Here is a 45,536-nt window from a genome sequence, read left to right on the forward strand (position 1 = left end):
TGTGGGAGGTCTATATCGACATGGAACCGGAGGACGGCTGCCTCTGGGTCTACGGGCCCGACGAACAGCAGATCCCCGCCTTCACAGACTTCGGACTCGAAAGTCTGATCGACTTCATCCGCGAGCACAAAGCCAATCGCGGCGACAGCCAAAACGGCAGCCCACAAGAGCCCGGGTCATAACCGGGCGCTTACCGGCAGAGAGCATTTGGACACTTTGAAAAACTCAAAGTCGCGGAATTTCGACCTCATGAATTCAATGGCTTGATCACTATAATTTGCCGCGCGTCCCTGGGAAGCACAACTGACTGGACTTCCTTGTTCGGGCAAGCATTACTGTTATCGAGGCTGGGCACCGTTGATCGCACGCCGCCAGTCTCTCGGCCCGCCCAGCGGGCTTCCGTCAGTGCTGCGGCCCGAATGGTTCGGGCGGCGACTGACGGAGACTGCGATGAACATCCCTGAACTGATTTTGGCCGAGGGTTTGGCCCCTTCGACCGGCAGCAGCGTCAACCCAGACGTAGCGATGGAGCTGCCTGCTCTCAACGCTGTAAAGGGGCGCGGGAGGCGTGCCGGCAAGACCCCGACACATCAGATTGAGGCAACATCCGGCGAGGTTGCCCAAGACCGGCGACCTGGCGACTTGGACTTGGTCAGATCCGCCAAACCGAAGCCGCCAGTCTCGAAGACGGAAACTTTGCTGAAGAAGCTGCGGAGCGCGAAAGGCGCAACGCTTGAGGCGCTGATGGAGGCGTCCGGCTGGCAGGCGCATTCGATTCGTGGGTTCTTGTCGGGGACCGTCAGGAAGAAGCTCGGCCTGACCGTCGCAAGCGACGTCGGCAAGGATGGCGCTCGCCGCTATCGTATTGAGACGCCGGTCAGGGCTTGGTGAAAGCGATGTCGGCAGCGAATGAACTGGAGAGGGAGATCGCCGCGATCGGCGCTCTCCCACCGGAAGACCTCGCCCGGGAATGGCAGCGGATTTACCAGCATGCGCCACCGAGAAGCCTCAGCCACGATTTGCTGGCCCGCGCCGTGTCCTGGCATCTCCAGGCCAAGCGGTTGGGCGGTTTGTCTGCGGGAACCCGCCAGATGCTGAGGCAACAGACGGAACGCGCCGAGCGTGGAGGCGGGGCCAACAAGGCGAGGGGAGTACGAAAATCGGAACCGGCTCGACGTGATGCCGATATCATCACCGGCACGGCGAGCGCTGCGTCTCTTGATGTTTCGCCCAGTTTGACCTTGGCAAGGACCGGGGTTGCCAGCAAGCCCCGGCGCCGCCTTTCGCAAGGGGCTCGGCTCATCCGCGATTGGAATGGCCGTGCCCATGTCGTCGATGTGATTGATCGCGGCTATGTCTATGACGGCAAGCTCTACTCGTCGTTGACAGCGATCGCCTTTGCCATCACCGGCACACGCTGGTCCGGGCCGAGGTTTTTTGGACTATGAGCGCTGTCCCAAAACTCCGCAGTGCGGTCTACACCCGCAAGTCCACCGATGAGGGCCTCGATCAGGAGTTCAACTCGCTCGATGCCCAGCGAGAAGCCTGTGTTGCCTTCATCGCCTCGCAGGTCGGCCTCGGCTGGAAGCTGGTGCCCGATCGTTATGATGATGGCGGCATCTCCGGCGGTACGATGGAACGGCCGGCGCTGCTGCGGCTGCTCCAGGACATCCGTGATCGCAAGGTGGACGTGGTGGTCGTCTATAAGATCGACCGGCTGACGCGATCGTTGATGGACTTTTCCAATATCGTCGAGATCTTCGATGCCAGCAACGCTTCCTTCGTGTCGGTCACCCAGCAGTTCAACACCACCACCTCGATGGGTAGATTGACGCTCAACGTGCTTCTTTCCTTTGCCCAGTTCGAGCGGGAGGTGACGGCAGAACGCATTCGCGACAAGATTGCGGCCTCACGCAGGAAGGGCATGTGGATGGGAGGCCGCGTCCCGTTCGGCTATCGCATCGAAGGCAAGAAGCTGCTCATCAACGATCGGGAGGCTGGCACGGTCAGGGCGATCTTCGATCGATATCTAGAACTCAAGTCGGTGCCGGCTTTGGTCAGAGAACTCAACAGAGGGGAGGGGCGGTTCGCAGACGCCACAGGAGAGTGGCCAGGAGATTCAGCGCCGACCTCTTCAGTCAGGCACTATCGCTATGGCCAGCTTTATCACGTGCTTTCCAATCCGGTTTACATCGGCAAGGCACGGCATAAGGGACAACTGCATAACGGAGAGCACGCTGCGATCATCGACCTCGCGACCTTCGAGGTAGCCCAAAGCCTGCTTAAACAACTCTCGCCAGACCGGCGATCTCAGACATCGACACCTGACCTGCATCTTCTGACCGGAATCCTGTTCGATGAGACGGGTGATCGGCTGACGCCAACCTCGACGGCCAATCATGGCAGGCGCTATCGCTATTATGTTTCCAACCGCCTGGTGAAGTCGAAGCAACTCGATCCCAGCGGTTGGCGGCTTCCAGCAGCGGAGATTGAAGCGGCAGTTTTGCAGCACTATCGCGCGCTGCTGAGCGACCAACCTCGCATCGCGGAATGGGCAACGATCCATCGTGGCAAGCAGCGAGTGCCTGAAGCGATCAAAGCGGCGACGGAACTGTTGGGGAGCCTCGCGGGAAAGCCGGGACTTGTCTCCGATTGCTGCGCCGACCTCGTCCGTCGAGTGTTCCCGAAGATCACCCTGACATCGGAGGTCATCATCTTCCAGACCGATGCCGCGGCGGTGATCGACACATTGTTGCCCGGCGACAATGCGGTACCCGATGCTTTGCGAAGCAACTCGACCGAGCAACTCTCCGAGGCAATCCCCATCATCGTCCGGCGACGCGGTAACGAGGCACGGATCGTGCTGCCAGGCTCCAATAGCCGAGAGCCGGATCAGAAGCTGATCGATCTCATTGTAACTGCGAATCGCTTGTTGAAAAGACTCACCGATGGATCGGCACGGAGCATCGGCGAACTCGCCAATTCGTTCGCCATGGACAGATCCGATACTCGCAGGGTGCTACGCCTGGCCTTCCTCGCGCCGTCGATCGTCGACGACGTCTTCTCCGGCCGCCAGCCACCGCACCTCACGGCGCGGATGCTGTCTCGCTTCGAAGATCTGTCGTTTGGCTGGAACGAGCAGCATGCTCAGCTCGGCTTCTGACCATGGCCGTCAAGTGCATCCACAAAGATTCAATGGCCATCATTCCTGCAAAAACGGGGACGCGCGGAGGGCGCAAAAGAGACGGCGCCGCCAACGGCCCGAAATCACGCCAAAAGCTGCGTCTCTGCAGGCCACATCAAAGGCCAGGGTCTGCTAAGCCACGGAAAACTCGCAGTTATTCCGAGACGGTGGAGACAGCTCAATTTAGAGAGGACTGGGTGGTGCAGCCACCAGTTTGGATAGAACCCGTCTCGGCTGAAATTCCCTGATAACAGGGAAAAAACAGGGAAAATTCGCAAATTTGCCCGCCACATCGGCTTTTGCGTCAGAAATTAACACGCAAGATCAATGGTTTGGCATAAAATTCCCTAAACGCAAAAACAGGGAATTTGTCCAAACAAACAGGTAAAGTAACAGGCGCCGCGGCAAAATATCAGGGAAACTCCCGGAAAAGCGTTGTCGAAAGCTGGGAACGGATTGTCGTTATCCGAGATAACATTGTCGTCTGGTGGGAACGCATTGCGCAAAGCCGGGAAGACATTGTCGTTTGCCAATTGAGCATTGTCCGTTGTTGAGAAGCGATTGCGCTTAGGCGAGATTGTTTTGTCGTTGGGTGGGATCGGATTGCCGTTCGATGGGACGGCCCTCGATTAATAGACGCAACGCAGTAAATAGACGGGGGCTTGGTGGCCGAAACCTCTTCATGAATGCGCCGGAAGTGCAGGTCGGTCTGCGCAAGCTGGGTTTTACCAGCCCGCATCTGTCGCAAGGCCGAGACGCAATGGCTATGGTTACGGAGTGACGCTGACCTCAACCTCCATGGCGACGAAGTCCTCTGGTGCGCCGACATAGCCACCGACGATCGGCATGATCTGACGGTTGCTGCGGGCGACCGCGACCGGGATCAAACTAGCTCCACCTAGCCGGCGATGCGTCGGGTCGAAGGCGATCCATCCGGCGCCGGGAAGATAGACTTCCGCCCAGGCATGGGTCGAACCGGGATCGTCGGTGCGGGCTTCAGCATCGAACAGATAGCCGGAGACAGCGCGGGCGCCGAAACCGAGATGGCGTACCGCCTCGATGAACAGGGCAGCGATGTCGCGGCAGGAGCCGCTTGCCAGCGCCAGCGTTTCCAGCGGCGACTGCGTTCCTTCCTCGTCGCGGACGCGATACGCCACGGGGCCGAGGACGCCCGCATTGAGATCCTTCAGCAGCGATAGCGTGTCGGTCGTCGCGCCGCGGACGAAGGCGCGTGCCCATCCCTCCAGCCGTCCTTCAAAATCGTCATGTTCCGGAATATGCAACGCGCCAAGATCGGCCAGGTCATCGCGCGAATACTGGAACGGGAAGGAATGTGCCTCCGGGGCAATGCGGAATACTGGCCACGCCTCGGCCAATTGTTCGACGGTCAGATTGCCGGTGATGACCAGTTCGGAGGTCGGCTCCGCGAACGTGCCGGTGGCGATCAGATTGCCGAAGACGTCCTGGGTCCAGTCGAGTTGCGCATCGGGAGAGCAGACAAGCGAACTCGCCAACACGACGACGTCGTGGCTGCTGCGAGGACGGAGTATCATTCGATGGGGCTGGAGCACGACAGGGCGCGCGTAGCGGTAGGTCGTCCTGTGGCGAATGGTCAGCTTCATGCGCCCAGCCGAAAAGCTTTCAGCGGCGCCGTCATTCTCGATAGCACTCTCATTGAAGTCCTCCGGAGTTTTGCTCATTGCATGACAAGGGACAACGCAGTCGTCACATGATTGTTGCTGCGCTGCACAAAAAGTTCGGCAAGAGCGTCCACAGGAGTTAGGGTGCGACGTGGTTGGGCATCGATGCCCATTCCGATCGGAGTGACGGCCGTTCTTCGTCTGTGGCTCAAAAAAAGCGCGTGAAATTCCTGACCTATGGAGGCCTCGGTTCCGATGCCGTTGTTTTCCGTGAACCATTTGACGGTCTATCGCTACCGACGGCCGGTCCGCTTCGGCGAGCACCAGCTGATGTTCCGGCCGCGCGACAGTTACGATCAGAGGCTCCTCGAGGTGTCGCTCAACGTCGATCCTGAGCCGCAGGCCGTTCGCTGGACACATGACGTCTTCGGCAACTGCGTGGCGCATGTAAGCATGTCTGAAATTTCGCAGGAGCTACGTTTCGAGACCAGCATTCGACTGGATCATACACCGCAGGCCGTTCCCGATTTTCGCATCGACGAGAAGGCCCTCCTGTATCCCTTCCGCTATTCCCCAGACGAACTGCCGGACCTGGAAAGCACGATCCGACGACAGTTCGACGACGATGGCGGTGAGGTGGATAAGTGGGCCCGCCAATTCACCAGCGGGAGCAATGCCATCGAAACCGGCGCGCTGCTGATGACGCTATGCTACGCGATCCACGAAGGCTTTACTTACCAGCGCCGCTCCCAACACGGCACGCAGCCACCGCTCGTAACGCTGCGATCGAGACATGGCTCGTGTAGGGATTTTGCCTTGCTGATGATGGAGGCTGTCCGCGCGCTCGGCTTCGCCGCCCGTTTCGTCACCGGTTACATTTACGTGTCAAGCCGCGATGGAAAGCCCAATTTGGGTGGGGGCTCGACCCACGCCTGGTGCCAGGTTTATCTGCCTGGCGCCGGATGGGTCGAGTTCGATCCGACGAACGGCATCGTTGGCAACCGCGACTTGATTAGAGTGGCGGTTGCGCGCGATCCTGCACAGGCCGTTCCGCTTTCCGGGAGCTATTATGGAAAGGCCTCGGACGATCTCGGAATGACAGTCCAGGTCAATGTCACAACTGAAGGACATGTCGATGCCTGAGCGATCACATCATAAAGCAACTGGGTGAATTCCCAGGCGTTGATGGAGTCAGCAAACCAGGGGGCATCATGAAAATCCGCGCCGGTTTCACTCTTGCCTACCAATGCCCCCAGCCGACCCAAATGCTGCTCGTGCTCGATGTTCATCCCTCGCGCCGGCCTGATCTTCTCACCGATGCGACCATCCGCTTTGATCCTCCGGTCGAGGCGCGCGGCTATATCGACGGCTTCGGCAACGCCTGCACCCGCATCACCGCACCGGCAGGGACCATCCAGATTTCGTCAGAGTTTCTTATCCATGACAGCGGCCGGCCGGATGTCGTGGCGTGGGATGCCCTCCAGCACGACATCAAGGACCTCCCCGACGACGTGCTCGTTTTCCTGCTTGGCAGCCGCTATTGCGATACCGATCGGCTCGGCGATTTTGCCTGGGCCAACTTCTCAAACACTCCACCCGGCTGGGCGCGGGTACAGGCCATCTGCGACTTCGTCCACAGCCACATCGCCTTTAACTACCAGAACGCCGACGCATTGCGCACCGCCTACGGCGGCTTCACCGACAGGACAGGCGTGTGCCGCGACTTTGCGCATCTCGCGATCACGCTGTGCCGCTGCATGAACATTCCGGCGCGCTATTGCACAGGCTATCTGGGCGACATCGGCGTTGCGCCCGTCCCCGATCCCATGGATTTTAGTGCCTGGTTTCAAGCCTATCTCGGCGGCAACTGGTACACTTTTGACGCGCGCCACAACAAGCCGAGGATCGGCCGGATCCTCATGGCGACCGGCCGCGATGCCACGGACGTGGCGCTTTCGACCAGCTTGGGCCAATCGCAACTGGTAAGGTTCGAGGTTGTCACAGACGAAGCAACTTAAGCCGCGGTCGCCTAAGCGAGCGGACTGCCGTGACGCCCGCTCTTGCCTTGGGCGAAGCCCTCTGGTCGTTGCGACTCTAGCCTTACGCCCAGTCAGCCAGCGATGGCCGAGGTAGTGGCGTGCCAACCAGCCAACTCTTATAGTTTGGTGGGTTCAAGGCAAGCATTTCCCGGAGGATTTTGAGGCTGCCGAGGACCTAATGGGGCTGCAAGACGCATAATGGTATTTGACCGACCAGTTGAGCAGATCTTGGGAATTGGCGCACTCGTGCTTCTAGGCGTCGGCTGCATTGTTGTTCTCTGGCCATTCCTCTCTGCCCTGATTTGGGCGGCTGTGCTCTGCTTCTCCACCTGGCCAATCTACATCTGGTTCGAGGGAGTTTTGGGAGGAAGGAGGACGCCTGCAGCGCTTCTTATGACACTCCTTGTAGCAGCTATCGTCGTGGCTCCCTTTGCTATCTTGGTGGCAACACTGGCCGATAGTGTGGCGACCGTAGCCCAGGCGGTGAACCGACTTCTTGAGCAAGGCCCACCCGCGCCGCCTGCCTGGGTAGCCGAAATCCCGTTCATAGGAGAGCGTCTCGCCCTCTATTGGCAGGGTCTCGCCTACAATGCACCTGCCTTCCTCGTCGAACTGACGAAGCTGGTCCGTCCCGCGACCGACATCGCGGTAGCCAGCGGTGCCGTTCTGGGCGTCGGACTCCTGGAACTGGTCCTAAGCGTGTTCATCGCGTTCTTCTTTTACCGGTACGGGCGCCAGATGGCAGCTTCCGCGCGCGGCAGTTCCGAGCGGATCGGTGGCACTCGCGCCCGCCATCTGCTTTTGGTTGCCGGATCAACAGTCACCGGGGTGGTCTACGGTGTAATCGGGACGGCTATTGCGCAAGGACTGTTGGCCGGGCTCGGGTTTTGGATAGCTGGTGTGCCTCAGGCCCTGCTGCTCGGCTTCATCACCTTTCTTCTCTCCTTCGTGCCCGCCGCCCCTCCGCTAGTTTGGGGGTCTGTCGCGGTGTGGCTGTTCTTTCAGGGCGAGGTTGGCTGGAGCATCTTTGTCGCGGGTTGGGGTCTGCTGCTGGTGAGCAGCATAGACAACCTGTTGAGGCCCTATCTTCTCACGCAAGCGAACAGTCTGCCCGTGTTGCTCAGTTTCTTCGGCTTCCTCGGCGGCATTTTGGCCTTCGGCTTCATCGGCGTATTCCTCGGCCCGGTGCTGTTGGCTGTTGGATATAGCCTGTTTCTCGAATGGCAGGCGACGGACAGTCAAGAGAGGCAGCCTCATGTTGATTGATCGACTCCCAGATGTAAGAGCCGCTTGATCGTTAGGTCGATACGGCACGTCGGGTGTGGTGAATGTGGTCTCCAGCCCCGTTGTCGGCAGCACCGTCTTCGAGGACCGAGGGCAGACGCACCAGAGCAGTCGGCTTGCAGTTAGGGTCTACGAAATCTCCTGGGCGTAGCGGATCAGCACCTTTGCCTTTACCGGAAATCGGCAGCGGTAAGGGTGTAAGAATTACGGCGGCCATGCGAATAGGCCTCTCGCGCGACATCGTGAATCGAACCACGCGCAGTATCGAAAGCCGCAAGAAAGTCCTTTTCGGACAACTGCGTCCTGCCGGGCTTTGCCAGAGCTGCGGTTTCTACAAAAAACGGCACTGCAAACATGCCGTCATGCCCGATAAAGCGAACAGCGCTGCGAGCTGCGTCGAAGCTGCGGCTTGGATTGAGAAATTCGAGGGTCACTGGCGGCAATCCTCTATTCCAAATGGTGCGGCTTGGAAGCATGTCATCAGGCTACGCCCATCTCGGCGGCGCGCTTCGTTGCGGCGATTGAGCGACAGCATACCGTCGGTTGCAGCTTTTCGGCTGAGGCCGGTCATCGCGCTGCCGTCGATGCGCGCCGGGATCCCGGTGAAGACATGGTAGACGGTCCAGGAGCGATCCGCTTCGACGCGGCGGCCATAGTGATGGTCCAGGAAGTCGTGGCCGTTCGCGCCACCCTCATTTTCCCATCTCTCGATGCCGAGGTCAGCGATCGTTTCTGTCGGCACTGTGTGGCTGTTGTCGACTTTCATGGGCTTGTCCTCTCTTCATTGGGCACGTCGGCCTCAAGTGTGCCGGCATAGAGCACCGCGCCTGCCGCATCGGTGATCGTCAGTGCGTCAGGTCGTTGCGGCATATTGAGCGTTTGCGAAAGTCGTCTCGCGACTTCCATTGCGTCGTCGAAATCTGCAGCTTCGGCAGTCTCCCTGCCGACGACGGCGTGAGCGTTGTCTCTGTGCCGCGTACGGTAGAATTCGATCACGATCTGCATCGCCATCCTTCCTCGCCCGCAGGAGCCTTACAGACTCAGTTACTGCCCTTGCCGCGGGGTCCATTGGCATTTGCGGCAACCTTGATCTGGTTCCCGAAGCTGCTTTCAGGCTTTGGTGTGGCCTTCTCCTGTTTTGGCTTTCTGACCTCGCGATTGCTTCGTTTCTGGCCTTTAGCCATGTCCGAACGTCCTTTCGATGAGAGTTGCGCCACTGCCGGGCTGCGATATGTCGACCGGCTCGAGGCTGTCTTGCGTCGTCACCCGCTCATGACGCTCGTCATCGTTGCGGATGCGATACTGAAGCGAATCTCCTCGTGGCGGCAATGTGCCGGTGATGCGGTAGATTTCTGCATGTTGAGGCAGCTTTCCAAATCCGCCTCTCAACCGGACAGCCTGCCCAATGGTGAAGAGATGGATAGGAGACTCGTGGCGGGCGGGGCGGGCTGCTGGCCGGATGGAGTTCGTCGATATCATGATTGCTGGCGATCCTTTTCGACTGCGGCGCCGAGATCAGCAGGATCGATCGGCGCCATCTGATGTGTGTGGCCATCAATGCCGATGGCCGGCAGGTCAATAAAGGCGCCTACACGTCTCCAGGCGAGGTGTGAGGATACCCAGTCAACAATTGAGAGCGGCACGCGTGTCTCGAGGCTATGACGAGAAAGCCCGACTGGCGTAACTGCCCCAAAACAAACCGGGGGTGAGCGATGGCGCTGCTCTCGGTGCCACGCGCTGTGTTACACGTCCTCCAAGCTGCATTTAATGTATGCCGCGGAAGCCACTATCTACTGGTTTGCGTATAGGCGGATTGGTCCGGACGCCGCTTCGCGCCTTGATAGCAAATCTCCGAACCGACATCCGCGGTGGATCAATAGAAGCTTGATTGCTCGAGCAGTCGACGCATGGTTAGAGCATTTGTTGGGGCAAAGCCATCATAGTCGTTGTTGAAATAAACCCATGCTCTCCGCGCACCGCTGTCCTTAATCCTCTCGGCCCATTCGGCCAGCTCGGCCTCCGAATAGAAATGCCGGTACCACCGCTCCGGACCATGCATTCGCAGATAGACGTCGTCGGCTGTGCGAACCAAAACGTCGGGTAGCCGAGGACCACTGCAGGAGCAGAATATCGTGCCAGTCTCTCGGAAGGCGGAATAGACCATCTCGTTCCACCAACTGGGGTGACGAAACTCAACCACGTTGCGTCGGTTATGATCAAGCTGGCTAAGAATCGCTTTAAGCCTGTCATCGGTGAAGCGGAAACTGGGCGGCAATTGAAACAGAAAACAACCCATGCGATCGCCGAGAATGTCGGCGATCATCCCAAAATCCTCTACCAAGGCATCGGTGCCTTCGAACCTTTTGATGTGCGTGATCAGCTCGCAGACTTTTATTGTGAAGACGAACTCGCGCGAACCAGTCTGTCGAAGCCAGTTCTTAACATTTGCGACGGTCGGCCATGAATAGAAGGAGGAGTTTATCTCGACGGTGTCGAATTGCTGCGAATAGCGATTGAACCAGTCGGATGTCGGCATTTCAGCGGGGTAGAAATTTCCCCGCCATTTCCAGTAGAACCATCCGGAGCAGCCCACATAGGCGGAGTTTGCCAACACCACTGCCGATTCACTGGGCTCTTGCGCCGCCAAACGCGCAAGGTGCATCTTTTCAGCGCGCCCGATATTCTCTTCCCGCTCCTTCTCGCGACGCAGCTTGCGCCGCTCCCGTCGCTCTTCGAGCCCGACGTCTTTCTTGGGGGCGGTGACGTTCATTGCGTTGCTTTCCCATTTCAGCGGCGAGCATGACCGGCTGGTCAGATTCAAGCTGGTTAGCTCAACTGGTCGAATGTGCATTGGCGGGGTGCCTTATCCGGGCGCCACCGCAGCAGCTTCGTGCCATGCCGGAAACGGTTTCCCGTGACATGGTCGAACCGTACTTCCACCACCAGTTCCGGCCGCAGTGGTTCCCATTCGCCGCTGCGCTCCGTGCTCCAGCGGCTTGGGCCGCCTGGCGCGTTGCCCGTAAAACCCGGAGGCTCGCGCAACGCCTTAAGGCGCTCGGTCAGCGCTGCACGTTCACCGTTGGCCAGGGTCGAGGTAAAGCCGACATGGTCGAGCTTGCCGTCCTGGTTATAGAGACCGAGCAGCAGGGACCCGACCTCTTGACGATCGGCAAGGTAGCGGAAGCCGCCAACGACGCAGTCTGCAGTGCGGATCTGCTTGACCTTCACCATGGCGCGCTCGCCCGGGAGATAGGGACCATCAACCCGCTTCGCGACAATGCCGTCCGTGTTGCCGCCGGCACCCTTCAACCAGGTCTGAGCCTGGTTTTGGTCCATGGTGACGGGAGACAGTTCAACGCCTGGGGTCGCTGAAGATTTGACGAACGCCTCCAAAGCGACGCGGCGGGCCGACAGCGGCCTCTCGACTAGAATCTCCCCGTCGGTGTCGGCCAGCATGTCGAAAAGCATAAATTTGGCTGGCGTTTCTGCCGACAGCTTGCGAATGCGGCTCTCGGCCGGGTGCAAACGCATCTGCAACGCATCGAAGGAATATTCGCCAAAGCGTTCGATCAGGATTTCGCCGTCGATGACGAATCGTGCCGCCGGAAGGCTGCGCAGGCGATCGAGCAGTTCTGGAAAGTAGCGCCCCAACGGCTTTCCGGACTTGGCGCGAATGTCGACCGCATCGCCCGATTTGAAAGCGAGGCAGCGAAAGCCGTCCCACTTCGGCTCATACTGCCAGCCCCCGGCCTCGACAGGAATTAAATCGGCGAGCTTGGCCTCCATGGGCGCCACGTCGACCGGAAGGAGAAATCGGGCGGGAGCGCTCATCACGCGCCCCGCTCAGCGGGTGACTTTCCAGAGGTCGAAGTGTGGTCCCCTGCCGCCGGGGCGAGGTCTTCGGTCCGCAGCGCCGATCTCGGCCCCGCCGGGTGCCGAACTGGACCTTGCCCAATCCCCGCGTTCATGGATGCGGGTGTGCTGGTGCTCATCACAATCGCATCGCATCGTCGACAGGCGCCAAGGGAAGCACCGCTGGCCCGTTCAGAACCGTGCCATCGGGAGCAAAATGCGAGCCATGGCACGAGCAGTCCCAGCACTGCTCGGTCGAATTCCAGGCGACCACGCATTCCGAATGCGTGCAGGTGGCCAAGTGCTGATGGAGCTTTCCGTCGAGATCGCGACACGCGGCAATCCTGCGCAGGCCGTCACGAAGAATGCCACCTTGACCAGGTCCGATTTCGTCCACGGACTTCAGCTCGCCAGGCAACATATATCCGGCGAGATTTTTAACCACGGATAGGTTTTCTCGGACGTAATTGAAGACGCCAGAGGGCGTCTTGCGCGACGGGTCATAGACCGCCGTCCATGGGTTCTCCTTACCCGTAATCAAATCCTTCAGGAGCAGGCCAGCTAGAGCGCCATGCGTCATGCCCTGGCCGGAGTCTCCGGTGACGACATAGACCGACTTGCTGCCGGGATTGAGGCCGATGAACGCGCAATAATCGATCGTATCGAGGACCTGTCCAGACCAGCGGGTAATCTCTTTGCCCAGCGTTGGCACCAAGGCTCGGATCCAGGCCTCGACTGCCTCGAAGCGAATGTCGCCGTCATCGGCTTCGCCGGATTTGTGGTCGGCGCCACCGGCGATCAGATAGTCGACCGATCCCGGCCCCGGGTTCATTCGCACGTAGTGATAAGGATCGCCGGTGTCCCAGAACAACGCATCTGGCAGATCGCCGCGCGACAGGGTGAAAGCCATTGCATAGGTGCGATAGGGCGACATCTTGGTGTGAAGCTGGAAGCGATCGTTGATCGGCGAATTCGTGGCAACGACCGCCGAAGCCGCTTCGATCACGCCGTCATTTGCCGTGGAGACACGCACGCCGCCATTCGGCAATTCCTCGACGGCGATCACGGGGCTGTTGGCGAAGATGCGGTCCCCTTTGTCGCGGATCGCTGACGCTAAGCCACGGAGATATCGCAGTGGATGGAAAGTGGCCTGGTTGGGATAGCGGAGCACTGGTGCCTTCTCTAAGCCTTTGAGCGGCACACCGGTCACGAGCTCGGCGGCCGCCCCGACCTGTCGTGCCGCATCGAATTCCTGCCGGCGCTGATCGCGGGCTTCCTTTGGCTGGACGCCCATCGCCGGGAACAGGAAGGCGTCCAGCCGGCGGAAATTGCAGTCAATGCCAAGCTGAGTGACGTTCTCCTCGATGCGCGCGACGGCCGCCTCCTGGCTTTCCTGGAAGAGCCGCGCGGTTTCTTGGCCGCGCAGATTGATGAGCGTGCTCAGGCCGTCATCGCAAATTGGCGCCAGGTGAGCTGTCGTTCGCGAAGTCATGCCGCCGGCAATCGGCCCGCGATCGATGATGATCACCTTCTGGCCGATGCTGGCGAGTTCGGAGGCAACCGACAGCCCGGCGATACCGGATCCGATGATCACGGTATCGCAGCTCTTCTTTCCCGAGAATTTCGGCGCGTCAGGACAGACCTCGGCTCGCATCCAGAGCGATCGGGTCCGTTCGCCAAGCGCGTTCATGTCGTAGACCCCGGGCGGCCGGTCAACTCGACGCCTTCTCGTTGACTTTTCGTTCGGCGATCGTGGTCAGCTTTTTGTCGGCCGCCTTTTCCTCGTTGAGCGTCGTGGTGAGAAGTGTGGCAACGGCCTCGTTGCCACTCTCCTGCGCCCACGCGACCAGCGTTCCGTAGCGAGTGATCTCGTAGTGCTCCACGGCTTGCGCCGCGGCGATGAGTGCGGCGTCAAGGACGTTTTTCTCGGCCACTTCGCCGGCGATCTCATTGGATTCCTTTATGATACCGTCGATTGCCGGGCAGGTCGTGCCCTTCGGCTTTTCGCCGATAAGCTCGAAGGCTTGCTCGAGCCGCTGCACGTGCTTTTCCGTTTCGGCGAGGTGTGCCCCGAAGGCAGCCGTCAGGTCGCGGTTGGTCGCTTTATCGACCATGTAGGGAAGCGCCTTCAGGATCTGCTTTTCGGCATAGTAGATGTCCTGAAGAACGTGCAGGAACAGATCCCCCATCGTCTTGATGTCTTTCGTAAACAGACCCACGGCGCGCTCCTGGATTTGGATTTGGACAGGGTTTGTTGAGAACGCGCGGCGCGAGCGCCCGTTCCGGCCACTAACCGCGGGCGCGTCGCAGGAACGATTGCCTTCGTCCGTCGTTGCGACGTGTCGGACAAATGTCCGGCCAATCTCCCAAATTAATGGAATATCGTCATGACCGATCGCCCGCCGCTTCAGGATCCTCGCAAGCAATATCCAGCGCCGCCGTTTCCCGAGCAACCACAACCCTTGCCGGGCATTGCCCGAAAAATGGACCCCGTCCCCGACCATGGCGAGGAGAGCTATCGTGGTTCCGGCCGGCTGCAGGGGCGCAAGGCGCTGGTGACCGGTGGGGATTCGGGAATAGGGCGCGCGGCGGCGATCGCTTTTGCCCGCGAAGGCGCGGATGTCGCGATATCCTACCTGCCGGAGGAAGAGGCGGACGCCAAGGAAGTCATCGCTATCATCGAGGAGGAAGGGCGTACATCCATCGCACTGCCGGGCGACATCAAGGATGAGGCGTGGTGCCGGGAGCTGGTGGAAAAGACCGTCACCGGCCTGGGCGGTCTCGATATCCTGGTCATCAATGCCGGCCGACAGCAGTACCGGAAGAAGCTCGAGGATCTGTCGACCGACGACTTCGACAAGACGATGAAGACCAATCTCTACGCGCTCCATTGGATCGCCCAGGCGGCTGTCCCTCATATGCCGGCCGGCGGTTCGGTGATCACCACAGCTTCCATCCAGGCCTATCAGCCTTCACCGATCCTGCTTGACTATGCTACGACGAAGGCCGGCATCGTCGCTTACACCAAGGCGCTCGCGAAGCAGCTTATCGAGCGGAGTATCCGCGCCAACGTCGTCGCGCCCGGCCCGGTCTGGACGGCGCTACAGCCGAGCGGCGGGCAGCCGGACGAAAAGGTCAAAAAGTTCGGAGAGGACAGCGACTTCGGCCGGCCAGGCCAACCGGTGGAACTGGCGCCGGTTTTTGTGCTGCTCGCTTCGGCGGAGGCGAGCTTCATCAATGGGGAGGTCTACGGTGTGACCGGCGGCAAAGGAGTCGCCTGAGGGGTTCCGCGGGCACACCGGCATGTTCGAAGGCTTCAAGCTGGAATTCATCGATGTGGGCGAGGCGGTACTGCGCGTCCGTCATGGCGGCTCCGGCCTTCCGGTTCTCCTCCTCCACGGTCATCCGCGCACGCATACGACCTGGCACCGCGTTGCACCGCTTCTGGGCGCTGATCACACCGTCGTCTGTCCGGATCTGCGCGGCTTTGGACAGTCATCGAAGCCGGCTGACACACCGAATCACGCGAGCTCGTCAAAGCGCGCAAAGGGCGCGGATTGTGTCGCCTTGATGCAGAAGCTCGGATTCGAGCGTTTCGCGATCGTGGGACATGACCGCGGCAGCTACACGGCCTTCCGCGCGGCGATGGATCATCCCAAGGCGATTACCCATCTGGCGGCACTGGACGGTGTGCCGATCATCGAAGCGCTGGAGCGGTGCGACGTCGGCTTCGCCTCGGCTTGGTGGCACTGGTTCTTTTTTGCGCAAGCCGAGAAGCCGGAACGCGCCATATTAGCAAATCCCGAGCTTTGGTATCCAGGCACACCGGAGCGGATGGGAGAGGAGGCCTACGCGGCGCGCCGGGCGGAAAGTGCAGTGCCCGACGCTGGCGCTTTGGTCGCTGCGTGATGATCTCGAACAGCTGTACGGCGATGTTCTCGGCGTCTGGCGACCATGGACCACACGGCTAGAAGGACGCGGACTGGACTGCGGTCACCACATGGCGGAGGAAGCGCCGGATGAACTGGCAACCGAACTGCGCCGGTTTCTAAACGAGGCTGGAGAATAGTCGGCTTCCCAACCCCTCTCACTGACGAAGGTAATTTCGTTCAATTTGCGCCAGCGTTCGGCGCGGTCTCCTCGGTCGAGATTGCGTCGGTCGTTCGACCCGGCAATTCGGGAGATCCATCGGCGTGGTCGATGGTGATCTTGACCGGACCGGCCTCGATCTCGCCAAAGGGCGAGGCGAACGCGATCTCAGCAGCGTCCCGGCCGACGCCGATCCGAACCAGCCCGTCTAGATTGGCTTGTCGTGTCCCATCGAAGAGCCACCAGCGGCCGTCAAGATATGCCTCGAATACCGCATGGAAGTCGCGCGGCTCCAGCCCGTAGGCATAGCAGCTCACGAAGCGCGCCGGAATATTGAGGGCGCGGCAGAATGCGATGCCGAGATGGGCGAAATCACGGCAAACTCCCGCCCTGAGCAGGAGGCTTTCGTCGGCAGTGGTTTGTTCGTTCGACGAGCCGCGACGGTAGTCGATATTGTCGTAGAGCCAGTTGCAGATCGCGGTGACGCGGCTGTGACCCTTTGGCAAATCGCCAAACTCGCGACAAGCAAATGCAGATAGCCTGTCCGAGGGGACGAACCGCGACGGCAGAAGAAAAGGCATGATGTCGAGCGGGATCGCGTCGAGCGGAGTTTCACCGATCGTCGCCGGGTCGGCGCGAAAGACATCGAGGGTGACATCGGCCTCGTAGACGATCTTCAACGGGCCGGGCTGCGCCGAAACGCTCACATAGCGATTCTGTATGTCGGGAACCGTGTAAGTCCGACGCGGAAGGTCTGGTGTGACAGTCAGCCACTCAACCAGATCGTGATGCCTGAGCAGCCTCGCCACTTCAAGGTTGAAGATGAAGACGGTGGGCGCTTTCACCTCATAAGAGAGATCACACCCCAGGCGATAGCGTACGGTCACGACAGATCCCCAGTCATTGAGATCGGCACTGCCGACTGACTCACATCACCGCTCACGATCACCAGTGCGTTTCGTGGTGGGATCGATAGCGTCGGCGACGGCTGCCTTCTTGCCCCGTGGTAGCACGGTCATCAGCAGGATGAACGCGGAAAGGATGAGACAGACAGCGGTGGTGATGATGATGATGGGCCACTCGTCTTTCATCAACCCGAATGTCAGCCAGAGCGCGAAACCAGAAACTGTGAGCGCGAACATTGGTGCCGAGATGCTGCCAGTGTCACGTGTCTTGATGAATTTCCACGCCTGCGGGGTGAAGCTGGTCATCGAACAGAAGGCTGCGAGGTATCCGATGATGGTGACCGTTTCCATGAATGCCGAGCCCGCGTTAGGAGCGAGCGGGCATATCCGCCCGTTTGAGATCCGATACCCGGACGACGCCGTGCTGACCGATGAAGGTCAGCGTCGAATCCGTGCTCTGCGCTTGCGACACGCCGGAGATCCGATGGTTGCCGGTCTCGTAGGCCGTAATCTGGCCACGATCGTCGATGACGAGGCGACGCATCTCGGGAAACACTGCATAGCGCATATCATTTTGCGATCCGACGGAAGAAGGAACACCAAGCTCTTGGGGCCACCATGAACCGGCGTTGCGAGTGCTGTCAGAATGATAACTGACAGTGCGACCATCACCCCGGTCCTCAGGGTGGTCGCGCAGGTATCTCGACAACTCACCGGCAATGGCATTGAGCTTTGCTTTAAGGCTGTCGTTGAACATGTCGCCGATCATGGTCATGCCGGAAGACCATTGCGACATCCCGCCGAAGTCGGCGTGGCTGAACTGGGCCATGGTTCCGCCACCGCGGCGCAAGGCATTGAAGACCGCCCTCACAGCGTCCTCGGAAACGCCGTGCTCACGCGCGAGCCTCGCAGTCACTTCAGCTTCTCCCCGTGCACTCGCCATAAATGCTTCCTCATAGTTTTGTTACGACAGACTACCCGCAGACAGGGACTGCCATCTCGCCAAGGGGTAGCACTGTCGAGAATTTTGCTTCAGTATGATTGGTATCCTGGGAAACTGCAGTTCCTTAGTGTTCGCGTTGGCAATTTGGGCCAACCATGACGCCAGTTCGGTCTGCTGCAAGGGCGGCCTTGTGCTTTTGCGCATCTTCCACCACCGTCGCGAAACGTTTGGCTGAGTGTGGCCAGGACCAGTTGCGCAGAACTGTCTCGCGCGGACGGAAATCGTCGAGGTTTGCCAGCATCGCCTGCAGAACAGCCGAAAACTGATCTTGCCCCGCCGACCGGCCAGTTGGCGGCGTGATGAACTGCAGGCCGCAGGTGAGGCGGGAATTGGCGAGCACGGGTAGGCCGGCCAGCATGTACTCCGTAAGAATAGCAGGCGCGCCGTCTTCCTCGCCGCAGACGACGCCGACACGGGCAAGGTTCATCAGACGGTTGACTTCAGCAAACCCCACACCCGGCGGCCCCACGAAGTCGACGGAAATGCCGAGTTCGCGGACGCGCGCCCGCAGAGCGTCGCCGAGTTCACCATAGCCGCAGACGCAGAGTGCCCGCGTCGAGAAGGGCATCTGCGCCAAGGCGTCGAATAGCACCTCATGCTTCTTATAGGCCTGCGCGGCAGCGACGTAGACGACGTCGTAAATCTTTTCGAGGGGAAGCGGGAAGAAGGTTTCCGGCGACGCGAATTCCGGGCCGATGGGCATGATCGCCGTCAGCATGCCGGGATGACGGCGCTCGACTTCCTCGGACTGCCATTCGGCGCCGGTAAGCACGATGTCGAAATGCCGGCCGACATCGTCGGACACGCGCAGCGCCGGCGCGTCGATCGAATTGTAGATCCTGACGCTGGTGGAACAGGCTTCCAGAATTGACGCGTCAACGCCCAGCCCCCAGACGCAGAGAATGTCCGGCGGTCCGAAGGCCGCTATATGGCCAAGCATATCCGTGGAGGAAAACGGGCGGCTGCCGGGATCGTCGGGCCGGAAGGAGCGTCTGGTCAGCCCCGGCGGCTCGACTGACCATGGCGGGAGCGTGGGCTGGGCCGAGAAAGACCATATTTCGGCCGTGTCGCACAGTCCTTGCCGCACGGCGGCAAGCGGCAGGCGTTCGAGATAGCCTCCGACCACGGCGGGTTTTTCTGAAATGTCCAGACCGTATGCCGTTCCCGGTGCGGGACCGCGCTCGCCCGAACGCCATGAGGCGGCTGCCTCTTCGAGCGATGCGACTTGGCTCGGCATCAACCAGCCGTCGCAGAAATCGCTGATCACGACGATGCGCCTCGGGTGCCTGTCATGCGGCATCGGCCGCCCCGGGACAACTGCGCTCGTTGTCCTGCCGCGAGCGTTCGATAGCCGCTGCCAGCGGCGCGTGCACCTCGCGTCGGCCGTTCGACAGGCGGCTTGACAAGAGCCCGCTCGGGCAATCGCGATCGTCCTCCCAGCCGACATGGTCGATGATCGGATAGAGGCAGATGCCTTCGACCGGCACGCCGACGGCACGCGCGGCCTCGACCTCTTCGGTGATCATGGAGAACCAGGCGGCACGGCCATCGCCCTCGGTCCCGGTCTCGGCGACGAGCAGCGGACGACCGTAGCGGGCGTAGGCCTCGGTGAGAAAGTAGCGAAAGGGCTTGGACTGCGGATGGCCGGCGGCGACAGGCGGCCCGCCGAACAGCCACTGATTGTCGTGGTAGTAGTTGAGGCCGACGATATCGAGCAGCTTCGCCTCGCCTCCGAGCTGAGGCCAGAGGCGCCCGGAAATCAGGTCGAAGGCCTGGAACTGTGCCAGCCGCGCACCCTCCGCCTCGCCACGCTGAAGCGGTCGGGACGGGTCGGCTGCGATGTTGATCGCTGGTTCGCAATGCACGAAGCGCGCGCGTGGATCGATGGCCAGGATTTCGTGCATCGCCCCGATAGCCGCGCGCGCGAGTTGGACCTTCAGTTCGAAGCCGCGCCCGCGTGCCCAAGGATTGAGATAGGCCGCATCGCCGCCGCCCCAGGCGTGGAACGATATCTCATTGATGGGGCAGTAGAACGGGATTTCGCTCGTCTCATCGCGAACGGTTTTCGCGGCGGCTGCCGCGAAGCGTGCGAAGCGGTCGGCGAAAGCTGACGACCAGATGTCGAGGTCGTCCGGCCAGCCATAGTGCATCAGGTCCCAGACCACCTGGCTGCGCTGTCCCTTCGCGGCTCGCAGCATCGGCAGAAAGCTCGACCAGTCATAATTGCCGGGCTGCCGTTCGATCAGATGCCAGCGCAGGCCGTCGCGGACCGTGCGGATCCCATGTTCGGAAAGCTGCGCATAGTCGGCAGCGGCGTGGCGGTCATGGCCCGTGGCCGCAAGCAGGTCGAGGCGGTGCCCGTCGCGACGCTTGTGGGTGGAGCATTCGAAACCGCCCTGGAGGAAGCTGGCAAGCAGCGACGGGGCTGGCGCGGGCTTGCGCTCCCGCAGCACGTCCTCGAACAGTGTCTGCCATTGCGGCACGACGACCTCGGCGGCGTAGATGGCCTGCACCTTGTCGCACAGCGCGCGGCCGAGACGCGCGCGCAGCATCGGATCGCCGGCCAGCCGCTCGATCGCCGCGGCCGCGTCAGCAGGAGATTCATGCGGCACGAAGAGACCGGAGACGTCGTGCTCGATCTGCTGCATCGAGCCGTTGTCGGCGGTCGCTATCACCGGCAGACCCGCCGCCCCTGCCTCCGCTATGACATGCGGCATACCTTCGCCGCGCGAGAGCCAGACGGAGGCGTCCATCGCGACAAGCAGCGCCGGCACGTCGTCGCGGTCCCCGAGAAATGTCAGCGCACCGGAAAGACCGCGAGCGACGGCAAGCTGTCGCAATGTCTCGGCGTACTCGGGCATGAAGGCGTCCGGTCCGCCGATAACGACGAAACGCACAAGGGGTAGCCGAGCGTGGACGAGCGCGGCGGCCTCGACAAAATCCTCGACGCGCTTCTTGGCGTCTAGTCTGCCGACCCATCCGACCAGCAGCCCATCGTCGGACACGCCGAGGCTTGCTCGCATGCGGACGCGATCAAACGGCGCGAATTCAGACAGGTCGACCATGGAGGGAATTTCGAGCGCGTGGCGTTCGCGTCCCGGCATTCGTGAAGCCGCGGCGTCCTGGATCGACCGGCAGACGCCGACATAGCGGCTGGTGAAATGCTTGGGGCCGGCCAGGGCCTCGGAAACCAGGCCGCCATGCTCGATTAACGGCGGACGCCAGTAAAGCTTTTCAAGGGCGGGGTAAATATCGGCGACGTTCTGGCAGGAGACGACCACGTCATATGCCGGGACTTTGTTCGCGAGATAATCGACCGTGTCCTCGAAGGAGAGGTCGTAAGGCGTGCAATCGACATCGACGCCGAGCGCTTCCAGCTGACGGTGGGTCTGGTCCGGCATGCCGGTCTTGCGGAAGCACGCCACGACATCGATGCGGTAGCGCCGAGGATCGAGCGCGCGGGCAAGCAGCCGCACTTCCGTCTCCTCGCCACCGACCACCAGCCAGGCGAAGACGAACAGGATGCGGACTGGCTCGGGGGTCTCGCCCGTCATTCGAAGCTGAACACGATCTGGAGGAATTCAGGACGGTCGGACACCAGGCGCGTCAGGAAAGTGGGCGCCTCATCGATTGGCACGACATGTGTGATCATCTCGCGACGGATCCCCTCGCCATGTCGTTCCAGGAGCATGAGCGTCTCGGCCGATAGCCGGCGTCGGTCCCATAGATGCGCGAGCCCGCGCGGCACCCGGCCGATCTGGGCGCAGCGAAGCGACAGGCCGTTATGGTGGAACTCTTCGCCGAGCCGCGTTCGGTCCGCGCCACCCTGGTAGAAGGCGAGGTCGATGACCGTGCCCTGTGGTCGCAACGCCCGCAGCGCGTCGTGCAGGCTTTCGGATCGCGCGCGCGTCTGGAACACGAAGTCGGCACCGCGATCCCGCCCGCCCTGATGCCAGCGCGCTTTGGCATGCTGCCATGCTTGATCCTCCGTCATCGCCCTCACACCAAGCGCTTCGGCCTTCTCGCGCCGCCAGGCGGACGGTTCGGCGAGGATGATCTCTGCGCCAGCATCCTGCGCGAACAGCGCGGTGAGCAGGCCGACCGTCCCTCCGCCGACAACGACGACCGGACGCCCATCGAGGCTTTCCCCCAGATGCCGCACGTCCGGCCCGAAGATTTCCGCATCCGCATGCAGGATGCCATTGGCGGCGATCGGCCCCATCTGCGCGACGAAGATGCCGAGCATCGGGTCGATGCCATCCGGCATCGCGACCAGCAACTCATGGAAGGGGTCGGCGGTGTGGCCCGATTTGTGGCCATAGCTTGCGGCGACGACGTCGCCGGCGCCGAAGCCATCCGCGCGGCTCTCGGTGATGCGCCCGACCTCCATGTAGCCGAGGAACGGCACGGGAAACCGCGCGCTCGGCTCGCCCTCGACGAACACACCGCGCTCGCCATCCCAGCGCGACCGCAGATAGGGATTGGTGTCCTTCAGGAAAGTCAGCTCCGTGCCGGCGGAAAAGCCACTGTAGAGCGCGTCGAGCCGAATCTGCCCGTCCGATGGCGGTCCTTCCTCATAAGAGAAGAAATAGGGCCTTCCCGGTGTCTCGACGCCGAGCGAACGAATGGTGCGATGGTCAGGCATCGGCCATCCCCATGACCGGCTTGATTAGGACCGGCTGGCCGGACACGGCGGATTGTGCGATCGCCAGCGCGACATGGTGCGTCTTCAACGCTTCGCCATAGCGGCAGCGTATGCGGTTCGGCAGCCCGCACACGGCGTCGAGGAAATCGCGGTCCTCGCGCTCAACCGGGTCGCCTTCTGCATGCCGCATGGGGCGACCGCGCCCGACATCGACCATGATCTCGTGATCCGACAATTCGATTGCCATGCGGTCGGAAAAAAGATGAATTCCGGTGCGATGCGGCCAGCCCAGCAGGCAGGTCGCGGACAGCGTGCCGACCGCGCCTGATGCGAAGCGCAGCGAGACTGCAGTGGCTGTCGCAATGTCGAGACCCGGAAAATCGTGGCGTTCAGCCGTACGGGCACCCAGCGCATAGACCTCGGTCACCTCGCCGACGAGATGACGGACAAGATCGATGACGTGGGTCGCCTGCTCGACGATCTGGCCGCCGGACCGGTCCTGCCGCCACCACCATTGCGGGGGCGGCGTCTGGTCGAGCCAGTAACCGTTGATCAGCGCGGCGGGATTTCCTGCCAACAGGCCCCGCGCTTCCTCGACCGTGTCGAGATAGCGCCAGTGGTAGCCGACACCAGTTACAATGCCATGGTCTTCAACCTTTCTGGCAATGTTTTGAGCAGATGCGAGGTCAAGTGAGACGGGCTTTTCGACGAAAAACGGCAGGCCGGCGTCGATGACAGCCACTTCAATGTCGCCGTGAGCGAACGGCGGCACGCAAATATAGACCGCGTCCAGACTTTCCCTGTCGAGGAGATCTGCATGGGAATTGTAAGCATTGGCTCCGAGCTTTCCAGCGAGTTCCCTCGCCCGACCGAAGTCGGCATCAGCCACACCGACAATCGCGACATCGTTCATCTGAGACAGCACGCCGACATGTCGCGCAGCAATACCTCCGGCGCCGATGAAGCCTATCTTCAACCCTTCGCGTTCGACGTTCATGCTACGCACATCCTTTCGCTCGCCGCGCGGTATAGCGATGCCGTTTCCTGGCCCATACGCGTTGCGGTAAACCGTTCCTCAAAGCGTTTGCGTTCTGTGTAACCAACGGCCTGGCTTGTGGCTCCTTTGGCGAGAGCCGCGACGATTGCGGCGGCAAGCGGCGACGGCTCGCCGGCAGATACCAGAAAGGGATGGTCGCTACCCAAGGCCTCGATGGTGCCGCCGATGCGGGTTGCGACGACCGGCAAGGCAAGCGCCATCGCCTCCAACACCGCAAGGGGAAGACCTTCAAACAGCGACGGCAGCACGAACAAGTCGGCCGCTGCGAGCAGATCCGGCACGTCCGTGCGTTTGCCGAGGAACGCGACGTTGGATAACTCCAAGGACGTGGCCAATATCTGCATGGCCTCCCGATCAGGCCCGTCGCCAACCAAGAGAAAAACAACATCCTGCAGTTCGCGCGTCACTTCCTCAGCCGCGCGCAACAGGCAAGCATGACCTTTTTGCGCAGTGAAGCGCGCAACAGTGATTACGATCTGCGATTCGTCGGCGATGGCCAACGCTGCGCGGGTTTGGCTGCGTGTTCTACGCGCCACCGGCGTGTCGATGCCGTTGCGGATGGTCAAGGTATGGGCGAAACCCTGGGCCAGGTAGCTCTCTGCCGCGGCATCTGAAACGACGACGAGCGTGTCCGCTAGGTTCGCCGCTATGCGATGGCGGGATTTTTGATCTGGATCTGTGAGCAGGTATGGGAGGTGCTCAGTGCGTACGACAGGAATGCCTACGTTCCAACCTGCTTCCACCAAATCATGGCCTTCCCAGCCGATGCCGGCATGGACGTGAAGGATTGCTGGACGCAGCGTTTTGAGCCATCCGGCAAAGGCGTCGTCCAGCCTAACGGTTTCAAAGCCTGCCTCGCTGCCACGGCTTATGAAGCGAGCCGCGTCGTTATTGGGAGGGAAGACGAGCGCGATATCATGCGTGGGTGAGAGCGCTCTTGCGAGCGTAAGCATGTGCTCGCCCACGCCGGAAGGCACCGCGCTGTCCGTGGCCAGCGCGATCAGGGGCCGATCGCTGGTCATTCTGCTGCCGCAGTCCAATTTTCGGCCGCCATGGCCTCGGCCTTCTCCAGTCGCCGGAACGTGGCAAGGGCCTGCCCGACGACCTGGTCCATGTTGTAATATTTATAGGTGCCGAGACGTCCGACAAAGATGACATCGTCGTGCGTGCGTGCCAGCGCCTCGTATCGCTTGTAGAGCGACTGGTTCTCTGGCCGCGGGATCGGGTAATAGGGGTCACCGTCGGCGCGAGCGTATTCGTATGAGATGCTGGTTTTTGCGTGGCTCTGGCCAGTGAGGTGCTTGTATTCGGTGACGCGGGTGTACGGCACGTCCTCGGATGGGTAGTTGACGACCGCGACCGGCTGAAACTGCTCCTGATCCAGCGTTTCGTGGCGAAATTCAAGACTGCGATAGGGCAGCGGCCCGAACCGATGGAGAAAAAAGGCGTCGATCGGCCCTGTGAAGATGGTGCGGCGCGCCAGTTTTTCGCCGTCCAGATCTCGGTGATCAACCCCAGTCTCGACGCGAATGTTGTCGTGGTAGAGCATATTCTCGAAAAGACGCGTAAAGCCGTCTGCCGGCATTGCCTGATAGGTGTCGAGGAAATAGCGGTCGTCGGTCGATGTGCGAGTCGGGATGCGAGCCGTCACGGATTTGTCAAGCTGCGAGGGATCGAGTCCCCATTGCTTGCGCGTGTAGCCCTCGAAGAAAGTTCGGTAGAGGTCAGTGCCCACTTGGCTGACGACCACATCTCGCGATGTGCGGATGTCTGCTACCGGCTCGGCCCGGCTTGCAAGGAAGTCGGCAGCGGCAGCCTCATCCTTCAGATCGAGTCCATAAAGTCCATTCAGCGTCGTGCGGTTGATAGGAATCGGTATGAGCCTTCTGCCTACGTCGGCAAGTACGCGATGTTCGTAGGGACGCCAGCGCGTAAATCGGGAGAGATAGGCAAAGATTTCCTCACTGTTGGTATGGAAGATGTGCGGTCCGTACTTGTGAATGAGAATGCCGGCTTCATTGCGCATATCGAATGTGTTGCCCGCGATATGCGGGCGACGGTCGCAGAGGAAGACCCGCTTGCCGGACGTAGCTAACCGCTCGGCTAGTACCGAACCGGCGAAGCCTGCACCGACGACGAGATAATCGTAGGGTGCTGCGCCGGTCGGCCGAAAGATAACCGGCTTCGCTGGGGTGCTAACCATCTCGCTTTTCTTCGCGATGGCTTCGTCGACCAGCGCTGACATGTTCAGGAAAGTATGGTCCCAGGAGGTGCGGGCCAGAAGTCTGTCGACCGCCGGAAGCCAGGCATTGCGATTTCTCGACAACGCAAGTGCCTGCTCGCAGGCTGCAATGAAGGCATCGGTGTCGCCGGCAATCAGGACGCCCTCAACATCGCCATAGTGGCGTACGACGTCTGGAACGGGTGTGGAAACCACGGGTCTGCCTGCCGCCAGATATTCCGGCGTCTTGGTCGGGCTGATGAAACGCGTCGCCTCGTTGATCGCAAAGGGCATCAATGCCACGTCCCAACTGCCCAGGCATGCGGGAAGTTCGGCATAATCCTTGCGACCGGGATAGTGGATATTTTTCGCCTGAGGCAGCGACAGTGGGTCGATCTTGGCGATCGGCCCAACCATGACCATCGACCAGTCTGGCCGCGCCACGGCCAGCTTTGCGATAAGGTCGAGGTCGATACGCTCGTCGATAACGCCGTAATAGCCGAGAACAGCCCGTGATTTGGCTGAGTTGGCGGAAGCGGCGGCACTCGAGCGCGCGGCGACGAAATGCGCAAAGTCGACGCTCGAGGGGAAGGCATGGATGTTGCCATGCTGATACCGCTTTGCTTCATAGATACTATGGCCTCCGGTGAAGACGACGTCGGCGTGCTGCATCAAAAGCTTTTCGCGCGCGCGCAGATCGGGAGGCGCGAAGCGGAAAGCCGACAGTTCGTCCATGCAGTCGTATACCACTGCTGCGGCATCGATATGCTGTGCAATCGGATACATGACCGGTGTGTAGAACCACAGGATCGGCCGCTCGGCACCGGTCAGCGCAAGTAGTTGGTCAAGCAGGCGCGACAGCGCGGCTTGAAGCCGTTCACTCTGCCATGCATGTGGGATACGTGGCCGCACGGCAACGACTTCCGTACCGTCGAAAGCGTGGAATTCGAGATAGGGCAGGTGATGGTCTGTCGGGATGTGCTCTTCCCAAAAGAACACCCGGCGGTGATTCGAAAATCGCTGCATGAGATGCTGCGGCCGCTGAAGAACGAAATCCCAGCGCAGGTGCGAAAAGCAGATCAGGGGGTAATCCCCGAAAGTGCGTTCTAGTTCGGAAGATGAGAGCGAGACTGTGACGTTCAAGGCAGCATTCTCTTGGGTACTAAGGCCGAAACGAGCGGCGAACGGAAACACCCATCGGGCTCGTGCCCGATGTTGGAGCTGGTTGCGGGGACATCCCAGCGGGTCACGAAAAATCCGCTGTTCTAAGAACAGCGGATTTGGGTGATCATGGCCTGTTGACGGTTCTTGCTCGGTCGCCGATCTTGTCGACGGTATAGTCTTCGGCGTGAGGATCGAAGGCAGTCCAACCACTCTCATTGTACGAGGTGCGGCGCTCTTCCAGATTAACGGAATTGGCCTGGCCGAGAATTGCTTCCGCGTCAGCGATAAGGTTGTCGGCAACCCTGGCTGTCACTAAAGTCCCGCCCCGGCGAACACCTTCCGCATAGACATGGGCATCGTCTTCGGGAATTCCAGAATCGGTGAGAGCCCCGACAATGCCACCGGCGGCTCCGCCTACCACCGCACCGCCCAAGGCACCGACGGCCGTGGCGGCGAGCCATCCGGCGGCCACGACCGGGCCGACCCCTGGAATCGCCATAAGACCAAGCCCCGTCAACAATCCGCCAGCGCCCCCAACGACTGCACCGATGCCGGCACCGCCAGCTGCACCTTCCGCAGCGTCGGTGCTATCATCGCGGATGTTGTCGTCGTCGTACCAACCGGTCGAGTTGCTCGCGACAATGCTGATGTCGGAATTCGGAACGCCGTTCGCCTCTAGGTCCCTGACCGCGGCGGAGGCATCTTCATAGTTGTCGAACAGTCCGGTAATAGTCTTCATAGTCTTGAACTCCTAAATTTGTGCTCAGTTGGCGCCGGCAACGACGTTGCCTTGGAAGTCGAGGGCAACAGCGGTGCTTTTGCCGTCTTTGACGGCCTGACCGCGCCAGATGCCCTGATCATCCTTGGTCAGCGCGGTGACGTCGGTGAACCCGGCTTCCTGGATACGGTCCCTGGCTTGGTCTTCGGTGAAACTGTTCGCGCCCGGCACGGGGGCCGCCGGATTCGTGGTGTCCGGCGTGTTAACGGCCGGCGTCGTGGAGGTTGAAGATCCGGACTGACCGTCAGGCGTCCCGGATGCCATCGCCTCCACCATCTCTCGGTGCATTTTAAGGGTGGGCAGCGTTTCCGCGGCAAAGCTCTTCAAAGGCGCGTTGTCGCCGTCCTGGGCGTAGGCTTCGAACAGAGTGACCGCCTCGGCATGCGCATCTCGCTGGATCTGGATGTAGGGGGCGTCGACCGGGTCGACCGCATTGTTCAAGGTATCGAGATCGGCCTTGTGCTTGGCGTCGAGCGCCGTAGGCACCTCCAGCTTCTGCTCGCCGGCGATCGTCGCGAGTTTGGCGTTGGCGGCGCCATGATCGTCGATCATCTTTTGCGCGAAATCCTCCACGCTCTGGTCCTGAACTTTGCCGGCGGCAACCTTGCTCGATTCCACCTCGAACATTCCGCCGATCGCAGCCTTGTTGACGAATTCTTGGGCGGTGTCCGCCGCGAGCGCGGGGAGCGCAACATAGAGGGCTGCGGCGGTGGCCGCCGAGGCCAGAAGTAAGCGGGGTTTCATGAGAGGTCCTTGTGAGGCACTTCGTGTGCTGAGACAGAAACAAACCGGTATCGCGTTTGTTCCTTTCGATTGTCGATGACGAAGTTATTTGTGCTTCCGCTGGCAATTTTCGGTTTTTTGCCAACCCTCCTGTTCGGAACACAATGCTGACGATCGCATTAAGGGTGGGGCGCAAATGCGCAATTCCTTGAAGGAACAACAATGACGAAGAGCGCTAGACAGTCGTCGGGCAAGCCCGCGACGATCCATGATCAAAAGCTGACGCGAGGGAACGGGGGAGAACTTCACCAGATCGCCGAGGGGGACATCCCGGTCCTGACGACGGCTCAGGGCGGCCCGGTTGCGGACGACCAGAACACTTTGAAGGTCGGCGAGCGGGGGCCAACGCTGATCGAGGACTTTCACTTCCGAGAGAAGATTTTCCACTTCGATCACGAGCGCATCCCCGAACGCGTTGTGCATGCGCGCGGCTATGGCGCACACGGCTTTTTCGAGACCTACGAGTCGCTCGCGGCCTATACGCGTGCCGACATCTTCCAGCGGGCCGGCGAAAAAACGCCGGTCTTCGTGCGCTTCTCGACGGTCGCGGGATCGAAAGGTTCTTTCGACCTGGCCCGAGACGTGCGCGGCTTTGCCGTCAAATTCTATACGCAGGAAGGCAACTGGGATCTCGTGGGGAACAACATCCCGGTCTTCTTCATCCAGGACGCCATCAAGTTCCCCGACATCATCCATGCGGTGAAGCCCGAACCCGATCGGGCCTTTCCGCAAGCGCAGTCGGCGCACGACAATTTCTGGGACTTCATCAGCCTCACGGCGGAATCGATGCACATGATCATGTGGGTCATGTCGGACCGCGCCATCCCGCGGTCTTTCCGGTTCATGCAAGGCTTTGGCGTTCACACGTTCCGGCTGGTCAATGCCAAGAACGAATCCACCTTCGTCAAATTCATCTGGAAGCCGAAGCTCGGCATGCAGTCGGTCGTCTGGAACGAGGCGGTGAAGATCAACGGCGCCGACCCGGATTTCCACCGGCGCGATCTGTGGAATGCCATTCAGGCCGGCGACTTTCCGGAATGGGAGCTGAACCTGCAGCTTTTCGACCAAAAGTTCGCAGACAGTTTTGACTTCGACGTGCTGGACCCCACCAAGATCATTCCCGAAGAAATTCTTCCACCGGTGCCGGTCGGCCGACTGGTGCTGGACCGTATGCCCGACAACTTCTTCGCCGAGACCGAGCAGGTCGCGTTCATGACGCAGAACGTGCCGCCGGGGATCGACTTCTCCAACGACCCGCTGCTGCAGGGCCGCAACTTTTCCTATCTCGACACCCAGTTGAAACGTCTCGGTAGCCCCAACTTCACGCATATCCCAATCAATGCCCCGAAGTGCCCATTCCACCACTTCCAGCAGGACGGGCATATGGCGATGCGCAACCCTGTCGGGCGCGTGAACTACCAGCCGAATTCCTTTGGCGAAGGCCCTCGGGAATCGCCACAGCGGGGTTTCCGGTCTTTCGCGGATGCGGAGGAAGGGCAGAAGGTCCGGCTACGCGCTGAAAGCTTCGCCGACCACTACAGCCAGGCGCGCCAGTTCTTTAACAGCCAGACTGCACCAGAGCAGCGCCATATCGCGATGGCATTGACGTTTGAGCTGAGCAAGGTCGAGACGGTTGCCATCCGTGAGCGCATGGTCGCGCATCTACTCAACATTGACGAGGGACTTGCCGAAACAGTCGCCGACAAACTCGGCATGAAGGAACTGCCCAAGCCGGCGGATGCCGCTGTTGCGCCCCGCGACGATCTCGAACCGTCGCCAGCGCTCAGTATCATCGAAAACGGCCCGGAAAGCTTTGCCGGCCGCAAGGTTGGCGTGCTTGTCAGTCCCGGCGCCGATGCGGCATTGCTGAAGAAGTTGCAAACAGCGATCGAGAAAGAAGGCGCCGTCATGGAGGTCGTCGCGCCGAAGGTCGGCGGCGTCGAGGCCGCTGACGGCAGCTGGATCGCGGCGAAGCACATGATCGACGGCGGGCCATCGGTTCTGTTCGACGCCGTGGCACTGATCCTCTCTAAAGAGGGAGCTGAGCGCCTGACTTGTGAGGCTGCGGCCCGCGACTTCGTCGCCGACGCCTTCGCCCACTGCAAGTTTATCGCGTTCACGCCGGGTAGCATCCCGCTATTGCAGAAGGCCGGTGTCGATCCTGAAGCTGACGAAGGCCTGATCGAGCTCGAGGATCCGAAGGCGGTAGACAGATTCATCGAGTCATGCCGGAAGCTCCGTCTTTGGAGCCGGGAAATGGCCGTCAAGCTGTGACCGTTGCGAGTGCTTTAGGAGGAGTGCCGAATGGAAATTGTTCGAACTGATGTCTCCCGTGCGACGGCGTTGACCGGAGAGCCTGTCCTGCGGGTTCTCTTTTGCGGAGAAGGCGGGGACTGCGTGACTGTCGACATGGCCAGCCTCGAATCTGGAAGCGACGCCGCAGCTTTTGATCGGGCACGCGCAATCCTGGTGAAAACCGCTACTTTCGGCCTCGCGGTCAACGATTACGATGCCCGAAGCAATGGCAATTTCGACGAAGTCGCCGTCACGGAGGCCACTGATGGGAACGAGGGCGCCTACATATTCGAGTATCGTGATGGCGAAGGCAGCCGCCAGTTACCGCCGTCGAGGATGCCGAGCTTCGACGCGGCGCGTGAGGAGGCTATGCGCTGCGCAATCGATCTTTTGGTCGACCTGGAGCCGGGTACCGACGCCTTGACAGGCTGGCTCGTACGCGTGCGGGACGAGAAGGGCGAGCTGCTGTGCGCCATCGACGTTCAAGAGGCTGAAGCTGCCCGCCAGTTGGGGCCATGATCCGTGAAAACGTTCGTTCGGGACAATGGCCTCACGATTGCGCTGGTGGCTCTGTTCCTGTTCAGCGGGCTGGGAATGATCTGGTCCGGTCATTCCGCCTACAATGAAGAGCTTCAGCACCACGGCTCTCCAGCAATCGGCCTGCTATCGTATCTGATGAGCGGCGATTTCCTATCGGCCCTTTTCGAGAACTGGGAGAGCGAATTCCTGCAGATGTCGGCCTACGTTATGCTTACCGCGATGCTGTTCCAGCGCGGCTCGGCTGAATCTCGCGATCCTGACGATCCCGACCGGCCCGACGACGAATTACCGACTACTACCCTGAGGCGGAACCCGGTTCTGTCATGGCTTTATTCTTACTCGCTGGGGATAGCGCTGGCCGTGTTGTTTTTCATCTCCTTTGCGCTGCATTGGTGGGCGAGCCTTGCGGCCGCCAACGCGGAGACGCTTCGGCACGGAGGAGAGGCACAGTCGCTTGCCAGTTACCTCATGGATGCCCACCTCTGGTTCGAATCCTTCCAGAACTGGCAGTCCGAATTCATGTCGACCGCAGTGCTGGTCCTCTTATCGATTTTTCTGAGACACAAGGGCTCTCCAGAATCAAAGCCTGCTGGGGCGGCGAATTCCGAGACGGGCGCTTAGTGCCGGGCGTCCTCTACTCCTCCGGGTTCAGGCGGTAACGAAAGCGTTCCCGGATGTGCTCATTGAAGAAGCGGCCTTTTGCGAAGGCGGCTCTGAATGCAGCATAGACCTCCGCAGGAACACCTTCGTAGTCATAGCGCTTGCCGCTCGCAACGAACCACACAGACAGAACCTCGCTCTCGGGATCGTATTCGCTCTTGCGGATCGAGGTCGAAGGCATGGAGTCGCCCTAGACTAGACGAGCGCCATGGGCATGTAGCGGATGATAACCTTGTCTTGCCGGAACCGGCATTCGAGCTCGGCGCGTCGGCATCGCCAATCGTGCAGATCGATTTCTTCCGCCATCACTTCAAAGATAACTATGTCGTCATTGTCGGTTTGACCGCCTTCCCGCCAAAGACCTTCTGTCGGCGCCTGCAAATAGGCGGTAACGCCCTCGAAATCAGCCGCCAGTTCCTCCTTGACCCGATCGAAATCTTCCCGCGCGAAAGGCTGGCCGGCGTTGTCGGCTCGGGGGAGAAGGATCTGGAACAGGTGCATGCTGGATACTCGCTGACAGCAGTCAACGATTGCAAAGCCTACCGCGTTCCTTGGTTGAAGACCTCTGCCGCGCTTATCCGTGCGACTGAGCCTCGAGGGCTTGCGCGCTCCCTACCGCATCAGGCCCGCGGCGCGCAGAGCGCCCTCGATGACCTTTTTTACCGCTCCAGCTTGCGATCCCTGCAGTTCAATTCGAGCCGGTTCTGCTGGCCTGGCCTTCGCCGGCTCCCCGGACGCAGCCCGAAGGTGAAATGTTGATGGTGTCGTCTCGCCCCTTGGGGTGGCGGACCTCGACCTCGCTGACACGCTCGAGTACTCGGCATCGCCGAGACCCCAAAACCGCGCAATCTCCCGGGTCGAAGAGATGCCTACATCGAGCATGTAAGGTCCGGCCGTGCCGAGGCCGTTGCCGATGGGAGTACCGTGGCCCATACCTGCAATCATATTGATCTCGATTTTCGCCTCGCCTGCTTCGTCAGCCCACACCTGCCGGCTTCGTCCGCGCTCGCTCGTCGAATGCGTCGGCGCCGTGTCGAGTTTGTGCACGCCGCGCCACTGAGCCGCGATGGACCCTGCGTTGCCAGAGGCCACAGTGTGATCGGCGGAGCCCTGCCAGATCGAAATCCTGGGCCACGGCCCATTGTGCTTGGAAGCTTTTCGCAAAAGCCGCTGCAGGTCTTGCTCGGGCGGGCCACCGTGGCCGCGCATCCGATCGAACGCTTCGGGCACGGTTGTCGCGCAGCCGAAAGGCAGCCCGGCAATGATGCCGCCACCGGCGAACACTTCGGGGTAGGCAGCAAGCATCGCGGCGGCCATGGCGCCGCCGGCGGAAAGACCGGTAACGAAGACGCGCTTTCGGTCCAGGCCGTGGGCAATGACCATCGTCTCGATCATCTGCCGGATCGAAGAGACTTCGCCGCGTTCGCGGGCAGTGTCTGCCGGCAGGAACCAGTTGAAGCAGAGGTTGGGGTTGTTGGCGCGTTGCTGCTCGGGGTAGAGCAGCGCGAAACCGGCCTCATCCGCGAGTTGGGACCATCCCGAGTGATGGTCGTAGCCGGCGGGACTTTGGGTACAACCGTGGAGTACGACGACGAGCGGCGCGGCGTTCGGGAGGTCCGCGGGCAGATAGTATCGTGCCAGCAAGGCGCCGGGATTGGAGCCGAATTTTCCGAGGGTGGAGAGTCGATCGGCGGGTGCGAAAGAGGTGGGATGTGCATTTTGTAGCCCGCGCAGTTTTGCTAGGCGCGCGATCGTATCCGAGATTTTTCGCAATGGAGCCGTCCCTGTTTTTGACGCCCCTGACTGGGCGGCGTGTGTGCAACGCACTCGCAGCCATATCGTTGCTGCACTGCACAATAACATGGGAGACTGACATGGGGGGATCGGCCGGCCCTGAGGACCGGCCGATCCGCAACTCAGCGTCGATCGGTGAGGTAGAGCGTCTCTTCGTCGTCGCGCTGCCCGCCGCCAAGTGCCGCGGCGGCACTCGCTATGAAAGCGCCGACGATGAGAGAGAGCGCACCCAATAGGGCAAAGGTTGCGCCGGCTTTTCGCGCTGTGTCAGCAGCCTCCTGCGCGGCAACCTTTGCCTGCTCCACTTGGGCTAGGACCGCATCGACCCGTGCCGTCGCATCGGCCTGGGAAAGACCTGTGCGTGCGGCAACGAGTTGGCCAAGGTAAGTTTTGTCGTCAGCCGAAACCTCGCCCGCGGCCGCACTCGCAACAAGTATGCGCGAGGCTTGGGCAGCAGCTGCCTCGTCACCTTCTGCGCCTGGCGCCGCCAGCCTCGCTGGATCGCTTGGCCGGAAAAACGCGTCCACAAAATAGGAGGTCGCATCGGTCCCGCCACCCTCTCCGGCACTCGCGCTCGCACCTGCGGAGGCTCCCATCGCGGCTCCCGACGCAACGGTCGAAGCCGCCTGCACGCCGGTGCCGATCGCCGAAGACAACGCGGAGCCGAGCACGAAAACGACCAGCATTGTTGCAAGCGCCCAGGCCATGAAGCCATGCGCGGTATCCCGGAAGAAGGTCTCGTCCGTGTGGATACCGACCCACTTGGTGCGAAGGCGTCCGGTAAGATAACCGCCCAGGCCTGACGACAGCCACTGCACGATAACGAGCCAAATCGCGGTGGAGACCGCGAAGGTCGTCGCGCTGGCGCTTTCGCCGGACCACGGAGAGACCATGGTCAGCCCGAGACCCGAGCCCAGCAACATCAGGATAAAGGTGAGGGTTGCGGCAGCGAATGCACCCGCAACGATGGGGCCCCAGCTGACTGCCGAGGAGGACGATTCCACTGGTGCGGCGACATCTGTCGCCGTGATGGTTGATGCCATGATGTCCTCCTATCGCATGAACAGAGCGAGGAGGATGATGATCGGTATTGGAACGCCGAGAAGCCAGAGCAGAATGCCGCGACCCATGGTGGTCTCCTGTCGGTAGTAGGGATCATAAATTGCAACAGCCACCCGATGGTGGCGGGTGGCTGTGTTTGATCAGGCGGCCTTGGCCATTTCGTTGACGGATGCATCCGCCAAGCCGGTTAGGGCCTCGTCGGTCATGGACTCCTCGCCAAGCGTTTGCTCGAGCAACGCGGCGGCATCGTTCATACCGAGCACTTCGGCCCAGCGCTTGAGCGTGCCGTAACGTGTGATCTCGTAGTGCTCGACCGCCTGGGCCGCGGAAATCAGGCCAGCGTCGAGGGCCGGCGTGCCCTTGAATTCCTCGGCGATTTCGTCGCCCTCTTCGAGGATCCCGTCGATCGCCGGGCAGGCCTTGCCTTGAGCACGCTTGCCCATCAGTTCGAACACCTGCTGCAGGCGCTCGACTTGACCTTCGGTCTCGTCCTTATGCTTTTCGAAGGCCGCCTTGAGCTCCGGTGAGGAAGCGGCTCGCGCCATTTTGGGAAGAGCCTTGAGGATCTTCCTTTCCGCGTAATAAATGTCTTTCAATGTGTCGTGGAAGAGATCTTCCAGCGTCTTTTCTTTTGCCATGGGAGTTTTCCTTTGGTGCGCATGCGCTACGCTGCCATTCACGGGGGTCGTGAAGGCGCATGCTCAACAAGCGCGCAGCGGATCAAAGGTTCCCCTGCCGGCGAGCCGAAGACGACGTCGCGTCCACCGCAACGGTCTTCGGCGTGCAAGCGGGCCGCGTTTTTAATCGGTCGTCGCAAGATAGCTGTGCATGTCGACGGCGGCGATCGCCGCATGCCCAAAGGCCACTGCGATCTGGTTGATTTCGTCGACGACGTCGCCTGCGACATAGAGGCCGGCTATGCCCGTGCGCTGGTGCGAGTCTGCAACGAGATTGCCGGCTTCATCGCATGCCGCGCCGAGATCGATGGCGAGCTTTGAGCGCATGGTGCAACCCATGGCGGGGTAGATCGTGTCGAAAGAAAGCATTCTTCCGTCAGGAAGGCTTACAAGAGCTCCAGCGCCCTCCGCGCGCACCGAATCCGGGAGGCATTCTTCCACCGCAACGCCAGCACCGTTGAGCAATTCGCTCGCGGTGGGGTCAAGTTCAGATATTGGCTCGGTCACGAGCAAAGTGACGTCGTTCGAATAGGTCCGCAAGAATACGGCCTTCTTTGCCGCCTGGTCTGCCGGGCCGATTACTGCCACACGTTTGTCGACGATTTCGTAGGCATCGCAAATCGGGCAGAGGCGTAGCGAGCCGCCCGCGATCATGTCGCTCACATCCGCAGTTTGTGGAAGCGTATCCACAATGCCGGTGGCGATAAGCACCGCGCGAGCCCGAATGGGAAAGGATGCGGTGGCGACGAAATCAGTTCCTTCGCGCCGGAGAGCGGTCACCGTATCGTCGACGAGGTCAACATTACCCATCAGCGCCTGCTGGCGCAGGCGTTCGAGCAAATCGACCCCGGCGATACCGTCGGGAAAACCAGGACAGTTGTGACTGACGGGAATCCACTTCGCGCGGCTTTCGCCCGCGTCGACGACGATGACCCGACGGCGAAACCGCCCGAGATAGGTCGCTGCGGTCAGTCCAGCTGGGCCGCCGCCAATTACGAGGCAGTCGCACGCCATGTCATGGATCGGATTGTCGCTACCACGAGAATACGCGAGACTTGAAGCTTTGGAGACGGCCGCCCGGGGTATGCCTAGGTTTGGAGGATTGCGCTCCCTCACTTTTCGTCAGCCGAAGCGGGCTCAGCCATCTTCCGATGCTGCTCGGCGAGCAGGCCCGCCGGTGTAACGTTGGCAATCGCGGACTGAATCTTGTTTTTGAGGCCGCTGACAATGTCGCCATCGCCACGTAACATCGCATCCCAGCCCGTCTTTGCGACATCGGCTGGGTCGTCCTTTTCCTGCTGCCCTACTTTTGTATCGAGCATGCCGGCACGTTCGAAAAACCGCGTCTCGGTGGCGCCGGGCATCAGGCAGGTGACGGTGACGTCGGTGTCTTTGAGTTCGTTGCGCAGCGCGAAAGCAAAGCTGTTCACGAAGGCTTTCGTACCGTTGTAGACGGCTTGGAACGAGCCCGGCATGAAACCGGCGATCGAGCCGGTTAGGAGTATTTTGCCTCGGTTTGCTTCGCGCATGTCACGTCCGACCTTTTGCACAAGGTAGATGGTGCCGACGATGTTGGTGTCGACCACGCGTCTGGCCTCCTCAAAATCCTGGTCGAGGAATGCGTGGCCGAGGCCGCGTCCGGCATTCGCAATTAGGATTTCGACCGGACGTCCAAGCTCGCGCGCAACGTCGTAGAGACGGTCGACACCCTCTGTGGTGGCGAGATCAGCCTGAACGGCACTAACTACAGCGCCGTCCGCTTCAAGTGCGAAGGTCACGTCGTGGATCTCCGGCTCGTCGGCCGCGATGATCAGGTCGTATCCCTGATCAAGGGCGAGCTTGGCGAGTTCGAAGCCAATGCCGCTGGAAGCGCCGGTGACGATGGCAAGGGGTCGGGAGGTCTCAGACATATGGTGCCGGCGTCATGGCTTGAGGACGACTTTGATGCAGCCGTCCTTCTTGTCGTTGAACATCTTGTAGAGGTCGGGGCCTTCTTCGAGGCTCGCCGTGTGGGTGATCACGAAGGACGGGTCTATGTCGCCGTTCTCGATGTGAGCCAGCAGCTTGGGCAGATATCCTTGCACAGGTGTCTGCCCCATCCGCATCGTCAAACCCCGGTTGATGGCGGATCCGAACGGGATCTTGTCGAGAAATCCGCCGTAGACGCCGACAATTGAGACCGTGCCGAAATTGCGCGTGCAGTGGATTGCCTGACGCAGGACATGCGGCCGGTCGGTTCCCATGAACGTGGCGACCTTCACCCGGTCGACCATCGCGTAGAAGCTGGAATTGGCCAGCGGCTCGGTGCCAACCGCATCGATGCAGGCGTCGGCGCCGCGACCCTTCGTGAGTTCCTGGATGCGGTCGTAAACATCCTCGTCGAGGAAATCGATTGTGATGGCGCCAGCGGCGCGCGCCAGTTCCAGCCGCTCCGGAACCGTGTCGACTGCAATGACCCGCTCGGCTCCGAGTAGGAAGGCGCTGCGGATAGCCATCTGGCCCACAGGGCCGCAGCCCCAAATGGCGATCGTGTCGCCCTGTTGGATGTCGCAGAAATCCGCCGCCATGTAGCCGGTCGGAAAAATGTCCGAGAGGAATAACACCTGTTCGTCGCTCAAACCCGCCGGCACCTTGATCGGCCCGACATCGGCGTAGGGCACGCGAAGATACTCCGCCTGGCCGCCAGGGAAGCCGCCGAGGAGGTGCGAGTAGCCAAAAAGGCCAGCCGGCGAGTGCCCCCACATGGTCTCGGCCTTTTCCTTGCTTTTCTGCGGATTGGAGCGCTCGCAGCCGGAGAAGGCGCCGCGCTTGCAAAAGAAGCACTCCCCGCAGGCGATAACGAACGGGACCACAACGCGATCGCCGACCTTCAGATTGGAGACGCTGGATCCGACTTCGACAACCTCGCCCATGTTCTCGTGGCCAAGCACATCGCCGCTGTGCATGTCGGGAATGACCCCATTGTAAAGATGGAGGTCGGAGCCGCAGATGGCGCAGGAGGTGACCTTGATAATCGCGTCCGTAGGCGCTTCGATCGAGGGGTCGGGCACGCTCTCGCAACGAATGTCATGTTTGCCGTGCCAGGTGAGTGCGCGCATCGGAACCTCTCGCTGAATTCAAAGCCTAAGCTCTAGCGCGCCTTGTTGTTCCGAAATGCTCTCCCAGGCGTGACATTCGCCCGCTGCAGGAAATGCCTCGGTCACCTAATTGCGGGCGGCTTCCTTCGTCGACTTCTTGGGGCAAAGGTATGCCGGTTCGCGGTGAATTCCGGCTTTGATCAGGCGGAAGAAGGCAGTTCGATAGGCGCGACCGGAAGCGCGCGCTTGTGTGCGGTGCTCGAATACATGTGAAGTATCCGCCTGTAAGCCGCGTCGTCGACCTGTCGGCCTTCCAGGAAATCGTCGATCTGATCGTAGGTAACGCCATAGGCATCTTCGTCCGGGCGAAGCGGAGCCAGGTTTTCCAGGTCGGCAGTCGGAACCTTGGCAACCATTTCGTGCGGCGCACCCAAATGCGCAGCCAAGGCGCGAACCCGACGTTTGTTCAACCCCGAAAGAGGGATGACGTCCGCTGCACCGTCGCCGAACTTTGTGAAAAAGCCCATCAGTGCCTCGGCTGCATGATCTGTACCTATGACGGGACCTCGGGTGGCGCCGGCCAGCGCGAATTGGGCGGTCATGCGCTGACGCGCCTTGATGTTGCCGAGCAAGAAATCCTGGCGGCTGGCATCGCCGAGATCGGCGCCGGCGAGCCTGATCGACTCCAGCATCACGTCGGCAGCCAAGACCCGATGCCCGCAGATAGGTGGCGAGGAAGTCAATACGCTGCCGGGCTTCCTGAGCGACATCGAAACGGGACGACACTCCTAACTTCTCGATGATGCGCTGCTGCTTTATCATTCGCGCTCACTCCTCCTCAAAGCATTCCATCGATGCGCGCCGCCACGAGATCGGCAGTGGTGACCGTCTCCACTTGCATGCCGAAGCGGCTCTCGTAGATGGCGAGCATGGCGTCGTGCGTGGCGTCCGCTCCGGAGCAGATCGCGTCTGCGACAATGATCACGCGATACCCCAAGTCTACAGCCCCCATCACGGAAGCAAGGACACAGACCTCCGTCTCGGCTCCCGATACGATGAGCGTATCGACGCCGGCCGACTGCAGGCGTTTATGCAACGATCCGTGCCAAGCCGACATCACGAGCTTGTCCTCAATCACTGCCGGCGGAACGAAACGGGCCAGGTCAGGAACGAGATCAATCAGTTGTGTGTCGAGCCGATCGCGCGTCATGGTTTCCCATTTGCGATAATACCGCCTCCACGCGCCCGCGACATCGTCTAGAGATTGGGGAGGAATGAATCTGGTGAAGATCGTGCGGGTTGGATCAAGCTCCACGATCGCTACGACATTCGGCAGCACTCGCTCCATCCAAGGGGTGTGCCACTCCGTCAGCTCGGCAAACATCCGTTGCATGTCAACGCAGAGGTGCACCCATCGCCCGCGAAGCGGTCCGAACCGCAGGCCTTCCTCCAATTTGCTCACAGCTGGTCGGCTTCTCGGACGACGCGCCCGTTTTGCGTTGTCGCGCGGGTCACTTCTTGCCTAGCTTATCTTCAACCTTCGTGCGGCTGTTGCCAACCGACTTTACGGCGGTCTTGACTTCGGTCTTGCTAGCGCCGGTTTTCCCCCCCTCGTATTTGACCTCGTGATCTTGTCCGCCGGCGACTTTCGCACGGTCCTGGTTGCGTCCGCGCGTGGTTGCAGAGCTGGCCATCTTTGTTCTCCATTCGGTTTCGGTTTTGAACAACGCCGCCGGACTCTTCCGGTTCAATCGCTATCCGGCATTTTCGGACGATGCTGCGGACGTCGCCGCCAGACCCCGGGGAGGATTGCAGTGACGCCGCCCGTTCTAAAGGGGTTTGTTGGACCCTTCGCTGCGATGTTCGCGGTTGCCAATCGAGCGCCAAAGCCCAGATTGCATGAGAGAGGGAACATGTTCTCACCCTCTGACATTCTGCTTTGGGAACAGTGTTTCGCACGGGAAGACCGATGCCTGACGATAAACTCACGCCGTATAGGGCCAAGCGCGATTTTAAGCAGACGCAGGAGCCGAGCGGCCAGAAGTCGGTCAAGCCATCGAACCGCCGTCGCTTCGTCATCCAGAAACATGACGCAACGCGGCTGCACTACGATCTTCGGCTCGAACTTGATGGCGTCTTCAAATCCTGGGCTGTGACCCGCGGCCCTTCCCTCGATTCGCATGACAAGCGGCTCGCGGTCGAGGTGGAAGATCATCCGCTCGACTATGGCGACTTCGAAGGGACGATTCCGAAAGGCCAGTATGGTGGCGGGACGGTTATGCTTTGGGACCGAGGCTATTGGGAGCCGGAAGGCAAGAAGACCCCTGAGCAGGCTCTTGCGGAGGGCGATTTTAAGTTCACGCTTGAGGGCGAGCGTCTGCACGGAAGCTTCGTTCTGGTCCGGATGGCCCACGACCGGGAACGGAGCAAGCGCACAAACTGGCTGCTGATCAAGCATCGCGATGAATTCGCGGTAGAGAAAAACGGCGCTGCGGTCCTTGAGAAGAATGACACTTCCGTCGCCTCGGGCCGCACCATGGAGGCAATTGCCGGCGGCAAGGGTCGCAAGCCGAAGCCTTTCATGCTGCAGGGCGGCAACGTGGAGGCAGATGCTGTCTGGGACAGCCGCACCGGCCTTGCCGCCGAAGAGCGCAAGGCAGAGGCGCGGGGAAAGAAGAAACGGAGTAGCGTCACGACCGCTCATCTCCCCGACTTCATCGCTCCTCAGCTTTGCGAAACCCTTGCGCGTCCGCCATCGGGGGACGGATGGCTGCATGAGATTAAGTTCGACGGCTACCGCATCCAAATGCGTGTGGCTGATGGCGAGGCGACGTTGAAGACCCGCAAGGGGCTCGACTGGACCGCCAAATATCCGGCCATCGCGGAAGCCTCCGGCAATCTGCCGGACGCGATCATCGACGGCGAAATCTGTGCGCTCGACGAGAACGGCGCACCGGACTTTGCCGCCCTTCAAGCTGCTCTGTCAGAAGGGAAAACCGACGCGCTCGTGTATTTCGCTTTCGATCTCCTCTTCGAAGGAGGCGAGGATTTGCGCGCACTGCCGCTGAGCGAACGGAAGGCTCGGTTGAAGGAGTTCTTATCCAACGCCGGCGAGGATGATCGCCTTCGCTTCGTCGAACATTTCGAGACCGGCGGCGAGGCGGTCCTGCGCTCGGCCTGCCGCCTGTCTCTCGAGGGGATTGTGTCGAAACGCGCCGACGCGCCTTACGTCTCCGGACGCACCGAGACCTGGGCGAAATCCAAGTGCCGCGCCGGCCATGAGGTCGTCATTGGCGCCTATGCGACCACCAACGGTAAATTCCGGTCTCTTCTCGTCGGGGTTAATCGCGGTGACCACTTTGTCTATGTCGGTCGCGTCGGGACGGGCTACGGGGCAGGCAAGGTCAAAGACCTGCTGCCGAAGCTGAAGGCAATCGAGGCCGCTAAGTCACCCTTCACCGGGATCGGCGCGCCGAAGAAGCAGCCCAGCGTCGTTTGGCTCAAGCCTGAACTAGTCGCCGAAATAGAGTTCGCCGGCTGGACGTCAGACGGGCTCGTTCGCCAGGCCGCCTTCAAGGGGCTTCGCGAAGACAAGCCGGCCGCGGAGGTCGAGACAGAGGAGCCCGCTTCTGCGACAACGATCGATGTTCCTCAGCCGACGCCGCCAACGTCATCTAAACCCTCCCGTCGCGGCGGCAAAGTCGATGTCATGGGCGTGCTGATATCGAACCCGGACAAGCCCCTCTGGCCCGACGCGAACGACGGCACACCGGTCACCAAGGAAGATCTTGCCCGTTACCACGAAGCCGTCGGCGCGTGGCTGATCGACCATATCAGGGGCCGTCCATGCTCGATCATCCGTGCCCCAGACGGGATCGGCGGCGAGCAGTTCTTCCAGCGCCATGCCATGCCGGGGACCTCCAATTTGCTGGAGCTGGTCACGGTGTTTGGCGACAAGAAGCCCTATCTGCAGATCGACCGTGTTGAAGGCTTGGTTGCCGTCGCACAGATCGGTGCGCTCGAACTGCACCCGTGGAACTGTGCGCCACAGCAGCCGGAAGTCCCAGGCCGCCTGGTGTTTGACCTCGATCCCGGCCCGGACGTGCCGTTCTCGAGGGTCGTCGAAGCGGCAAAGGAAATTCGTAACCGCCTCGACGATCTCGGTCTCGTCAGCTTCTGCAAGACCACCGGCGGCAAGGGGCTACACGTCGTTACCCCGCTCGCCGTGGCCAAGCGCAGCAAATTGACCTGGCCGGAGGCCAAAAGTTTCGCCCACGACGTCTGCCTGCAGATGGCGCGCGACAATCCCGAACTCTACCTGATCAAGATGGCCAAGAAGCAGCGCCACGGCCGCATCTTCCTGGATTATCTCCGCAATGATCGCATGGCGACGGCTGTCGCGCCGCTGTCGCCGCGCGCGCGGCCCGGTGCCACCGTGTCGATGCCGATTACCTGGAATCAGGTCAAAGACGATCTCGACCCCAAGCGCTACACTCTTCGCACAGTCCCTGGCCTTCTAGCAAAAACCACGGCATGGAAGGACTATGATAATGGTCAGCGGCCGCTGGAACCGGCGATCAAACTACTGGCAAAGTCGATGAAGATAGCTGCCTGAGCGACGTTTGGCGATCGGCTATATCGAACACCGCCGCATTGTCCTGGACCGCAGGCCTTTATAGGACGCATGCGCAATTTGATTTCGACGATCCGCACATAGCCTCTAAGGTCTGACTTTAGCCGACGCTTCATAGCCACCACGGCGAAGATAAGGCGCTATGCCGATCGGCTGCCTCGGGGCCGCTAGCGGACTGTCCGATTGCGGCAGCGCTCGACCGTAAGCGTCTGCTCCATCAAGCAATCTTAGAGTCTGTCCGGTAACTTCATGAAGGATTACATAGTTTTCTGATCATGAGGCGGATGGATGCGAGTTTGAGGAAGGCGAGCGCCTTGACGTTGAGGCATTCCCAGTCCTTGGCCAAGCGCCGGCAACGGTTGAGCCATGCGAATGTGCGCTCGACGACCCATCGTTTGGGGAGCACGACGAAACCCTTAGCTTGATCAGAGCGTTTGACGATCTCGACGTTCACACGAGCGAGGGCCTTCTTCATCCCCTGCTGGAACGCCGCTCCTTGATAGCCGCCATCGGCATAGAGCCTGATGAGGAAGGGATAGAGCCCGAACAGGGTGGCCATCACCATCACACCGCCGTCGCGGTCCTGGATGTCGGCGGCATGAACGAGGGCATGCATCAAGAAGCCTTGGGTATCGACGAGAATGTGCCGCTTCTTGCCCTTGATCTTCTTGCCCGCATCATAGCCATGCGGGTCGATGCAGGTCCCCCTTTTTCGGCGCTTTTGACACTCTGGCTGTCGATGATCGCGGCGGTCGGGGAGGCGTCCCGCTCCGCCTTTTCCCGGCAGATGACGTAGAGCGCATGGTGGATGCGGTCGAGTGTAAGGTCCCACGTCCACAGGTCGAAATAGTCGTAGACCGTGCTCCTAGGCGGCAGGTCCTTCGGCATCGCCCGCCACTGGCAGCCGGTCGAAAGCACATACATCAACCCATTGACCACCTCGCGCAGGTTCACCCGCCGCTTGCCGCCGCCCGGTTTACCCGGCGGGATCAGCGGTTCGATCAGCGCCCATTCTTCGTCCGTAAGGTCGCTCGGATAACGCAAGTGATCACGATTGTAGCGAGCGCGGTTCTCAACGGTCCACATCGGCGCCTCCTGTCGAATCAGCGCCAGCTAAGGAATCATAGCCGATTCCAACTCCACAACCCCCATATCGCTAACCGACTCTGCCGATTCACAAAGCTTCCGGACAGACACTTAGGTAATCTTGGCCGTAAAAGAACTCGTCCCTGGGAAGCACAACTGACTGGACTTCCTTGTTCAGGCAAGCATTGCTGTTGTCGAGGCGGGGTGCCGGTGATCGCACGCCGCCAGTCTCCCAGCCCGCCCTGCGGGCCTTCGTCAGTGCTGCGGCCCGAATGGTTCGGGCGGCGACTGACGGAGACTACGATGAACATCCCTGAACTGATTTTGGCCGAGGGTTTGGCCTCTTCGACCGGCAACGACGCCAGCCCAGGCGTTGCGGCGGAGCTATCTGCTCTCAACACTGTGAAGGGGCGCGGGAGGCGAGCCGGCAACACCCCGACACCTACGATTGGGGCAACGTCCGGTAACGTTGACCAAGACGAGCGACCTGGCGATTCAGACTTGGTCAGCTCCGCCAAACCGAGGGCGCCGACCTCCAAGACGGAGATGTTGCTGAAGAAGCTGCGAAGCTCGAAAGGGGCCACGGTCGCGACACTGATGGAGGTGACCGGCTGGCAGGCGCATTCGGTGCGCGGGTTCTTGTCGGGGACGGTCAGGAAGAAGCTTGGCCTGACCGTCGCCAGCGAGGTCGGTAAGGATGGCGCTCGCCGCTATCGTATCGAAACGCCGGCCAAGGCGCGGTGATGCCGATGTCGACAGCGAATGAAGTGGAGAGGGAGATCGCCGCGATCGGCGCTCTCCCGCGGGAAGACCTGGCCCGTGAGTGGAAGCGGATTTACCGGCATCCGCCACCTAAGAGCCTTAGCCACGACTTGCTGGCCCGCGCCGTGTCCTGGCATCTCCAGGCCAAGCGGTTGGGCGGTTTGTCTGCGGGAACCCGCCAGATGCTGAGGCAACAGACGGAACGCGCCGAGCGTGGAGGCGGGGCCAACAAGGCGAGGGGAGTACGAAAATCGGAACCGGCTCGACGTGATGCCGATATCATCACCGGCACGGCGAGCGCTGCGT

44 protein-coding genes and 4 pseudogenes are annotated in these 45,536 nt (G+C 60.9%); 16 read left to right on the forward strand and 32 right to left on the reverse strand.

Translation table 11 applies throughout. From position 1 onward, the window contains the following. The 4 genes and pseudogenes from ABMA59_RS33495 to ABMA59_RS33510 form a co-directional block, all read left to right on the forward strand. Positions 1–182, forward strand: a pseudogene (locus ABMA59_RS33495) (hypothetical protein); the annotation flags it as partial. A 268-nt stretch (positions 183–450) separates the two neighbouring features. After that, positions 451–891, forward strand: coding sequence for a DUF3489 domain-containing protein (locus ABMA59_RS33500; RefSeq protein WP_349009700.1), 441 nt, complete (start codon positions 451–453; stop codon positions 889–891). 5 nt (positions 892–896) lie between these two features. Then, positions 897–1,448 carry a DUF2924 domain-containing protein gene (locus ABMA59_RS33505; protein ID WP_349009701.1) on the forward strand — a complete coding sequence of 184 codons (552 nt, stop codon included), beginning with the start codon at positions 897–899 and terminating at the stop codon, positions 1,446–1,448. Then, positions 1,445–3,163, forward strand: coding sequence for a recombinase family protein (locus tag ABMA59_RS33510; RefSeq protein WP_349009702.1), 1,719 nt, complete (start codon positions 1,445–1,447; stop codon positions 3,161–3,163). Before ABMA59_RS33505 ends, ABMA59_RS33510 begins: the two co-directional genes overlap by 4 nt. A gap of 791 nt (positions 3,164–3,954) precedes the next feature. Here ABMA59_RS33510 and ABMA59_RS33515 read toward each other — a convergent pair. Further along, on the reverse strand, positions 3,955–4,806 hold the full coding sequence (locus ABMA59_RS33515; protein ID WP_349009741.1) for a transglutaminase family protein: 852 nt from the start codon (positions 4,804–4,806) through the stop codon (positions 3,955–3,957). Between the two features lie 273 nt (positions 4,807–5,079). Here ABMA59_RS33515 and ABMA59_RS33520 point away from each other — a divergent pair, with 273 nt between their 5' ends. The 3 genes from ABMA59_RS33520 to ABMA59_RS33530 all read left to right on the forward strand — a co-directional run bounded on the left by ABMA59_RS33520 (position 5,080) and on the right by ABMA59_RS33530 (position 8,129). Beyond that, positions 5,080–5,967 (forward strand): transglutaminase family protein, encoded by an 888-nt coding sequence (locus ABMA59_RS33520; RefSeq protein WP_349009703.1) that lies wholly within the window; start codon positions 5,080–5,082, stop codon positions 5,965–5,967. Positions 5,968–6,035: 68 nt separating this feature from the next. Beyond that, positions 6,036–6,842 (forward strand): transglutaminase-like domain-containing protein, encoded by an 807-nt coding sequence (locus ABMA59_RS33525; RefSeq protein WP_349009704.1) that lies wholly within the window; start codon positions 6,036–6,038, stop codon positions 6,840–6,842. 216 nt (positions 6,843–7,058) lie between these two features. Further along, the gene (locus tag ABMA59_RS33530) at positions 7,059–8,129 is read left to right on the forward strand and encodes an AI-2E family transporter (protein ID WP_349009742.1); all 1,071 of its coding nucleotides are present in this window, start codon (positions 7,059–7,061) and stop codon (positions 8,127–8,129) included. Between the two features lie 188 nt (positions 8,130–8,317). Here ABMA59_RS33530 and ABMA59_RS33535 read toward each other — a convergent pair whose 3' ends face one another. The 4 genes from ABMA59_RS33535 to ABMA59_RS33550 all read right to left on the reverse strand — a co-directional run bounded on the left by ABMA59_RS33535 (position 8,318) and on the right by ABMA59_RS33550 (position 9,626). Further along, positions 8,318–8,581 (reverse strand): DUF1488 family protein, encoded by a 264-nt coding sequence (locus tag ABMA59_RS33535; protein WP_349009705.1) that lies wholly within the window; start codon positions 8,579–8,581, stop codon positions 8,318–8,320. Then, positions 8,578–8,913 carry a hypothetical protein gene (locus ABMA59_RS33540; RefSeq protein ID WP_349009706.1) on the reverse strand — a complete coding sequence of 112 codons (336 nt, stop codon included), beginning with the start codon at positions 8,911–8,913 and terminating at the stop codon, positions 8,578–8,580. The genes ABMA59_RS33535 and ABMA59_RS33540 overlap by 4 nt, the downstream gene beginning before the upstream one ends. Continuing rightward, the gene (locus ABMA59_RS33545) at positions 8,910–9,152 is read right to left on the reverse strand and encodes a hypothetical protein (RefSeq protein ID WP_349009707.1); all 243 of its coding nucleotides are present in this window, start codon (positions 9,150–9,152) and stop codon (positions 8,910–8,912) included. Before ABMA59_RS33545 ends, ABMA59_RS33540 begins: the two co-directional genes overlap by 4 nt. 171 nt (positions 9,153–9,323) lie before the next feature. Further along, complete coding sequence (locus ABMA59_RS33550; RefSeq protein WP_425476029.1) at positions 9,324–9,626, reverse strand: hypothetical protein; 303 nt, start codon at positions 9,624–9,626, stop codon at positions 9,324–9,326. A gap of 2 nt (positions 9,627–9,628) precedes the next feature. Here ABMA59_RS33550 and ABMA59_RS33555 point away from each other — a divergent pair, with 2 nt between their 5' ends. Beyond that, a complete protein-coding gene (locus tag ABMA59_RS33555) occupies positions 9,629–9,760 on the forward strand; it encodes a hypothetical protein (protein WP_349009708.1) in 132 nt (43 codons plus the stop codon). Between the two features lie 260 nt (positions 9,761–10,020). Here ABMA59_RS33555 and ABMA59_RS33560 read toward each other — a convergent pair whose 3' ends face one another. The 4 genes from ABMA59_RS33560 to ABMA59_RS33575 all read right to left on the reverse strand — a co-directional run bounded on the left by ABMA59_RS33560 (position 10,021) and on the right by ABMA59_RS33575 (position 14,218). After that, positions 10,021–10,917 carry a DUF72 domain-containing protein gene (locus ABMA59_RS33560; protein ID WP_349009709.1) on the reverse strand — a complete coding sequence of 299 codons (897 nt, stop codon included), beginning with the start codon at positions 10,915–10,917 and terminating at the stop codon, positions 10,021–10,023. 56 nt (positions 10,918–10,973) lie between these two features. Continuing rightward, positions 10,974–11,978 (reverse strand): ATP-dependent DNA ligase, encoded by a 1,005-nt coding sequence (locus ABMA59_RS33565; RefSeq protein WP_349009710.1) that lies wholly within the window; start codon positions 11,976–11,978, stop codon positions 10,974–10,976. Positions 11,979–12,138: 160 nt separating this feature from the next. Further along, on the reverse strand, positions 12,139–13,689 hold the full coding sequence (locus ABMA59_RS33570) for an FAD-dependent oxidoreductase (protein WP_349009711.1): 1,551 nt from the start codon (positions 13,687–13,689) through the stop codon (positions 12,139–12,141). A gap of 22 nt (positions 13,690–13,711) precedes the next feature. Beyond that, complete coding sequence (locus ABMA59_RS33575) at positions 13,712–14,218, reverse strand: YciE/YciF ferroxidase family protein (RefSeq protein WP_349009712.1); 507 nt, start codon at positions 14,216–14,218, stop codon at positions 13,712–13,714. 168 nt (positions 14,219–14,386) lie between these two features. Between ABMA59_RS33575 and ABMA59_RS33580 the strand changes: the two genes are divergently transcribed. Further along, on the forward strand, positions 14,387–15,280 hold the full coding sequence (locus tag ABMA59_RS33580) for an SDR family oxidoreductase (protein WP_349009713.1): 894 nt from the start codon (positions 14,387–14,389) through the stop codon (positions 15,278–15,280). A 22-nt stretch (positions 15,281–15,302) separates the two neighbouring features. After that, positions 15,303–16,068, forward strand: a pseudogene (locus ABMA59_RS33585) (alpha/beta fold hydrolase). 40 nt (positions 16,069–16,108) lie between these two features. On the opposite strand, the gene ABMA59_RS33590 reads toward ABMA59_RS33585, so the two are convergent. The 11 genes from ABMA59_RS33590 to ABMA59_RS33640 all read right to left on the reverse strand — a co-directional run bounded on the left by ABMA59_RS33590 (position 16,109) and on the right by ABMA59_RS33640 (position 28,605). After that, positions 16,109–16,975 (reverse strand): transglutaminase-like domain-containing protein, encoded by an 867-nt coding sequence (locus tag ABMA59_RS33590; RefSeq protein ID WP_349009714.1) that lies wholly within the window; start codon positions 16,973–16,975, stop codon positions 16,109–16,111. 45 nt (positions 16,976–17,020) lie between these two features. Continuing rightward, a complete protein-coding gene (locus ABMA59_RS33595; protein ID WP_349009715.1) occupies positions 17,021–17,344 on the reverse strand; it encodes a SemiSWEET family sugar transporter in 324 nt (107 codons plus the stop codon). Positions 17,345–17,360: 16 nt separating this feature from the next. Then, positions 17,361–17,909: a hypothetical protein gene (locus ABMA59_RS33600; RefSeq protein WP_349009716.1), complete on the reverse strand. Its 549-nt coding sequence runs from the start codon at positions 17,907–17,909 to the stop codon at positions 17,361–17,363. A gap of 151 nt (positions 17,910–18,060) precedes the next feature. Next, complete coding sequence (locus ABMA59_RS33605; RefSeq protein ID WP_349009717.1) at positions 18,061–19,296, reverse strand: glycosyltransferase; 1,236 nt, start codon at positions 19,294–19,296, stop codon at positions 18,061–18,063. Further along, positions 19,286–21,550, reverse strand: a complete 2,265-nt coding sequence (locus ABMA59_RS33610; protein WP_349009718.1) for a glycosyltransferase family 4 protein — start codon at positions 21,548–21,550, stop codon at positions 19,286–19,288. Before ABMA59_RS33610 ends, ABMA59_RS33605 begins: the two co-directional genes overlap by 11 nt. Continuing rightward, entirely contained in the window at positions 21,547–22,641 is a 1,095-nt protein-coding gene (locus ABMA59_RS33615) for a zinc-dependent alcohol dehydrogenase (RefSeq protein ID WP_349009719.1), read from the reverse strand. The genes ABMA59_RS33610 and ABMA59_RS33615 overlap by 4 nt, the downstream gene beginning before the upstream one ends. Then, on the reverse strand, positions 22,634–23,638 hold the full coding sequence (locus tag ABMA59_RS33620) for a Gfo/Idh/MocA family protein (protein ID WP_349009720.1): 1,005 nt from the start codon (positions 23,636–23,638) through the stop codon (positions 22,634–22,636). Before ABMA59_RS33620 ends, ABMA59_RS33615 begins: the two co-directional genes overlap by 8 nt. After that, complete coding sequence (locus ABMA59_RS33625; protein ID WP_349009721.1) at positions 23,635–24,720, reverse strand: glycosyltransferase; 1,086 nt, start codon at positions 24,718–24,720, stop codon at positions 23,635–23,637. The genes ABMA59_RS33620 and ABMA59_RS33625 overlap by 4 nt, the downstream gene beginning before the upstream one ends. After that, on the reverse strand, positions 24,717–26,945 hold the full coding sequence (gene glf, locus ABMA59_RS33630; protein ID WP_349009743.1) for a UDP-galactopyranose mutase: 2,229 nt from the start codon (positions 26,943–26,945) through the stop codon (positions 24,717–24,719). The genes ABMA59_RS33625 and glf overlap by 4 nt, the downstream gene beginning before the upstream one ends. A gap of 262 nt (positions 26,946–27,207) precedes the next feature. Beyond that, positions 27,208–27,822 carry a general stress protein gene (locus ABMA59_RS33635; RefSeq protein WP_349009722.1) on the reverse strand — a complete coding sequence of 205 codons (615 nt, stop codon included), beginning with the start codon at positions 27,820–27,822 and terminating at the stop codon, positions 27,208–27,210. 24 nt (positions 27,823–27,846) lie between these two features. Next, positions 27,847–28,605 carry a DUF4142 domain-containing protein gene (locus ABMA59_RS33640; protein WP_349009723.1) on the reverse strand — a complete coding sequence of 253 codons (759 nt, stop codon included), beginning with the start codon at positions 28,603–28,605 and terminating at the stop codon, positions 27,847–27,849. A 201-nt stretch (positions 28,606–28,806) separates the two neighbouring features. Between ABMA59_RS33640 and katE the strand changes: the two genes are divergently transcribed. From katE to ABMA59_RS33655, 3 genes are read left to right on the forward strand one after another with little or no spacing between them, the layout of a single operon-like run. Continuing rightward, on the forward strand, positions 28,807–30,918 hold the full coding sequence (katE, locus tag ABMA59_RS33645; protein WP_349009724.1) for a catalase: 2,112 nt from the start codon (positions 28,807–28,809) through the stop codon (positions 30,916–30,918). Positions 30,919–30,948: 30 nt separating this feature from the next. Then, complete coding sequence (locus ABMA59_RS33650) at positions 30,949–31,458, forward strand: DUF6894 family protein (protein ID WP_349009725.1); 510 nt, start codon at positions 30,949–30,951, stop codon at positions 31,456–31,458. A 3-nt stretch (positions 31,459–31,461) separates the two neighbouring features. Further along, positions 31,462–32,100: a DUF6766 family protein gene (locus tag ABMA59_RS33655; RefSeq protein ID WP_349009726.1), complete on the forward strand. Its 639-nt coding sequence runs from the start codon at positions 31,462–31,464 to the stop codon at positions 32,098–32,100. Positions 32,101–32,113: 13 nt separating this feature from the next. Here ABMA59_RS33655 and ABMA59_RS33660 read toward each other — a convergent pair whose 3' ends face one another. The 11 genes and pseudogenes from ABMA59_RS33660 to ABMA59_RS33710 all read right to left on the reverse strand — a co-directional run bounded on the left by ABMA59_RS33660 (position 32,114) and on the right by ABMA59_RS33710 (position 40,443). Continuing rightward, positions 32,114–32,320, reverse strand: coding sequence for a KTSC domain-containing protein (locus ABMA59_RS33660; RefSeq protein ID WP_349009727.1), 207 nt, complete (start codon positions 32,318–32,320; stop codon positions 32,114–32,116). A 14-nt stretch (positions 32,321–32,334) separates the two neighbouring features. Further along, positions 32,335–32,640 (reverse strand): hypothetical protein, encoded by a 306-nt coding sequence (locus tag ABMA59_RS33665; protein WP_349009728.1) that lies wholly within the window; start codon positions 32,638–32,640, stop codon positions 32,335–32,337. A gap of 111 nt (positions 32,641–32,751) precedes the next feature. Continuing rightward, positions 32,752–33,912, reverse strand: a complete 1,161-nt coding sequence (locus tag ABMA59_RS33670) for an extracellular catalytic domain type 1 short-chain-length polyhydroxyalkanoate depolymerase (RefSeq protein ID WP_349009729.1) — start codon at positions 33,910–33,912, stop codon at positions 32,752–32,754. 143 nt (positions 33,913–34,055) lie between these two features. Continuing rightward, entirely contained in the window at positions 34,056–34,976 is a 921-nt protein-coding gene (locus ABMA59_RS33675) for a hypothetical protein (protein ID WP_349009730.1), read from the reverse strand. 159 nt (positions 34,977–35,135) lie between these two features. Then, on the reverse strand, positions 35,136–35,633 hold the full coding sequence (locus tag ABMA59_RS33680; RefSeq protein WP_349009731.1) for a YciE/YciF ferroxidase family protein: 498 nt from the start codon (positions 35,631–35,633) through the stop codon (positions 35,136–35,138). A 162-nt stretch (positions 35,634–35,795) separates the two neighbouring features. After that, positions 35,796–36,686 (reverse strand): NAD(P)/FAD-dependent oxidoreductase, encoded by an 891-nt coding sequence (locus ABMA59_RS33685; RefSeq protein ID WP_349009732.1) that lies wholly within the window; start codon positions 36,684–36,686, stop codon positions 35,796–35,798. A gap of 98 nt (positions 36,687–36,784) precedes the next feature. Further along, positions 36,785–37,582, reverse strand: coding sequence for an SDR family NAD(P)-dependent oxidoreductase (locus ABMA59_RS33690; RefSeq protein WP_349009733.1), 798 nt, complete (start codon positions 37,580–37,582; stop codon positions 36,785–36,787). A gap of 12 nt (positions 37,583–37,594) precedes the next feature. Continuing rightward, positions 37,595–38,770, reverse strand: a complete 1,176-nt coding sequence (locus ABMA59_RS33695) for a zinc-dependent alcohol dehydrogenase (protein ID WP_349009734.1) — start codon at positions 38,768–38,770, stop codon at positions 37,595–37,597. 179 nt (positions 38,771–38,949) lie between these two features. After that, positions 38,950–39,450 (reverse strand): annotated as a pseudogene (nadE, locus tag ABMA59_RS33700) (NAD(+) synthase); the annotation flags it as partial. A gap of 137 nt (positions 39,451–39,587) precedes the next feature. After that, on the reverse strand, positions 39,588–40,211 hold the full coding sequence (locus tag ABMA59_RS33705; RefSeq protein ID WP_349009735.1) for a cysteine hydrolase family protein: 624 nt from the start codon (positions 40,209–40,211) through the stop codon (positions 39,588–39,590). 49 nt (positions 40,212–40,260) lie between these two features. Next, on the reverse strand, positions 40,261–40,443 hold the full coding sequence (locus ABMA59_RS33710) for a DUF3606 domain-containing protein (RefSeq protein WP_349009736.1): 183 nt from the start codon (positions 40,441–40,443) through the stop codon (positions 40,261–40,263). A 275-nt stretch (positions 40,444–40,718) separates the two neighbouring features. Between ABMA59_RS33710 and ligD the strand changes: the two genes are divergently transcribed. Beyond that, positions 40,719–43,364 (forward strand): DNA ligase D, encoded by a 2,646-nt coding sequence (ligD, locus tag ABMA59_RS33715; RefSeq protein WP_349009737.1) that lies wholly within the window; start codon positions 40,719–40,721, stop codon positions 43,362–43,364. A gap of 265 nt (positions 43,365–43,629) precedes the next feature. On the opposite strand, the pseudogene ABMA59_RS33720 reads toward ligD, so the two are convergent. After that, positions 43,630–44,468 (reverse strand): annotated as a pseudogene (locus tag ABMA59_RS33720) (IS5 family transposase). Positions 44,469–44,969: 501 nt separating this feature from the next. On the opposite strand from ABMA59_RS33720, the gene ABMA59_RS33725 reads away from it, so the two are divergent. Both ABMA59_RS33725 and ABMA59_RS33730 read left to right on the forward strand, forming a co-directional pair. Next, complete coding sequence (locus ABMA59_RS33725) at positions 44,970–45,212, forward strand: DUF3489 domain-containing protein (RefSeq protein WP_349009739.1); 243 nt, start codon at positions 44,970–44,972, stop codon at positions 45,210–45,212. A gap of 5 nt (positions 45,213–45,217) precedes the next feature. Further along, the coding region (locus ABMA59_RS33730; RefSeq protein WP_349009740.1) for a DUF2924 domain-containing protein at positions 45,218–45,536 on the forward strand (319 nt) is incomplete at its 3' end.

This window comes from Mesorhizobium yinganensis (genome assembly GCF_040081985.1).
Lineage (GTDB): Bacteria > Pseudomonadota > Alphaproteobacteria > Rhizobiales > Rhizobiaceae > Kumtagia > Kumtagia yinganensis.

Excerpts from the sequence above, each read along its gene's own strand:
- katE (WP_349009724.1), top strand. The coding sequence starts at position 28,807 with ATGACGAAGAGCGCTAGACAGTCGTCGGGCAAGCCCGCGACGATCCAT.
- ABMA59_RS33695 (WP_349009734.1), bottom strand. The coding sequence starts at position 38,770 with ATGCGCGCACTCACCTGGCACGGCAAACATGACATTCGTTGCGAGAGC.
- ABMA59_RS33515 (WP_349009741.1), bottom strand. The coding sequence starts at position 4,806 with ATGAAGCTGACCATTCGCCACAGGACGACCTACCGCTACGCGCGCCCT.
- ABMA59_RS33680 (WP_349009731.1), bottom strand. The coding sequence starts at position 35,633 with ATGGCAAAAGAAAAGACGCTGGAAGATCTCTTCCACGACACATTGAAA.
- ABMA59_RS33640 (WP_349009723.1), bottom strand. The coding sequence starts at position 28,605 with ATGAAACCCCGCTTACTTCTGGCCTCGGCGGCCACCGCCGCAGCCCTC.
- ABMA59_RS33685 (WP_349009732.1), bottom strand. The coding sequence starts at position 36,686 with ATGGCGTGCGACTGCCTCGTAATTGGCGGCGGCCCAGCTGGACTGACC.
- ABMA59_RS33595 (WP_349009715.1), bottom strand. The coding sequence starts at position 17,344 with ATGGAAACGGTCACCATCATCGGATACCTCGCAGCCTTCTGTTCGATG.
- ABMA59_RS33580 (WP_349009713.1), top strand. The coding sequence starts at position 14,387 with ATGACCGATCGCCCGCCGCTTCAGGATCCTCGCAAGCAATATCCAGCG.
- ABMA59_RS33605 (WP_349009717.1), bottom strand. The coding sequence starts at position 19,296 with ATGCCGCATGACAGGCACCCGAGGCGCATCGTCGTGATCAGCGATTTC.
- ABMA59_RS33610 (WP_349009718.1), bottom strand. The coding sequence starts at position 21,550 with ATGACGGGCGAGACCCCCGAGCCAGTCCGCATCCTGTTCGTCTTCGCC.
- ABMA59_RS33565 (WP_349009710.1), bottom strand. The coding sequence starts at position 11,978 with ATGAGCGCTCCCGCCCGATTTCTCCTTCCGGTCGACGTGGCGCCCATG.
- ABMA59_RS33660 (WP_349009727.1), bottom strand. The coding sequence starts at position 32,320 with ATGCCTTCGACCTCGATCCGCAAGAGCGAATACGATCCCGAGAGCGAG.
- ABMA59_RS33505 (WP_349009701.1), top strand. The coding sequence starts at position 897 with ATGTCGGCAGCGAATGAACTGGAGAGGGAGATCGCCGCGATCGGCGCT.
- ABMA59_RS33525 (WP_349009704.1), top strand. The coding sequence starts at position 6,036 with ATGAAAATCCGCGCCGGTTTCACTCTTGCCTACCAATGCCCCCAGCCG.
- ABMA59_RS33570 (WP_349009711.1), bottom strand. The coding sequence starts at position 13,689 with ATGAACGCGCTTGGCGAACGGACCCGATCGCTCTGGATGCGAGCCGAG.
- ABMA59_RS33520 (WP_349009703.1), top strand. The coding sequence starts at position 5,080 with ATGCCGTTGTTTTCCGTGAACCATTTGACGGTCTATCGCTACCGACGG.
- ABMA59_RS33675 (WP_349009730.1), bottom strand. The coding sequence starts at position 34,976 with ATGGCATCAACCATCACGGCGACAGATGTCGCCGCACCAGTGGAATCG.
- ABMA59_RS33710 (WP_349009736.1), bottom strand. The coding sequence starts at position 40,443 with ATGGCCAGCTCTGCAACCACGCGCGGACGCAACCAGGACCGTGCGAAA.
- ABMA59_RS33510 (WP_349009702.1), top strand. The coding sequence starts at position 1,445 with ATGAGCGCTGTCCCAAAACTCCGCAGTGCGGTCTACACCCGCAAGTCC.
- ABMA59_RS33665 (WP_349009728.1), bottom strand. The coding sequence starts at position 32,640 with ATGCACCTGTTCCAGATCCTTCTCCCCCGAGCCGACAACGCCGGCCAG.
- ABMA59_RS33615 (WP_349009719.1), bottom strand. The coding sequence starts at position 22,641 with ATGCCTGACCATCGCACCATTCGTTCGCTCGGCGTCGAGACACCGGGA.
- ligD (WP_349009737.1), top strand. The coding sequence starts at position 40,719 with ATGCCTGACGATAAACTCACGCCGTATAGGGCCAAGCGCGATTTTAAG.
- ABMA59_RS33500 (WP_349009700.1), top strand. The coding sequence starts at position 451 with ATGAACATCCCTGAACTGATTTTGGCCGAGGGTTTGGCCCCTTCGACC.
- ABMA59_RS33650 (WP_349009725.1), top strand. The coding sequence starts at position 30,949 with ATGGAAATTGTTCGAACTGATGTCTCCCGTGCGACGGCGTTGACCGGA.
- ABMA59_RS33635 (WP_349009722.1), bottom strand. The coding sequence starts at position 27,822 with ATGAAGACTATTACCGGACTGTTCGACAACTATGAAGATGCCTCCGCC.
- glf (WP_349009743.1), bottom strand. The coding sequence starts at position 26,945 with ATGCAGCGATTTTCGAATCACCGCCGGGTGTTCTTTTGGGAAGAGCAC.
- ABMA59_RS33540 (WP_349009706.1), bottom strand. The coding sequence starts at position 8,913 with ATGAAAGTCGACAACAGCCACACAGTGCCGACAGAAACGATCGCTGAC.
- ABMA59_RS33560 (WP_349009709.1), bottom strand. The coding sequence starts at position 10,917 with ATGAACGTCACCGCCCCCAAGAAAGACGTCGGGCTCGAAGAGCGACGG.
- ABMA59_RS33545 (WP_349009707.1), bottom strand. The coding sequence starts at position 9,152 with ATGCAGATCGTGATCGAATTCTACCGTACGCGGCACAGAGACAACGCT.
- ABMA59_RS33620 (WP_349009720.1), bottom strand. The coding sequence starts at position 23,638 with ATGAACGTCGAACGCGAAGGGTTGAAGATAGGCTTCATCGGCGCCGGA.
- ABMA59_RS33625 (WP_349009721.1), bottom strand. The coding sequence starts at position 24,720 with ATGACCAGCGATCGGCCCCTGATCGCGCTGGCCACGGACAGCGCGGTG.
- ABMA59_RS33690 (WP_349009733.1), bottom strand. The coding sequence starts at position 37,582 with ATGTCTGAGACCTCCCGACCCCTTGCCATCGTCACCGGCGCTTCCAGC.
- ABMA59_RS33550 (WP_425476029.1), bottom strand. The coding sequence starts at position 9,626 with ATGATATCGACGAACTCCATCCGGCCAGCAGCCCGCCCCGCCCGCCAC.